Origin of the sequence: Ligilactobacillus faecis (assembly GCF_029889745.1) — a bacterium.
Taxonomy (GTDB): domain Bacteria; phylum Bacillota; class Bacilli; order Lactobacillales; family Lactobacillaceae; genus Ligilactobacillus; species Ligilactobacillus faecis.
Map to the genome: position 1 here is coordinate 2,270,824 of NZ_CP123639.1, position 57,671 is coordinate 2,328,494.

General features: G+C 39.2%; 58 protein-coding genes and 2 other annotated features (2 of these 60 only partly in view). Of the genes, 8 read left to right on the plus strand and 50 right to left on the minus strand.

Going from position 1 to position 57,671, the window contains the following annotated elements; translation table 11 throughout:
- From QFX10_RS10370 to QFX10_RS10480, 23 genes are all read right to left on the minus strand, one after another.
- Nucleotides 1-524 carry the 5' portion of a tetratricopeptide repeat protein gene (locus tag QFX10_RS10370; RefSeq protein ID WP_280606142.1) on the minus strand. 136 nt of this gene lie to the left of the window's left edge, so only the first 524 of its 660 coding nucleotides appear in the window; the start codon lies at nucleotides 522-524; its stop codon lies beyond the left edge, outside the window.
- Nucleotides 525-551: 27 nt separating this feature from the next.
- The gene (locus tag QFX10_RS10375) at nucleotides 552-1,205 is read right to left on the minus strand and encodes a histidine phosphatase family protein (protein ID WP_280606143.1); all 654 of its coding nucleotides are present in this window, start codon (nucleotides 1,203-1,205) and stop codon (nucleotides 552-554) included.
- 271 nt (nucleotides 1,206-1,476) lie between these two features.
- Nucleotides 1,477-2,604: a tRNA 2-thiouridine(34) synthase MnmA gene (gene mnmA, locus QFX10_RS10380; protein WP_280606144.1), complete on the minus strand. Its 1,128-nt coding sequence runs from the start codon at nucleotides 2,602-2,604 to the stop codon at nucleotides 1,477-1,479.
- Nucleotides 2,605-2,733: 129 nt separating this feature from the next.
- Nucleotides 2,734-3,075, minus strand: a complete 342-nt coding sequence (locus tag QFX10_RS10385) for a DUF1831 domain-containing protein (RefSeq protein ID WP_280606145.1) — start codon at nucleotides 3,073-3,075, stop codon at nucleotides 2,734-2,736.
- Nucleotides 3,076-3,095: 20 nt separating this feature from the next.
- Nucleotides 3,096-4,244: a cysteine desulfurase family protein gene (locus tag QFX10_RS10390; protein WP_280606146.1), complete on the minus strand. Its 1,149-nt coding sequence runs from the start codon at nucleotides 4,242-4,244 to the stop codon at nucleotides 3,096-3,098.
- A gap of 24 nt (nucleotides 4,245-4,268) precedes the next feature.
- Nucleotides 4,269-4,955, minus strand: coding sequence for a 5'-methylthioadenosine/adenosylhomocysteine nucleosidase (locus QFX10_RS10395; RefSeq protein WP_280606147.1), 687 nt, complete (start codon nucleotides 4,953-4,955; stop codon nucleotides 4,269-4,271).
- Nucleotides 4,956-4,978: 23 nt separating this feature from the next.
- Nucleotides 4,979-5,203, minus strand: a complete 225-nt coding sequence (locus tag QFX10_RS10400; protein WP_280606148.1) for a hypothetical protein — start codon at nucleotides 5,201-5,203, stop codon at nucleotides 4,979-4,981.
- Nucleotides 5,204-5,218: 15 nt separating this feature from the next.
- Entirely contained in the window at nucleotides 5,219-5,761 is a 543-nt protein-coding gene (locus tag QFX10_RS10405; RefSeq protein WP_280606149.1) for an NUDIX hydrolase, read from the minus strand.
- Nucleotides 5,762-5,884: 123 nt separating this feature from the next.
- Nucleotides 5,885-8,680: an isoleucine--tRNA ligase gene (gene ileS, locus QFX10_RS10410; protein WP_280606150.1), complete on the minus strand. Its 2,796-nt coding sequence runs from the start codon at nucleotides 8,678-8,680 to the stop codon at nucleotides 5,885-5,887.
- A 306-nt stretch (nucleotides 8,681-8,986) separates the two neighbouring features.
- Nucleotides 8,987-9,730, minus strand: a complete 744-nt coding sequence (locus QFX10_RS10415) for a DivIVA domain-containing protein (protein ID WP_280606151.1) — start codon at nucleotides 9,728-9,730, stop codon at nucleotides 8,987-8,989.
- 27 nt (nucleotides 9,731-9,757) lie between these two features.
- Complete coding sequence (locus tag QFX10_RS10420; RefSeq protein WP_280606152.1) at nucleotides 9,758-10,540, minus strand: YlmH family RNA-binding protein; 783 nt, start codon at nucleotides 10,538-10,540, stop codon at nucleotides 9,758-9,760.
- 175 nt (nucleotides 10,541-10,715) lie between these two features.
- Nucleotides 10,716-10,982 (minus strand): YggT family protein, encoded by a 267-nt coding sequence (locus QFX10_RS10425; protein ID WP_280606153.1) that lies wholly within the window; start codon nucleotides 10,980-10,982, stop codon nucleotides 10,716-10,718.
- A gap of 12 nt (nucleotides 10,983-10,994) precedes the next feature.
- On the minus strand, nucleotides 10,995-11,438 hold the full coding sequence (locus tag QFX10_RS10430; RefSeq protein WP_280606154.1) for a cell division protein SepF: 444 nt from the start codon (nucleotides 11,436-11,438) through the stop codon (nucleotides 10,995-10,997).
- Between the two features lie 17 nt (nucleotides 11,439-11,455).
- Nucleotides 11,456-12,706, minus strand: a complete 1,251-nt coding sequence (gene ftsZ, locus QFX10_RS10435) for a cell division protein FtsZ (RefSeq protein ID WP_280607283.1) — start codon at nucleotides 12,704-12,706, stop codon at nucleotides 11,456-11,458.
- A gap of 36 nt (nucleotides 12,707-12,742) precedes the next feature.
- Entirely contained in the window at nucleotides 12,743-14,089 is a 1,347-nt protein-coding gene (ftsA, locus tag QFX10_RS10440; RefSeq protein ID WP_280606155.1) for a cell division protein FtsA, read from the minus strand.
- A gap of 152 nt (nucleotides 14,090-14,241) precedes the next feature.
- Nucleotides 14,242-14,943, minus strand: coding sequence for a cell division protein FtsQ/DivIB (locus QFX10_RS10445; RefSeq protein WP_280606156.1), 702 nt, complete (start codon nucleotides 14,941-14,943; stop codon nucleotides 14,242-14,244).
- A gap of 157 nt (nucleotides 14,944-15,100) precedes the next feature.
- Nucleotides 15,101-16,198 carry an undecaprenyldiphospho-muramoylpentapeptide beta-N-acetylglucosaminyltransferase gene (murG, locus tag QFX10_RS10450; protein WP_280606157.1) on the minus strand — a complete coding sequence of 366 codons (1,098 nt, stop codon included), beginning with the start codon at nucleotides 16,196-16,198 and terminating at the stop codon, nucleotides 15,101-15,103.
- Nucleotides 16,195-17,565: a UDP-N-acetylmuramoyl-L-alanine--D-glutamate ligase gene (murD, locus tag QFX10_RS10455; RefSeq protein WP_280606158.1), complete on the minus strand. Its 1,371-nt coding sequence runs from the start codon at nucleotides 17,563-17,565 to the stop codon at nucleotides 16,195-16,197. The genes murG and murD overlap by 4 nt, the downstream gene beginning before the upstream one ends.
- 22 nt (nucleotides 17,566-17,587) lie before the next feature.
- A complete protein-coding gene (gene mraY / locus QFX10_RS10460; protein WP_280606159.1) occupies nucleotides 17,588-18,550 on the minus strand; it encodes a phospho-N-acetylmuramoyl-pentapeptide-transferase in 963 nt (320 codons plus the stop codon).
- 46 nt (nucleotides 18,551-18,596) lie between these two features.
- Nucleotides 18,597-20,744 carry a penicillin-binding transpeptidase domain-containing protein gene (locus QFX10_RS10465; RefSeq protein ID WP_280606160.1) on the minus strand — a complete coding sequence of 716 codons (2,148 nt, stop codon included), beginning with the start codon at nucleotides 20,742-20,744 and terminating at the stop codon, nucleotides 18,597-18,599.
- Nucleotides 20,741-21,112: a cell division protein FtsL gene (ftsL, locus tag QFX10_RS10470; protein WP_280606161.1), complete on the minus strand. Its 372-nt coding sequence runs from the start codon at nucleotides 21,110-21,112 to the stop codon at nucleotides 20,741-20,743. Before ftsL ends, QFX10_RS10465 begins: the two co-directional genes overlap by 4 nt.
- A 13-nt stretch (nucleotides 21,113-21,125) precedes the next feature.
- Complete coding sequence (rsmH, locus tag QFX10_RS10475; RefSeq protein WP_280606162.1) at nucleotides 21,126-22,076, minus strand: 16S rRNA (cytosine(1402)-N(4))-methyltransferase RsmH; 951 nt, start codon at nucleotides 22,074-22,076, stop codon at nucleotides 21,126-21,128.
- Nucleotides 22,077-22,241: 165 nt separating this feature from the next.
- On the minus strand, nucleotides 22,242-22,619 hold the full coding sequence (locus QFX10_RS10480) for a DUF3397 family protein (protein ID WP_280606163.1): 378 nt from the start codon (nucleotides 22,617-22,619) through the stop codon (nucleotides 22,242-22,244).
- Nucleotides 22,620-22,871: 252 nt separating this feature from the next.
- Between QFX10_RS10480 and QFX10_RS10485 the strand changes: the two genes are divergently transcribed.
- Nucleotides 22,872-22,988 carry a DUF4044 domain-containing protein gene (locus QFX10_RS10485; RefSeq protein WP_280606164.1) on the plus strand — a complete coding sequence of 39 codons (117 nt, stop codon included), beginning with the start codon at nucleotides 22,872-22,874 and terminating at the stop codon, nucleotides 22,986-22,988.
- 45 nt (nucleotides 22,989-23,033) lie between these two features.
- Here the strand turns inward: QFX10_RS10485 and cls are convergent, their stop codons facing one another.
- The 16 genes from cls to ezrA form a co-directional block, all read right to left on the minus strand.
- The gene (gene cls / locus QFX10_RS10490) at nucleotides 23,034-24,497 is read right to left on the minus strand and encodes a cardiolipin synthase (RefSeq protein ID WP_280606165.1); all 1,464 of its coding nucleotides are present in this window, start codon (nucleotides 24,495-24,497) and stop codon (nucleotides 23,034-23,036) included.
- A 137-nt stretch (nucleotides 24,498-24,634) separates the two neighbouring features.
- Nucleotides 24,635-25,441, minus strand: a complete 807-nt coding sequence (locus QFX10_RS10495; protein WP_280606166.1) for an amino acid ABC transporter substrate-binding protein — start codon at nucleotides 25,439-25,441, stop codon at nucleotides 24,635-24,637.
- Between the two features lie 19 nt (nucleotides 25,442-25,460).
- Entirely contained in the window at nucleotides 25,461-26,099 is a 639-nt protein-coding gene (locus QFX10_RS10500) for an amino acid ABC transporter ATP-binding protein (RefSeq protein WP_280606167.1), read from the minus strand.
- A 9-nt stretch (nucleotides 26,100-26,108) separates the two neighbouring features.
- Entirely contained in the window at nucleotides 26,109-26,756 is a 648-nt protein-coding gene (locus QFX10_RS10505; RefSeq protein ID WP_280606168.1) for an amino acid ABC transporter permease, read from the minus strand.
- Between the two features lie 54 nt (nucleotides 26,757-26,810).
- Nucleotides 26,811-27,041, minus strand: a binding site (T-box leader).
- A gap of 53 nt (nucleotides 27,042-27,094) precedes the next feature.
- Nucleotides 27,095-27,901, minus strand: coding sequence for a septum site-determining protein MinD (gene minD, locus QFX10_RS10510; protein ID WP_280606169.1), 807 nt, complete (start codon nucleotides 27,899-27,901; stop codon nucleotides 27,095-27,097).
- The gene (locus QFX10_RS10515) at nucleotides 27,902-28,564 is read right to left on the minus strand and encodes a septum site-determining protein MinC (RefSeq protein ID WP_280606170.1); all 663 of its coding nucleotides are present in this window, start codon (nucleotides 28,562-28,564) and stop codon (nucleotides 27,902-27,904) included. It abuts the gene before it with no gap.
- A gap of 220 nt (nucleotides 28,565-28,784) precedes the next feature.
- The gene (gene mreD / locus QFX10_RS10520) at nucleotides 28,785-29,303 is read right to left on the minus strand and encodes a rod shape-determining protein MreD (protein WP_280606171.1); all 519 of its coding nucleotides are present in this window, start codon (nucleotides 29,301-29,303) and stop codon (nucleotides 28,785-28,787) included.
- A 466-nt stretch (nucleotides 29,304-29,769) separates the two neighbouring features.
- Nucleotides 29,770-30,618 carry a rod shape-determining protein MreC gene (gene mreC, locus QFX10_RS10525; RefSeq protein ID WP_280606172.1) on the minus strand — a complete coding sequence of 283 codons (849 nt, stop codon included), beginning with the start codon at nucleotides 30,616-30,618 and terminating at the stop codon, nucleotides 29,770-29,772.
- Between the two features lie 292 nt (nucleotides 30,619-30,910).
- Nucleotides 30,911-31,915, minus strand: coding sequence for a rod shape-determining protein (locus tag QFX10_RS10530; protein ID WP_280606173.1), 1,005 nt, complete (start codon nucleotides 31,913-31,915; stop codon nucleotides 30,911-30,913).
- Between the two features lie 196 nt (nucleotides 31,916-32,111).
- A complete protein-coding gene (locus QFX10_RS10535; RefSeq protein WP_280606174.1) occupies nucleotides 32,112-32,321 on the minus strand; it encodes a cold-shock protein in 210 nt (69 codons plus the stop codon).
- A gap of 19 nt (nucleotides 32,322-32,340) precedes the next feature.
- The gene (radC, locus tag QFX10_RS10540; protein WP_280606175.1) at nucleotides 32,341-33,006 is read right to left on the minus strand and encodes a RadC family protein; all 666 of its coding nucleotides are present in this window, start codon (nucleotides 33,004-33,006) and stop codon (nucleotides 32,341-32,343) included.
- 45 nt (nucleotides 33,007-33,051) lie between these two features.
- Nucleotides 33,052-34,344, minus strand: a complete 1,293-nt coding sequence (locus tag QFX10_RS10545; protein WP_280606176.1) for a bifunctional folylpolyglutamate synthase/dihydrofolate synthase — start codon at nucleotides 34,342-34,344, stop codon at nucleotides 33,052-33,054.
- A 55-nt stretch (nucleotides 34,345-34,399) separates the two neighbouring features.
- On the minus strand, nucleotides 34,400-37,063 hold the full coding sequence (locus QFX10_RS10550; RefSeq protein WP_280606177.1) for a valine--tRNA ligase: 2,664 nt from the start codon (nucleotides 37,061-37,063) through the stop codon (nucleotides 34,400-34,402).
- Nucleotides 37,064-37,117: 54 nt separating this feature from the next.
- Nucleotides 37,118-37,326, minus strand: a binding site (T-box leader).
- Nucleotides 37,327-37,365: 39 nt separating this feature from the next.
- Nucleotides 37,366-38,583, minus strand: a complete 1,218-nt coding sequence (gene thiI / locus QFX10_RS10555; protein ID WP_280606178.1) for a tRNA uracil 4-sulfurtransferase ThiI — start codon at nucleotides 38,581-38,583, stop codon at nucleotides 37,366-37,368.
- A gap of 18 nt (nucleotides 38,584-38,601) precedes the next feature.
- Entirely contained in the window at nucleotides 38,602-39,750 is a 1,149-nt protein-coding gene (locus QFX10_RS10560) for a cysteine desulfurase family protein (RefSeq protein WP_280606179.1), read from the minus strand.
- Between the two features lie 176 nt (nucleotides 39,751-39,926).
- On the minus strand, nucleotides 39,927-41,639 hold the full coding sequence (ezrA, locus tag QFX10_RS10565) for a septation ring formation regulator EzrA (RefSeq protein WP_280606180.1): 1,713 nt from the start codon (nucleotides 41,637-41,639) through the stop codon (nucleotides 39,927-39,929).
- A 239-nt stretch (nucleotides 41,640-41,878) separates the two neighbouring features.
- Here ezrA and QFX10_RS10570 point away from each other — a divergent pair, with 239 nt between their 5' ends.
- Together QFX10_RS10570 and QFX10_RS10575 are read left to right on the plus strand one after the other, a co-directional pair.
- Nucleotides 41,879-42,322, plus strand: coding sequence for a GAF domain-containing protein (locus QFX10_RS10570; RefSeq protein ID WP_280606181.1), 444 nt, complete (start codon nucleotides 41,879-41,881; stop codon nucleotides 42,320-42,322).
- Nucleotides 42,323-42,344: 22 nt separating this feature from the next.
- Nucleotides 42,345-42,899 carry a M15 family metallopeptidase gene (locus tag QFX10_RS10575; protein WP_280606182.1) on the plus strand — a complete coding sequence of 185 codons (555 nt, stop codon included), beginning with the start codon at nucleotides 42,345-42,347 and terminating at the stop codon, nucleotides 42,897-42,899.
- Nucleotides 42,900-42,937: 38 nt separating this feature from the next.
- Here the strand turns inward: QFX10_RS10575 and QFX10_RS10580 are convergent, their stop codons facing one another.
- The gene (locus tag QFX10_RS10580; RefSeq protein ID WP_280606183.1) at nucleotides 42,938-43,717 is read right to left on the minus strand and encodes a polysaccharide deacetylase family protein; all 780 of its coding nucleotides are present in this window, start codon (nucleotides 43,715-43,717) and stop codon (nucleotides 42,938-42,940) included.
- A gap of 291 nt (nucleotides 43,718-44,008) precedes the next feature.
- On the opposite strand from QFX10_RS10580, the gene rpsD reads away from it, so the two are divergent.
- Together rpsD and QFX10_RS10590 are read left to right on the plus strand one after the other, a co-directional pair.
- On the plus strand, nucleotides 44,009-44,617 hold the full coding sequence (rpsD, locus tag QFX10_RS10585) for a 30S ribosomal protein S4 (protein WP_280606184.1): 609 nt from the start codon (nucleotides 44,009-44,011) through the stop codon (nucleotides 44,615-44,617).
- 106 nt (nucleotides 44,618-44,723) lie between these two features.
- Nucleotides 44,724-45,188: a YueI family protein gene (locus QFX10_RS10590; RefSeq protein ID WP_280606185.1), complete on the plus strand. Its 465-nt coding sequence runs from the start codon at nucleotides 44,724-44,726 to the stop codon at nucleotides 45,186-45,188.
- Nucleotides 45,189-45,245: 57 nt separating this feature from the next.
- Here QFX10_RS10590 and QFX10_RS10595 read toward each other — a convergent pair whose 3' ends face one another.
- Together QFX10_RS10595 and QFX10_RS10600 are read right to left on the minus strand one after the other, a co-directional pair.
- The gene (locus QFX10_RS10595) at nucleotides 45,246-45,455 is read right to left on the minus strand and encodes a hypothetical protein (protein WP_280606186.1); all 210 of its coding nucleotides are present in this window, start codon (nucleotides 45,453-45,455) and stop codon (nucleotides 45,246-45,248) included.
- A 24-nt stretch (nucleotides 45,456-45,479) separates the two neighbouring features.
- Nucleotides 45,480-47,513, minus strand: coding sequence for a bifunctional glutamate--cysteine ligase/glutathione synthetase (locus QFX10_RS10600; RefSeq protein WP_280606187.1), 2,034 nt, complete (start codon nucleotides 47,511-47,513; stop codon nucleotides 45,480-45,482).
- A gap of 136 nt (nucleotides 47,514-47,649) precedes the next feature.
- Between QFX10_RS10600 and QFX10_RS10605 the strand changes: the two genes are divergently transcribed.
- From QFX10_RS10605 to QFX10_RS10615, 3 genes are all read left to right on the plus strand, one after another.
- A complete protein-coding gene (locus QFX10_RS10605; protein WP_280606188.1) occupies nucleotides 47,650-48,921 on the plus strand; it encodes a replication-associated recombination protein A in 1,272 nt (423 codons plus the stop codon).
- A gap of 333 nt (nucleotides 48,922-49,254) precedes the next feature.
- Nucleotides 49,255-49,548: a hypothetical protein gene (locus QFX10_RS10610; protein ID WP_280606189.1), complete on the plus strand. Its 294-nt coding sequence runs from the start codon at nucleotides 49,255-49,257 to the stop codon at nucleotides 49,546-49,548.
- Nucleotides 49,549-49,623: 75 nt separating this feature from the next.
- Nucleotides 49,624-50,112, plus strand: coding sequence for a universal stress protein (locus QFX10_RS10615; protein ID WP_280606190.1), 489 nt, complete (start codon nucleotides 49,624-49,626; stop codon nucleotides 50,110-50,112).
- A 75-nt stretch (nucleotides 50,113-50,187) separates the two neighbouring features.
- On the opposite strand, the gene QFX10_RS10620 is transcribed toward QFX10_RS10615, so the two are convergent.
- The 8 genes from QFX10_RS10620 to QFX10_RS10655 form a co-directional block, all read right to left on the minus strand.
- A complete protein-coding gene (locus QFX10_RS10620; protein ID WP_280606191.1) occupies nucleotides 50,188-50,808 on the minus strand; it encodes an MFS transporter in 621 nt (206 codons plus the stop codon).
- Between the two features lie 31 nt (nucleotides 50,809-50,839).
- Nucleotides 50,840-52,078, minus strand: coding sequence for an ISL3 family transposase (locus QFX10_RS10625; protein WP_280606192.1), 1,239 nt, complete (start codon nucleotides 52,076-52,078; stop codon nucleotides 50,840-50,842).
- Nucleotides 52,079-52,177: 99 nt separating this feature from the next.
- The gene (locus QFX10_RS10630) at nucleotides 52,178-52,810 is read right to left on the minus strand and encodes an MFS transporter (protein WP_280606193.1); all 633 of its coding nucleotides are present in this window, start codon (nucleotides 52,808-52,810) and stop codon (nucleotides 52,178-52,180) included.
- Nucleotides 52,807-53,847 (minus strand): thymidylate synthase, encoded by a 1,041-nt coding sequence (locus tag QFX10_RS10635; protein ID WP_280606194.1) that lies wholly within the window; start codon nucleotides 53,845-53,847, stop codon nucleotides 52,807-52,809. Before QFX10_RS10635 ends, QFX10_RS10630 begins: the two co-directional genes overlap by 4 nt.
- Nucleotides 53,795-55,003, minus strand: a complete 1,209-nt coding sequence (locus QFX10_RS10640) for an ATP-grasp domain-containing protein (RefSeq protein WP_280606195.1) — start codon at nucleotides 55,001-55,003, stop codon at nucleotides 53,795-53,797. Before QFX10_RS10640 ends, QFX10_RS10635 begins: the two co-directional genes overlap by 53 nt.
- A 43-nt stretch (nucleotides 55,004-55,046) precedes the next feature.
- A complete protein-coding gene (locus QFX10_RS10645) occupies nucleotides 55,047-56,255 on the minus strand; it encodes an ATP-grasp domain-containing protein (protein ID WP_280606196.1) in 1,209 nt (402 codons plus the stop codon).
- Nucleotides 56,248-57,432, minus strand: coding sequence for an ATP-grasp domain-containing protein (locus QFX10_RS10650; RefSeq protein WP_280606197.1), 1,185 nt, complete (start codon nucleotides 57,430-57,432; stop codon nucleotides 56,248-56,250). Before QFX10_RS10650 ends, QFX10_RS10645 begins: the two co-directional genes overlap by 8 nt.
- A gap of 214 nt (nucleotides 57,433-57,646) precedes the next feature.
- A protein-coding gene (locus QFX10_RS10655; protein WP_280606198.1) for a DNA-3-methyladenine glycosylase I crosses the window boundary here: on the minus strand, nucleotides 57,647-57,671 show its end. The gene runs 533 nt beyond the window's last position; only the last 25 of its 558 coding nucleotides appear in the window; its start codon lies off the right edge, out of view; the stop codon is at nucleotides 57,647-57,649.

Sequence of the window (57,671 nt, forward strand, 5' to 3'; positions counted from 1 at the left end):
ACGCCCAACTGAAAATTAACATTAGCATCACCAGCTTTAAAACTCAAGGCTTGTTCATACATCTGTCTAGCCTTTTCAAAACTCCCCACGGCTAGCAAACAATCACCTAAAAGTCGTTTTGTCTCAAAAGAAGCCTTTGATTCGTCAGCTGTTAATGCAAACGCTAAAGCTTTTTGGTGTTCACCTTTGGCATAATAAGTTTGGGCTAGCATTAGATAAGCTTCAGCCTTTAATTTATCATCTTTGACTAAACTAAATTCTTTAAGCGCTTCGTCATATAAAGCACTTGCATAATAAACATTTCCTAAACCATAGTGGAGCAATCCTAATTTTTGTGGTTGCTCTTTCAAGGCATTCAAAGCTCGCTTGAAAAGCTCTTCTGCTTGCTCGAAGCTCTTTTTTTCTGTCAAAGCAACTCCTAAAGCATAGTAACTCTCTTCATCATAAGGATCAGCATCGATCTTTTTGATCAGCTTTTGAATGATCGCATCCAATTTAGCTGCTTCTTTTTGCCGTTTTTCCATTTTACATTTGACTCTTTTCTTTTAAAATTAAACAACGTCAGTCGGATCAAGGTCTTTTTTTAGATAATCCGTTTTATTCCACGCTAAGCACTTAAAATTTTCACCATCTTTTGTCTCTAAGATCGTCGTACTTGTATTAGCAAGACCACCTTGATCACGTAATTTAGCTAATGGTACTCCCAATAAATGCCGGATCTCAGCACAAAGCGCTGCCCCATGGCTAACGATCAAAACATTTTCTTTTGGATAGCGAGCACAGATCGCTTTGATCTTTGGCGTCATCCGCGCAAACAATTCTGGAAAGGATTCACCGGCGATCGCACTTGGATCGTAACGCTCAGGATGATAGCGAAAAGCATCGAGTTCAGCTGGATATTTCTCAGCAACTTCCGTAAATTTCATCCCTTCCATCTTTCCAAGATCAAATTCTTGTAAAGCTACATCAGCTTCAAGTTTTACGGGACGGTCCAGTTGTTTGATCAATTCTTTAGCGGTCGTCTTTGCTCGCTTGATCGGACTACAATAAACTTTTGCAAAAGCAATTGGGGCTAAATATTTTGCTAGTAGTTCGATCTCATGGTAACTTTCTGGTAATAATGGTGAATCACCTTTAGCCCCTTGATAACGCCCTTCCAAGTTCCATTCAGTCTTACCATGACGTACAAAATATAGTCTTGTCAAATTTCGCGTAGCTATATAAATGTAGGATCATATAGTTCAATATGATCAGAAAGAACTATAGTTTCCCTTTCCTTTCTTTTATCTACACTGGTCGTCTATTTATCCACCCCACATTTTTTCTTTCTAGTGAATAAGTAATGACTAGCGACCTCTTAACTAGAAATAATCAACTATTATTATATAATTTGCATTTAGATCAAGCAAGGAGCACAAAAAAGACTACCTGAAAGACTAAGCTTTCAGGTAGTCTCAGGATCTTACGTGTTAAAGATCATACGTATTGTAATTTGCGTCCATTTTGATAAGCATGGTCGATCGTTCCACTTCCAAGGCACTCGGCACCATCGTAGAAAACAACTTCTTGACCAGGCGTGATCGCTCTAACTGGATCATCAAAGATCACTTCAACTTTAGTGCGGTCATCGTTGAAACGAACTGTGACACCAGAATCTTTTTGGCGGTAACGGAACTTAGCGGTACAATGAAATTCAGAACCACGGTCTTCGATCGGAGCAACAAAACTCAATTCACTAGCTTCTAAGCTCGTTGCGTAAAGATGCTCATTATGGTATCCTTGTCCAACTAAAAGTGTATTGGTAGCTAGATCCTTGCCGACAACAAACCAAGGTTCGTTACTCTTAGCATCGCCTCCGATCCCCAGTCCGCGACGTTGACCGATCGTATAATTCATCAAGCCAAAATGTTCACCTTTGACTTCGCCGTCAACAGTCATCATCTTACCAGGTTTAGCAGGTAAAAATTCACTTAAGAATTTACTGAAATCACGTTCACCGATAAAACAAACACCAGTTGAATCTTTCTTTTTAGCCGTTGCTAGACCAGCTTCTTCAGCGATCTTTCTGACCTCTTGTTTGTTCATCCCACCGATCGGAAACATAGCTTTTTGCAAATTCTTTTGGGTCAACTGACTCAAGAAATAAGTTTGATCTTTGTTTTCATCGACACCACGCATCAAATGAACAGTTCCATCTGGATCGCGTTTAAGTTGTGCATAGTGCCCCATTGCGATATAATCTGCATCTAATTGCATAGCATAATCTAAAAAAGCTTTGAATTTGACTTCTTTATTACACATCACATCTGGGTTAGGTGTCCGTCCTTTCTTATATTCATCTAAGAAATAAGTAAAGACACCGTCCCAATACTCTTTTTCAAAGTTGACTGAATAATAAGGAATCCCGATCTGATCTGCTACTTTAGCGACATCAGCATAGTCTTCGGTAGCCGTACAGACCCCACTATCGTTCTTGTCATCCCAGTTTTTCATAAAAACCCCGACAACATCATAGCCTTGTTGTTTGAGCAAATAAGCGACGACCGAAGAGTCGACACCGCCACTCATACCCACAACGACTCTGATCTTGCTCTTATCTTCCATTGAAGATCACCATCATTTCATTTAGATTCTGAATCTTTACGATTTGAAGGTCGTTTTATTCAGTAGCTCCCATTATAACGAGTATTTTAACTTTTGACAAGAGACTCTTACTTACTTTTTTATATTAAATTATTGTACCTTTTCTAAGATCTGGCGTGAAATAAGATCTTCTAAAATATAGTTCAATTGTTCAACATTAGCTGTTGCATCCTTACCGTTGAAGATATTGACTTCTTTTAGACCGTTAGCTGTTGTTGTCACTAATTTAAATGACTTTAGATCAGCCGAAACGACAACTTTTAATTTAAAACCCTTAAAAGGAGAGGCTGGATCTAAAGAGCGTTCCAATTGAAATTTTCCCCCCTTTGTTTCAATAAAACCTGTATCACGTAAAGCATATTTTTTTACATTATCAGATAAACGATAAGTCGTTTGATCACCTAAGATCTTTGCTGTTTTTTGATAAGCCATTTTGATCACCTCAGTTAAATTTATTTTTTAAGTCGCTGGCAGAGCTCGGCTAATTTATCAGCTACTGTTTCGATCTCTGCTAACGTATTATAACGTCCAAAACTAAACCGTAATGTTTCACTGATCCGCGGATCATCTGCACCATACATCGCTTGCAAAACGTGGGAAGGTTCTAAAGAACCGGCAGTACAGGCTGAACCAGCAGCCGCTGCGATCCCTGCTAGATCAAGATTGGTCAATAAAGCATCGCTGGCACACCCTTTGAACCACAAACTGATGACTTGAGGCAGTTCATCTGCACCATGTTTGCCATTGACCTCAAAATCAACGCCTTTTTGACGTAAACGCGTGATCAGATGAGTTTTGAAACTTTGATATCTTTCTTGGAGAAGCTCGCGCTCATTTTGTTCTAATTCGACCGCTTTAGCAAAACCAGCGATCCCTGCAATGTTTTCTGTTCCTGCCCGACGTTTTAATTCTTGCTCGCCTCCTAAGATCAAAGGCTCTAGCTCTAGACCTGCTCTTTCATATAAAAAGCCGACCATTTTAGGTCCGTTGAGCTTATGCGCTGTTGTTGACAAAAGATCGATCTGATCGCGTTTGACATCGATCTCAGTGATCCCGTAAGCTTGGACTGCATCTGTATGGAACCACGCATTACTTTGAGCTACGATCTCACCGATCTCGTGGATCGGCATATGACTTCCGACCTCATTATTACCAGTCATGATCGAAACTAAGATCGTATCTGGTCGTAAAGCTTGTTTAAGTTCGTCAAGTGAGATCAAACCATTTTGATCCACATCAAGATAAGTCACTTCATAGCCATTTTTCTCTAAGTATTCCATCGGTTTTAAAACTGCTTCGTGTTCGATCTTAGTCGTGATCAAATGGCGGCCTTCATTTTTACGTTTTTTAGCTGTCATGAGGATCGCCGTATTATCACTTTCAGTTCCACCACTAGTGAAGATGATCTCATTTGCTTGTGCAGCATTGATCGAATCTGCGATCACTTGGCGACTTGCTTGTAAAACTTGGCGTGCTTTACGTCCAAATGAATTTGTCGCCGAAGCATTGCCAAAAACATCGCGCATCGTTTGACTCATTACTTCGATAACTTCGGGTGCCATGGGCGTTGTTCCTGCGTTATCAACATATATCTTTTCCACTCTTATCCTACTTTCTTACCATAATTAAGCTTGAGCCCAATTCAAGATCATTTGAGCTGAGCGCTTACCTGCTTCGATGATAAACTCATCAAATGTTTGTCCAGCCTCTTCGTCACCAACATCAGACATAGCCCGAACGATCACAAAAGGTACTTTGAATTGATAGGCAACTTGAGCGATCGCCCCGCCTTCCATTTCGCAACAAAGTGCAGCTGGATAGATCTCCTTGATCGCTTGGATCTTTTCTTTAGAAGCAACGAATTGATCGCCCGTAACGATCAGACCTTCTTTCGTCGCCAATTTGGCTTTAGTAGCTGCTTTTGTCAGTTCCGCTAATAAAGCTTGATCGGCTGGATAGATCTGTGGCTGTTGTGGTAGTTGTCCTGGCTTATATCCAAAAGCAGTTGCATCGGCATCATGATAAGCAGCGCCAGTCGAAAAAACAACATCCCCAACATGAAGCCCAGTACCGATCCCCCCAGCAGAACCAGAGTTGATCACAGCTGTGACCCCAAATTCAACGATCAAAAGAGCTGTGGTCACCCCAGCTTGGACTTTACCGATCCCAGAACGAACTAACACAACAGGTTTTTTAGCTAATTTTCCTTCATAAAAATCGATCCCACCGATCGTTTTTTCAGTTCGATCTTCAAGTTTAGCTAAAAGTTCTTTCAACTCTTCTTCCATTGCACAAATAATTCCATATTTCATCTGACGCTATTGTCCCTTCTACTTTAAAAATTTACAAAACGCATAAACAAGAAAACTAAAACCAGTAAAACACACAAGATCCCGATCGTAATATTCAACCGCTTTGCTAAACGCTTAGTTTTTTGTGCTTCAGTCTCGGCTTTTTGCCTTTTTTTAGCTTCCGTACGACTATGACCTTGTGCCTCAACATTCGCATTTTTACTTCGGCGCAAAGGACGTTCATTTGTCGTTTCGTTTTTTTCTTCCATCGTATTTCACCTATTTTAACGCATCAACTGCCAAAACATGACTGCCATGATCGTCTTACTATCACAGATCAAACCTGACTGCATTGCTTTTAACGCTTCAGCTTGCGTTAATTCGACTTTTTCTAGAAATTCATCTTCGTCTTGGGGCAGTTCTTCTTTGACTGGTGTCAGACCACTAGCATGATAAAGATAGATCTTTTCATCTGCAAAACCAGGTGAAGTGTAAAATGGCATGATCAACTCAAGCTTTTCTGCTTGATAGCGTGCTTCTTCATTTAATTCACGCATCGCAGTCTCGAGCGGACTATTTTGTTCATTTGGTTCGATCTTACCAGCTGGGATCTCTAACGTAACTTGACCAAGTGGGGCGCGCCACTGCTTGATAAAAACCATCTTATCAGCTGGTGTGATCGCGATCACACCTACAGCACCATGATGTCGCACGATCTCACGATATGATGTTTTACCATTTGGCAACTGGACTGTTTCGCGATCAAGATCGATCACTGTCCCATCAAAAAGATGTTCAACTGCGGTAACTTTTTCTTCAAATTCCATTACACTCGCCCTTTCAAGCAAAATTTAACAGTTTAATTATAACATATCTCATTTTCGGTCCAAACGACAACAAGTTGTACTTGGAGCCTATCTCAGATCCAAATACAACTTGCTGGTTAATTATTATTTTTCAAGACCTTCGCTAACTGCTTCAGGGAAGTTAGTTGCAACGATCTGGGCACAAGAAGCACAAAGTTCAGGGAAGCGTTCGTCACTGCCAACATCTAAAGTGATGCGACGACAACGTGGACAAACATCACCTTCTGCATGTTTGACAACGACTTTGACTGCACCATAATCATCTGCGTCGGCAGGCGCTTCTTCTAACGGTAAAACATCAAGTTCAGAAACGATCAAAGCTTGGCGGATATCAGCATCTAAACTGTCAAGTTCGGCTTTGACACCTTCAGAAACATATAAGAAGACATGCGCTTCAAATGATTTACCGATCAATTTAGCATTCCGTGCTTCTTCTAAACTCTTCAAAACGTGCGAACGTAATTTCATGAAACGCGTCCAGTTTTGTGTGATCTGATCTTCATGATCAAAATGTTCGACTGCTGGCATCTCTGCTAGTTGGACATAATCTTCTGGTTCTTTTAAGAAGTTCCAAACTTCTTCAGTCGTATGTGGCATAACTGGCGTCATCAATTTAGCTAGACGCACGACTGTATCATAAAGAACTGTTTGCATCGAACGACGTTTCTTAGCGTCTTTTGCTTCCACGTAAACAACATCTTTAGCAACTGCCAAGTAGAAAGCAGAAAGATCGGTCGTGACAAAATTGATCAATTTCTTGTAGATGTCCATGAAATTATAATTAGCGTAGTCATCTAAGATCTCTTTTGTGAATTTATTGACTGCGATCTGCATATATTGATCGATCGCTTCAAGTTCTTCAAATGCGACCTTATCCTTAGCTGGCTCAAAATCACTTGTATTTGCCAATAAGAAGCGCACCGTATTCCGCACTTTACGGTAGCTTTCTGAGATCTGGGCAAAGCTTTCCATCGAAACACGCACATCAGCTGAAGTATCAACACTTAAGACCCAAAGACGAATGATCTCGGCCCCCATCTTCTTGATAACTTCTTCGGGAACGATCGTATTTCCAAGTGATTTACTCATCTTACGCCCTTCACCGTCAAGCGTGAAACCTTGAGAGACGATCTGCTTATATGGTGCATGACCAGAAACGGCCACGCTTGTGATCAAACTCGAGTTGAACCAACCACGGTATTGGTCAGACCCTTCCAAGTATAGATCAGCAGGATAAGTCAAATAATCACGCTCTGCACAAACACCTTGATGTGAAGTACCTGAGTCAAACCAAACATCCATGATATCTGTTTCTTTAGTAAATTCGCCGTTTGGTGAATGCTCATTTGTATAACCTTCTGGTAAAAGATCTTTAGCATCTAACTTGAACCAAATATTAGAGCCATGTTTTTCGACTAATTGTGCGACATGTTCGATCGTTTCTTTTTCCATGATCGCTGTACCATCTTCCGCATAGAAGATCGGAAGCGGTACGCCCCAAACACGTTGCCGTGAGATGACCCAATCGCCACGATCGCGGATCATGTTATACAAGCGTTTTTGACCCCATTCAGGTAAGAAGTCGACTTCATTGATCGCATCTAAAATATTATTACGGATCTTATCAACTGAAGCAAACCATTGTGGTGTTGCTCGGAAGATGATCGGTTTCTTTGTCCGCCAGTCAAAAGGATAGCTATGTTCGTATTCCATCGACTTCAATAAAAGACCAGCTTTTTCAAGTTTTTGTAAAGCTACTTCATTAGCATCTTCATAAAAGACACCATCAAATTCAGGGCCACACTCAGCTGTCAAGTGACCAGTATCATTTACCGGCGCAAAGATCTCTAAGCCGTATTTCATCCCCATCTTGTAGTCATCATCACCATAACCAGGAGCAGTGTGGACTAAGCCAGTACCAGAATCAGTTGTGACGAAATCACCTAACATCACAAGCAATTCCCGATCATCATAGAATGGGTGCTTAGCTGTGATATATTCAAGTTCTTGTCCTTTAACGACTTTGAGCGTCTTAACGTTTTCCCAACCAAACAACTCAGCATTTTTTTGCACTAAGTCGGCTGCCATCACAAATTTACGTGTTTCACCTTCTGGTTGAACTACAGCATAGTCAAAGGAGGCATCGATCGTGATCCCTTCAGAGGCTGGGATCGTCCATGGTGTAGTCGTCCAAACGACCATGTAAGTATCTTCATCTAAAACCCCTTTACCATCTAAAACTTGTTCAGCATAGAAAGCAGATGGTGAAGTTACATCATGGTATTCAACTTCAGCTTCAGCTAAAGCAGATTCAGATGACCAAGACCAGTAAACAGGACGCTTTCCTTTGTAGATCAAGCCTTTTTCAGCCATCTTGCCAAAGACGCGGATCTGTTGCGCTTCATATTCAGGTGCAAGTGTCAAATATGGGTCGTCCCACTCACCAGCGACACCTAAACGTTTGAAATCTTTTCGTTGTTTATCGACTTGTTCTAAAGCATATTCGCGACATTTTTCTCTAAAATCAGCCACAGAAAGTGCTTTACGGTCGACCCCAGCCTTTTTTAATTGTTGTTCGATCGGAAGACCATGAGTATCCCAACCTGGAACATAAGGAGCCCGAAAGCCCATCATTGATTTAGCACGTACGATGATATCTTTTGAGATCTTGTTCATTGCGTGTCCCATATGAATATTTCCGTTTGCATATGGCGGTCCATCATGTAAGACAAAAGAAGGTTTGCCTTCGTTTAATTTTTGGCGTCGTTCATAAACTTTATTTTCTTCCCATTCTGTTTGACGCTCTAATTCGCGTACAGGTAAATTCCCACGCATCGGAAATTTAGTTTTACCTAAATTTAAAGTATCTTTGATTCTCATAAAAATACCTGCCGTGGAGTGGTGAACACAGCTTGCCCTTCCTTATTTTTTTGAATAAAAAAGATCTCATCCCTACAAGGGACGAGATCTCGCGGTACCACCCAATTTAAGAATTTTACTAAAATTCCACTCTATGATCGGCTAACACTGATCAAGCGGACAAAGCTACTAAAGTTCACCTTGCCAAAAAAGAGATGATAAGAACAACTTCAGTGGGTGACCGATCTTTGCACCAATCCCATCGGCTCGCTGACACCATGTAAGTTTATCTCTTGTTCTCTTATAATTTTTAATCGACCTTAAACACTAGGCGTTTTCCGAACTGTCTTCAGCAAACTGACGCCCGCTAGTAGAGTTGGATTCTGGGAAGATCACAACTGTTTCCTTTTCCTCTTCAACTGTTGCAGTGTCATCTACGCCTTGTTCAGGTACATAAACGTCTGTTGTTTCGTCTTTATCATTTGAAAATGATTTTACTTCTTTTGCCTCGGCTTTGTCAAGGGTATCATCATGACGAATTGCTTCTTGGATCGCTTCATAACTAGTTGTTTCTCCTTGACGTAAAATATCATCCCATTCACTGCCTTTGACAACTTCAAGCTGTGATTCTAACATCACTTGGAGCTTTTGTCTAAAAATGCGCGCTTGCTTTCTTAGATCATCCGTTTCCAAAGCTAAGCGCTTGGATTTCTTTGAAGCCTCATCGATGATATGCCGTGATTTTTCATTTGCTTGATCAATGATATCTTGACCTTGCTTTTGAGCTTCACGATTGATGATCTCAGCTTCACGTTGTGAATTAGCCTTAACTTTATCGGCAGCTTCTTGGGCAACAATGATCGATTGATTCAACGAATCTTTCAAATCATTGAAATATTTGAGTTTTTCTTGACTTTGGCGTAAGCTCTCAGTCAAATGCTCATTTTCTTTTAAGACCAACTCATAGTCTTTGATGATCTGATCTAAAAAATCATTGACTTCATCTTGATCATAGCCACGTAATTTTGTATGAAACTCTTTATTATGAATATCCAAAGGGGTCAATGCCATCCCCAACACCTCCAAATTTTGTAAAAATCATTTTCTGATAACTGAAACTTCACAGCGAAGCTTATCCCGTTTTGATCGGCCTAAGACTTGCTCGAATCTGATCCGCCCATAACCGCGGACTGAAATAATATCTTTTGAACCTACCTCAAGATCCGAGCGCTCAAGGGTAAGCCAATTTAAACTGATCTTCTTAGCGTTGATCATATCTTTGACACGCTGGCGTGAAAGTCCATAGACTGCTTTGACGATCACATCAATACGTAAAGAACTACACGAGATAACTAATTTTTCCCAAGCGGGTATAACTTCTGTCAACTGGGTCAACTCTTTAGGTCGCAATGACACATGAACTTTACCGATCTGGTCGACTTGTTGGACCAAATATTCACTGATATTTTTTTGGACGATAACTTGCCAAGAAAATTCATCTGTAATGATATCCCCTAAAACATCCCGTTCTAGGCCTACATTTGCCAGTGTCCCTAAGACTTTACCGTGGCTCAAAGTCACAAACTTGGTCGGATAATCGATCTCCAATAATTGTAGTTCAAAATCAGCTAGCGTTGGTTCATAATAAGCTGGATAAAACAAAAGACGTTTCCGTTCTGCACCAGCAAAACCTCCATGGACACTCATCTTGACTGGACCCTCAGCTTGTAACAAAAAGCGCGCAATATACTGCTGTCTTGGATCTAAAAAATGTGTCAACACTGGCCGATATTCATCTTGAGCTTGTCTGATCAGATCCAACAATTGATCGATCAGTGGCCGTTCTTCTTTACGAAAATGTTGATATATCTGCTCACTCACCTATCTGTTGCTATATTAAATGTGAAAGTATGCATCCAAATATAATAATTTGATCACACTGAGAAAGAAATATAGATTCCCCTTCTAAAGGCTATTCTTTGACCACGATCACCTATCTACATTTTACCTTTCTCATAGGCGATCTGCGACACATTTTCGCTCTTTGATCACAGTGTTAAAAACCAAGGCCTAAAAGAGCCAAAAGCGCAAACACACCACGTTCAACAAACTGCAAAACGATCAAAGCTACTAATGGAGCAAAACTGATCCCTGCGATCGGCGGGATAAAGTCAAATAACCTTAAATATGGCTGACATATTTTGATCAATAATTGCCCAAGTTTTGTGTTATATGCTCCTGGAAACCACGAAAGTAAACAGTAAGCAACGATCAAAAATGAATAAATATTGAATAAATCACTAATTATCGTTAATAGTCCCACTTAATACTACCTCTATTTATAATTATAGTCGTTATCCCGCATTGTATCGGTCAAACTTCCCTCAACTTCAAAATCTTGTGGTGTACACAAGAAGATCTGTTCACCGATCCGTTTGATCTCACCATCGACTGCAAAAACGACTCCTGAAAGAAAATCAACAACACGGTGGGCTTGCGCATCGTCCATCCGTTGAAAATTGACTACAGCTGCCTGACCTTCAAGTAACCGTGAAGCGATCGCACGTACATCAGAAAAGATCCGTGGTTCGAAAAGCATGATCTTTTTTTCTAATGGGCGTTTATTATTATGCAATTCCATCACATTTGGTTGCTCTTTTAGATCATTATCTGGTCGTGGTGGTTCTGTATAATTATTAGGTTCCGAGCGATCATCTTCAATTCTTTCTTCTTCATCATCGATATTAAAAAAACTACCAAGTCTACTTGAAAATGACATATTCGTTCCCCCTTATTTTAGTGACGGCGCCGTGAGAAAAATGGTGGGTTACTTAGATCATCATCATTGTTATTTTGTTCGTTTGATGAGTTAGATCCAAAAACGTTGAAGTCTGTTTTTTCAACATTTTGGAATTCTGTTTCACGTTGTTGAGTTGATTTTCGTGCCCCATTCATCTCACGTGAAAGATCCCAATCTCCTAGTGGATCATTATTGGTCGGCTGTGTTTTTGGTTGTTCTTTGCTCGTTTGTTCGTTAGTAAAAGGCCGTTTTATATTATGTGGTTTGAATCCACTATTTACTTCTTTTTTCTTTTTATCGATCCCCGTTGCGATAACGGTAACGATCACGCTATCTTGTAATGATTCATTGATCGAAGTTCCGAAAATGATGTTGACATCGCTTGTCGCTGCTTGAGAAACGATATCAGAAGCCGCTTGTGCTTCAAATAAACTTAGATCTGGACCACCTGTAATATTCAAAAGAACTTGTTCAGCACCATCGATCGAAACTTCAAGCAATGGTGAAGAGATCGCTTTTTTAGTTGCTTCTTCAGTCCGATTTTCACCGTTAGCAGAACCGATCCCCATCAAGGCAGAACCTTGATTTTGCATCACAGTTTTAACATCCGCAAAGTCTAAGTTAACGTATCCTGGAGAAGTGATCAGATCTGAAATACCTTGCACACCTTGACGTAAAACATTATCTGCTTCTTGGAAAGCTTGTAACATCGGGGTCTTTTTATCGACGATCTCAAGTAAGCGGTTATTAGCAATAATAACTAGCGTATCTACGTGTTCTTTCATCTTGGCTACACCTTCAGCTGCAAAACGTGCCCGCTTTGGTCCTTCAAAACTGAATGGACGCGTCACGACCCCAACTGTCAAAGCCCCTTGCTCTCTAGCGATCTTAGCAATGATCGGAGCTGCACCAGTCCCAGTGCCTCCTCCCATTCCAGCAGTAACAAAGATCATATCCGCCCCTTCAAGTGCGGCTGCGATCGCTTCTTCACTCTCTTGAGCTGCTTTACTTCCGATCTCTGGATTTGCACCTGCACCAAGACCACGTGTCAACTTAGGCCCTAATTGGATCTTTGTTTCAGCATTAGAGTTTTTAAGTGCTTGCACATCAGTGTTAGCTACGATAAACTCCACACCTTTAACGTCATCTGCGATCATTCGATTGACCGCATTTCCGCCTGCACCACCGACACCGATCACTTTGATCGTAGCCCCATGTTGCATTTGGTCATCAAATGAAAATTCCATACTATCCATACTACTTTCCTCCATCTCCTATTACCTTTAATCGATATCAAAGAATTTTTCAAATAAACGTGAAAAACGTCTTTTCGATGGTTGTTTCTCAGTTTCTTTATCTTTTTTTTCGTTAGAGCGTGTTTCTTTTTCTTCGCCAGCTTCTTCTTTTTCAACTGGGCGCATATTTTTTTCAACGTTTCTTTGCTCAATGATCACATCTTGACCATCCAATGTTCGACGAACGATCTGTTCGACTTCATTTTCTTTGGTAACGTACTCGACGATCCCGATAACTTGTGCAAAAGATGGGATCCGGAGATTCATCTCTTGAGGGATAAAGATCTTGACATTGACTTCAAAGATCCTTTGAGCAAGTTCTCTGACACCAGGTAAGGCAGCTAATCCTCCCGTCAAGATGATCCCGCCTGGAAGTTGTAACGCGTTGATCTGGGTCAAAGCATCTTTTAATTTGCCAAAGATCTGTTCTAAACGAGCTTCGATGATCTGAGCTAAATATTCTTCAGTCACAAGTTCTGGTTCTTGTTGACCAACAACGTTGACTGGAAAAGTTTCTTCTCCTAAGGCTAGATTCACATCAGCGTAACCGTAATTGCGCTTCAAGATCTCCGCATTTTCGATCGAAGTATTCAAAACGACCGAAATATCGCGCGTTACGTAATCGCCACCTTCTTGATCGACATAAGTATACTTTAACTGGTGGTCGTGAACAACGGCAGCTGTCGTTTGGCCACCGCCAAGATCGATCAAGATCGCACCAAAATCTTTTTCACCATCTGTTAAGGCGCTTTGCGATAACGCTAAAGGTGCTACGATCATATCACGAACTTTAAGCCCAGCACGTTCGATACATTTACGTGTATTATGTAAGATCGTTTTTGGACCTGTATACATCACGCCCTGCATCTCTAAACGGACGCCGACCATCCCTCGTGGGTCTTTTATCCCGTCAAAACCGTCAACAATAAATTCATCTGGAACAATATCGATCACATCACGTTCAGGCGGTAAATTTTGGACCAAAGCGGCTTCCGTTACACGTTGTACATCAACGTCACTGATCTCCTTTGAATTTCCATCTTCGTTGCCGATCGCGATCATCCCTTTACAGCGCTCGATCTGTAACATATTTGCTGGCACACCGACACTTACTTCAGAGATCTGGATATTTGCTTTTTCTTCAGCTTGTTTGACTGCTTCTTTGATCGCACGTACGACTTGGTCGATATCAACGATCACACCACGGTTCAAACCAGCTGAACGCGTGTTTCCGTAGCCAATTATGTTGATTTGGTCTTTGAGATACTCAGCTATTATGACTTTGATCGAAGTCGTACCGATGTCTAGGCCAACATAGATACTAGAGTTTCCCATCAATTTGCCTCCCTTATGATTTTAATAATGTTCTCATCTCATAATATTTGAATTCAATAGGTTAATTCTACCATAAAAAGATAACTATTGGCTACTTGTCAACCCCTACAAATAAAAATTTTAGTACTACGCTTTTTAGCCTTTTTTAATTCTTATTTGTTAGGATATGAAAATGCCCCCACTTCAAGATCAACTGTCCCTTTTTGCTCCATTTTTGTAGCAATAGTTGGATAATATTTCATCTTCTTATTTAGAGTTGTCAGATCAGCGATCACTTCGTTACCATCATTCATATAAAGTCTGACCTTATTTGGGTTGACTTTTGATGGTTCATAGTGGACTTCTGAGACTGCATGCTGTAATTTACTTGAAAGTTCACTGATCTCGACCACAGCTTGTTTAAGTTTTTGTTCATTTTTAAAATTATAAAAAACTGGACAACTCTCAGTCACAGTACTTTCCCCAACTGTCAAAGGTACTCCGTTTGTCCCTAAACGATAGTACTTACCGTTACGGTAAATATATCCTACCGTCTTATATTCTTTGACGTCGATCACAACATTATTGACTTTATCATAACGAAGTGTCGCCTCTTTAGCTAATCCAACTTGGTCAACGATTTTTTGCTCGATCCGATCTGCATTGAACCAAACGATCAGAAGCGATTCATAGTAATGTAGACCACTAGCTTTGATGACTGCCGTCCGCAATTCACGGTCATTTGACATGACTTTAACAGATCTGACCCGACTGATCGGCAAGATCGAACAAAGCGTTAAAAGCGTTGCAAGAGAAAAGAAGACCAACGGAAAGATCGCCTGCTTGAACACGGCTTTTTTACGTTGTTCAGTCAATTTTTTTAACTTACCATTGAACAGATCGTATTGTCGGCGATTATCGAAAGCTTTTTTTTGGCGTTTAGTTTGACTTTCAAGCCACGGTTGTAATTTTTTGTTTACAGGTCGGACTTTTTTCTTTTTCCAAGGTTTGATCTTACTTTCCCCTTTCTAGTTATTTTTGCGCGATCAATTCATCGATCACTTGTAAAAGACGATCAGAAGCGTCTGGTACACCTGCAGCTTTAGCATTTTTAGCCATCTGAACTTGTTTATTTTCATCATTCATGATCAGATGGATCTTGGCAAAAAGCGTCTTTTCATCAAGTTCACTTTCACGCAACATCAAAGCAGCATCTTTTTTGACTAAACTCTGAGCATTTTTGGTTTGATGATCATGTGTCACATATGGACTTGGGATCAATAACGATGGGATCCCTAAAGCAGTGATCTCAGCTAAACTTGTTGCTCCAGCACGCCCAACGATCATCGTGATCTCAGGCAACAAAGCTGGCATATCAGCAATATATGGCTCGATCACAACGTTTTGGGGGAGTTTTTTACCCTTTAATCGCGCCATGATATCATCAAAATGCACTCGTCCAGTTACAAATAAAACTTGATAAGGTTGATCTTTAAAACTATCGAGCGCTGCTAAACTTGCTTGATTGATCCCAAGTGCTCCCCGTGAACCGCCAAAGATCAAAACAGTCTTTTTATTGGGATCAAGTCCATACTCTTTTAGACGATCACTTGGACGCATATTTGCGACTTGTTGCGCCCGCGGATTTCCAGTAAAAACAACTTTCTTAGTCGGGAATTCTTTTTTGACATCTTCAAAGCAGATCCCGATCTTATCGACATAATGGCTCAAAAACTTATTTGTTACTCCAGCTACACTATTTTGCTCATGGATGATCGTTTTGACCTTTAACTTAGCCGCAGCGTAAACGACTGCGCCACAAACATAGCCCCCAGTTCCGATCACGATATCTGGTTTAAATTCTTTAATGATCTGCTTTGAATCATGCACGCTTTTTAAAAATAAGTAGATCGTCTTAAAGTTCTCAGGTGATAAAGAGCGTTTAAAACCTTGGATCTCGATCGTTTTAAATGGGATCCCAGCGTTAGGGACGATCTTACTCTCTAGTCCCTTAGTCGTTCCAACGTATAAAAATTCGGCATCAGGACGCTTTTTTTTGATCTCATCGATCAACGCTAAAGCGGGATAGATATGACCACCTGTCCCCCCGCCAGATACTAATACTCTCATTTTGCAGTTTCCTCTTTTTCTAATTTTTCCACGGCAGCAATAAAGGCGTCACCACGGTCTTCAAAAGTCTTCCATTGATCCCAACTTGCACAAGCAGGTGATAAAAGGATCGTTTCATGTGGGCGACTGAGAGCATATGCTTTTGGAACAGCAGCCACAGCATCTTCAGCATAGACGATCGTTTCGACCCCAGCTTCTTTAGCAGCTTGTGCGATCAAGTCTTTCGTCTCGCCAAAAACAACGAGCCCACGAACATGTTCTTTAAAATATGGGATCAAACGTTCAAACGTAAAGCCACGGTCTAGACCACCAGCTAGTAAAATAACAGGTTCTTTGAAGCCTGCCAAAGCTTTTTCAGTTGCTTCCATATTTGTTGCTTTTGAATCATTATAGAATTTACGCTCTTTGAACATCGTAACGTATTGTGTTCTATGTCTTACCCCAGAAAAATGGTGCAACACCTCAACGATCGCTTCGTTTGAGACGCCTTCGAGTTTAGCAACTGCGATCGCTGCAAGTGCATTTTCGATATTATGTGTCCCAGGAACTTTGATCTCTTCAGCAGGCATGATCGCCTCGTCTTTAAAGTACAAGATCCCATTTTCTTCATAGGCACCTTCTTTGGTAAATCCTTGTCGCGAAAACGGCACGACTTTAGCCAAAGTTTGTTGGCTCAAAGCTCGCCATTCTTCATTATCAAAGTTCACGACAAAATAATCAGCAGCAGTTTGATTCTTGATGAGCTGCATTTTAGCTACAACGTAATTTTCCCGCGAACCGTGATAATCTGTATGTGCTTCGTAGATATTTGTCAAAACAGCGATCTTTGGGTGGAGTTCTGTGATCCCAAGTAGTTGAAAACTGGAAAGTTCCATCACTAAAGTATCATCACTCGTTGCTTTTTTAGCTACTTGTGTGGCAGGGATCCCGATATTGCCACAAGCATAAGCCTTTTTCTGCGCTTGTTCTAACATCAAAGCGATCAGAGTCGTTGTCGTCGTCTTACCGTTTGTCCCAGTAACACCGATCGTTTGGCCTTCATTGATCTCAAATGCAAGCTCTGGTTCAGTAATGATCAAAAGCCCGGCTTCTTTAGCGGCTGCGATCAAAGGATTCGTGTAGGGGATCCCTGGATTTTTAACGACTAGATCCGTTCCTTTGAGCAATGCTAAAGGATGTGAACCAAAAACTGTTTTGATCTGCGCTTGAGCTAAGTTTTCAAGTATTTCCTGATCTTTAGGTGTGTTTTTATCATTGATCGTTACATTAGCACCTAATTCTCGTAATAAATAAGCGGCATTTAAGCCACTTTTTCCTAAACCGACAACTAAAACATTTTTACCTGTATATTTTGTCACTTTTTTCATATCAAAGACTTCCTTTGAAAAATTAAATTATTGCATAGACTGCAATGATCGCTGCAACTAGACCGATCGCCCAAAAAGTTAGATCGATCCGCCATTCGCTCCAGCCACACATTTCAAAATGATGGTGGATCGGACTCATCTTAAAGATCCTTTTTCCCGTTAACTTAAAAGAAGCAACTTGTAAAATAACACTAGCTGTTTCACATACAAAAATGATCCCGATCAATAATAAAGACAATTCGTGATGTAATAAGATCGAAACAGCTGCTAAAGCTCCCCCTAAAGCTAACGATCCCATGTCCCCCATAAAGATCTTCGCTGGTTTATGGTTAAATCCTAAAAAGGCGATCAATGCCCCGATCACAGCTAAACAAAAGATCAAAACATCATTTTGCCTTTGATGATAAGCGATGATCGCATACGCGCCAAAAGCAATGATCGCTTGTCCAGCGACCAAACCATCCAGGCCATCAGTCAAATTAACTGCATTTGAAAATCCGACTAACCAGAAAAGAACAAATAAGACATAAACGAGACCTAAAGAGACTTCATGGCCAAAAAACGACAATGAAAATGGAAGTCCTTCATGCCAATACACAAGTAAAAAGATCACGCCACCAATGATCTGTCCTAATAATTTTTGCCAAGGTTTCAAGCCTTCATTTTGCTTTTTCAAAAGCTTGATCGAATCATCGAAGAAACCTAAAAAGCCATATAAAACAAGGATGAAATCTAAAACTAAGATCTTTGGACCAAGTTCACCTAACCAAAATGGGACCCAAATCCCTGTAACTAAGATCGCTAAATCAAAGACTAAGCCTCCCATCGTTGGGGTACCTGATTTAGCTTGGTGCCACTTAGGCCCCTCTTCGCGGATCATCTGTCCTTGCTTTTTTTTATGCGCATAATTGATGAAGACTGGTGTGAACAGTGCAGTTAAAACTAAACTGCTCAAAACCGGGATCATCATTTGAAAAATAGTCATTATTATTTTTCCTTCCTCTTTTTTATTTACTTTGTTTTTATCTTGATCATTCTAGTTTGACCGTCAATTTAGCACCTTTAGTTATTTTATCTCCAGGTGCGATACTTTGCTCCTTGACATAACCACTTCCTTGAACATCAAGTTCGACGCCTGTCAACTCTGAAAGTTTCAAAACATCTAACCGCGCCCAACCCGTTATGTCTGGCATTGTTAGCGTACCATTTGTCACAAGGATCACACGCTGACCTGCCAAAACTTCTGAACCTGAGGTCAACGACTGTTTAACGATCTTTTTACCATTTCCAATAATCGTTGCTGTTAGATCATTGCTATTAAGTTCTGCGGTAGCATCTTTTTTTGACATTCCTGTAACATCTGGCACAGTCGCCTGACTTTTTTCATCATTATTACTGTTTGATTCATCTAAAACACGTTTCATCAACGGATCAAAGATCGAAGCTAACATTTGTGTTTCTGAGTGATCAGCAAAAGTCTTTGGCTGTTTCATCGTGATATACAAGATATATTTAGGATCATCGATCGGCGCCATTCCTGCAACTGAGAACAAATAATTAGTCGAACCCGTCAAATAACCTGTGCCGTTAGCATTAGCGATCTGCGCAGTCCCTGTTTTGACCCCAACATCATGCCCTTCGATCTTATATGCAGTTCCAGTTCCATCTTTATCAGTCACGACATCTTCCATCAACTCTCGAACTTCTTTGGCTGTTTCACTACGGATCGGCCTACCAACAACTTTAGGACTTTGAGAATAGACTGTTTTCCCAGTATTTGGATCCACAACTTTGCTAACTAAATAAGGTTTGACCATCTTCCCATTATTTGCAACTGCTGAGATCGCTTGTAACATCTGAAAAACTGTGACATTGATCCCTTGACCAAAAGCAGTATTAGCTTGTTCGATCGGATATTTATACTCGATACTACCTGAAGCCTCATTGCCTAAACCTGCGTTTGTCGATTTTAACAGACCAAACCGTTTGATATAATTCATCCATGTCTTAGAGCCCATCGCTTGTTCTAATTTAGCCATACCGACATTGGACGACCGAATGAAGCCATCATGATAAGAGATCTCGCCCCAACCAGTTGGTTTCCAATCGTTGATCGCATTACCATCGATCGAATATGAACCTGACTTAAAGGTCGCATTTCCATTATAATTTCCACTGTTGATCGCAGCAGCAGTCGTCAAGATCTTCATGATCGACCCAGGTTCATACGCATCTTCTAGCAAGATATTACGCCACATCTCATTTAACCCATCACCAGTTTGTGGATTAAATGTCGGACGTTGACTAGCAGCAATGATCTCACCTGTCTTCGCATTCATCAAAACTGCCGTCATTGATTTTGGTTTATACGTTTCCTGTGCCTTGCTCATCAATGTTTCTAAATAAGTTTGCGTTCGCGTATCTAAAGTCGTATAAACGTTATCGCCATCTTTAGCTTCCTTTGACTTTGTTTTTGAATTAGGCAAAGTCGTGCCCCGCGAATCGATCGCCTGTGCACTTACACCATTGACCCCTTTTAGCTGGCTATTGAAAACTTTTTCTAGCCCCATGACCCCTACAAGACTCGACTGTTCATTTTCAGCTAGACCGATCAAATGTGAGGCAAAGATCCCATTAGGGTATAACCGTGCTTGGGCTGAAGTAAATTTGATCCCACTGATATTTTCAGCTTCGATCTTTTTCTTCGTTTCCATCGAAATATTTTTTCCTTTACTTCCAAGCTCGACTTGATATAGATCTCCACTAGAATCAAAAAATTGCTTTAAACTATCATAATTCATCCCTAGATTTTGGCTTAAAACCCGCGCCGCTTTTGCTTTTTGGGAATCCCTAAGATAATCAGGTTTGCCATCTAATGTTTTCGCTGTTTTCGATAAAACAACATAGATCGAGTAAGTTGTCGTATCTTCTGCGATCGGTTCGTTTTGGGCATCATAGATCGTTCCCCGATGGGCCTTGATCTCTGTTCTTTCTGCATACATCGCCTGTGCTAATTTCTTTAAATCTTTACCGTGTGCAGTATGCGTCAGACCCACATAAAAAAAACGACCGATAAATGTAATAAAGACGATAACAACCATAAAAAAAAGTGCCCTACCGAAATATTTTCGGTTACGCGTGTCTTGTTTCACATTTATTTGCCGTTTTTTATTGCTCATTTGGTAACATTCCTTATGTTTTTATCATTCATTTTTAAACCAACATCTTTAGCAACTTGCATCAAACGTGAACGACTTGAAAGTTCACTGATCTCTTCTTTCATGTTGGCATTTGACGTTTGTAAGGTCGAAACCTGTTGATCGATCTTTTGGATCTTGGCTTGGGCCTTGGTCACAGTTGTATTAGACCAAATAACTAAGCATGAAAGCCCCATGATCAAAGCGCCTAAACCGACTAAAGCTCGTCTCTCACGTCTTATGTAATGTTTAGGTGTACTCACACCTAGATTTGGTGAAGTTGTAATATTCTTTTTTTCTTGAGAGACCTGAGGTGTTACCTCGATCTTTTTTGCAGCTGATCTAGCCAAAATCTCACATCCTTTACTTATCTATTCTTTTGATCGCTCTTAGCTTAGCCGAATGAGCGCGATGATTAGCTTCTAGTTCAGCTTGGCTTGGTAAGATCGGTTTCTTAGTCACAATTTCGAAATCAGGTCGCATCTCAGCTGGAATGACCGGTAGTCCTGGGGGTAGCTCAGGTAAAGTAGCTCGCTCTTTAAACATCGTTTTAACTAAACGATCTTCTAAAGATTGGAACGTGATCACACTGATCCGCCCATCTAAGGCTAGCAGATCAAAAGCTTGTTCTAAAGATTCCTCTAGTGCCCCTAATTCATCGTTGACAGCGATCCGAATCGCTTGAAAAACCTTTTTAGCTGGATGACCACCTTTACGTCTTGCTTTAGCCGGAATACCAGCTTTGATCAACTCAACAAGTTGACCCGTTGTCTCGATCGGAGCTATTTTACGACTAGCTTCGATCCGCCGAGCGATCGAACGGGCAAATTTTTCCTCACCATAGCGCACAAAGATACGCTCAAGTTCTTGAAAACTCCATTCGTTGACGATCACTTTAGCTGTCAAAGCTCGACTTTGATCCATTCGCATATCTAAGATCGCATCATGTTGGTAACTAAATCCACGTGCGCCCACGTCAAACTGGGGAGAAGAAACGCCTAGATCATATAAGATACCATCGACTTTATGTATTCCATGTTCAGCTAAACATGCTGTTAGATTTCGAAAATTGCTTTTGATAAATGTCAATTTCCCAGATGAAAGCTCTTTTTCAAAGCGACTGTTATTATAATCGATCGCTGTTTGATCTTGATCAAACGAAAAGAGACGTCCACGTGACGAAAGGTGCTTCAAGATCAAGCCTGTATGTCCGCCCCCTCCAAGAGTGCAATCGACATAGACCCCATCTGGTTTGATCGCAAGTTGTTCAACTGCTTCATCTAATAAAACAGTCACGTGGTTGAATTCCGTCATGTTAAATCCCTACAGCTTTCATCGTTTCTTGTAAAACAACTACCTTGTAGACTAAAATATCTACAAAAATAAGTTGGTATACAATTAGATATTACCATAGTTCAAAGCTTTCAACCACATATTAGATAACAATTTCAACATTTTTAGCAAACATTTTAAGCTTTTTTAAATGATACCCAAGAATTTTGCACTTTGGATAAAGATCATAATAAAATAAGCCCCTATTCCGATGATATCTAACGTGCGCCAATAGGTCACAAAAAAGCGCTTGAAGCGAAAGTCATCTTCTGTATAGATCAAATAAAGCGTCAAAACTAGACCATAGGCACTTGCCGCAAAAGCCATGAAAGGTAAGATCGAAAGCCCTGTCCAAGCAACTGAGACACTATGGAGTCCAAAAACTATAAAAACTAACATTACATCCAAGACCAATACTTTTTTAGGCCAAAGTTGGGGGAATTTTTGTTTCACGACTCCCAGTATTATCCAAATGATCACAAGTATGACAAACTCTACATACCATGACGTCAAGCTTTTCAACATTTTTCTCATCCTCAATCAAAATAATACTTTCATTATAGCAATCTCGTTTAGGAGCACGCAATTCTTATCCTATCAAAATGCTAGACATGCTATAATCAAGTTAGGCTATCCCAGATCTACTTCAAATTTTACTAGGTCAGACTAATGTTATTAGTATATAATAGATGAAAAGATGTGGATATGCTCCATCTAAAAAAGTTTTACAATTTTTTAAGCAGTTTATCTTTGGATCAAAGGTAGGTGTCGGTCACAGTGAGAGAAAAAAAGAAAAAGACAACTTTCCAAAAGATCACCATGGTCGTTGTTTGGTTGATGTTGATCTTTACGCTAGGTAGCGTGATCTTAGGATCACTTAGCGCTTTCTTTTAAATAAAAAAGCTTGGAGCTTCATTGAAAACTCCAAGTTTTTTTATTTTATAAGATCGGGGAAAGTAACCTTGAAAAATACTGCTTGAACGTCAACCATCGAGATTGCTTAGCAAAGTATTCGGGGGTCAACTTCGTACATTTCTCAAGATCTTCTTCAAACAAGCGTTTTAATTTCACCGCTAAAACACGATCGTAACAAAAAGCATTGGCTTCAAAGTTCAATTTGAAACTCCTAAAATCTAAGTTAGCAGAGCCGACCGAAGATAATTGTGAATCAACAACAAAAGTTTTAGCATGCAAAAAGCCCGCATCATACGTATACACTTCGACCCCTTTTTCGATAAGATCGCGAGCATAATACTGAGTTGCCCGATAAACAAAAGCATGGTCAGGCATACATGGGATCATGATCTTCACATCTACACCTGAAGAAGCAGCTACACTGAGAGCTTCTAAAACTGAATCATCTGGGATCAAATACGGTGTTTGAATGTAAATATAATCATTAGCACGACTGATCAACTTTAAATAACCTAACTTGATCGCTTCAACATCACTATCTGGCCCCGAAGATACGATCTGGATCCCAACATTTCCTTTTTCAAGATGTAGCGGGAAAAGGTCCTCGCTATATTTGACTTGTTTTTTACCACGAATATTTTTGATCGTTGCGTTCCAATCCATCAAAAAACGCGATTGCATCCCTAAGACGGCATTACCTAAAACACGTAAATGAGTATCTCGCCAATACCCAAATTTTTCTGAACGACTCAAGTATTGATCACCGATATTAAAGCCACCAATATAACCGATCTTCCCATCAATGATCGCTAATTTACGGTGCTCACGATAATTGATCCGCGGACTATGGATCAAAGCTTTTTTATACGCGAAGAAAGGCTCCGCTTCGCCACCAAGACGTTCTAATTCATTAAAGAAATTGCGTTTTTGACCACGTGAACCCATGCTATCGTAGATCACTCGGACTTTGACTCCACGTCGGGCTGCATTTTCTAAACTAGTTAAGATCTTTTTACCGATCCGATCACTAAAAAATGAATAATATTCTAAATGAACATGGTGTTTAGCACGGTCGATATCTGCTAAAAGTGCAGCAAATTTTTCATGACCATCAGTAAAGATCTCAACTTTATTATTTTTGGTCAAGACAGCTTGATCAGTCTCTAAAAGTAAATGCACTGTTTGGCGAGCTTCGTTAGTTCCTAAACCTTCAGGCAGCAATTCTTCTGTTTTCCATTGCTTTTTTTGCAATTCAACTAATTGATCAAGGCCTAAGCGTTCTTGCATCTTCAAATCAAACATTTTTTCTTTTGAGATCTTTTTGCCAACGAACAAATAGATCCCAAAACCAATGATCGGCAATAGATTCAACACAAGTAACCATGCCCAAGTAGCTGTTATATCCCTTTTCTCTTTAAAGACGGTGATGATCGCAACAACTGTATTCAAAATTAAAATTATACCAATAACACTTAAAAGAGTATCCACGTTAACCCCGCTATATAGACCTTAGCTTAAGGTCGTATATTTTTCCTTTCTAACAATATTTCCTTAACAGCAATTCCCTATCGCATTGACTACGCTAAAAGTATACACTTTGAAACTAGTCTTGTCAGGTACTAGGATCACTTTCCAAACCATTTTTTATCAATGCGCTCTAAAGTTCCATTTTGTTTTAAGATCTCAAATCCTTGATCGATCTTAGCTTTGAGTGTCTTATCACCTTTACGCATACCCACGACAAAAGATTCTGAAGCATAGCCTGGATCGATCGTTCGATACTTGTCTGCTCCTTTTTGAGCGATATAGTAGTTAGCATACACACTATCGATCAAAAGTCCTTGGATCCGACCGGCGTCAAGATCCATAAAAGCATTATTGAATGTATCATATTGGATCGTTTCTTTAACATAACGCTTTAAGATCTGTGGTTGGTCTAAATAGGCTTGATAACCTGAAGAACCACTTTGAAGCCCTAAGATCTTTCCTTGCATTTGCTTGGCTGTAGTGATATCTTCATTTTTTCTTGTCACGAGAACTTGTTCATTTTTTAAATACGGTTGGCTAAATGCGACATTCTTAGCCCGCGCTGGCGTCATCGTATAGCCATTCCAGATCAGATCGATCGTTTGGTTACGTAATTCCGTCTCTTTCATCGACCAATCGATCGTTTGAAAATCAGGTGTGATCCCGTAAAGCTTGAAAACTGCACGCGCTAGATCGATATCATACCCAACTAATTTGCCATTTTTTTGGCGAAAACCCATTGGGACAAAACTATCATCTAGTCCGATCACAACTTTTTTGTTTTTCTCGATCTGTTGCCAAGTATCCGTCGTAGCCGCTCGCTTTTTTACATCAGTACAACCACTGATAAAGACGACCCCAAGCAAGCTGAGTATTATTACAAATATTTTTAAATATCTATTCATAATTATCCTTTCCCGTCTATTAATCCGTCAGTGGCTTAACTTTTAAGATATCATCTGCGATCTCTTCGGCAAAAGCCAGGTCATGCGTAACGATGATCTGCGTCATCTGTTCTTTTTTTAGATCTAAAATGATCTCTTTAACAGTATCTCTTAAACCTGGATCAAGAGCTGAGGTCGGTTCATCATAGCATAAGATCTTTGGCCGCATTGCAAGGGCTCGGGCGATCGCGACCCGTTGTTTTTGTCCTCCAGAAAGTTGCCATGGATAAAGATCTTCTTTACCACCAAGTGCTAATTTTTGTAGCAGTTCTTTTGCTTCTGCTTGGGCTTGAACTGTATCTTTTTTTAAAACCATCGTTGGGGCAAGCATCACGTTTTGTAAAACGGTCAAGTGTGGGAAAAGATTATATTCTTGAAACACGACCCCGATCACAGCATCGTTAGTCTGATTGCTATAGGGATCAAACGGCTCCCCATCGATCAAGATCTGCCCGCTATCAATTTTTTCTAAACCACTGATACACCGGAGAAGCGTTGTTTTTCCACCGCCAGACTGCCCCACGATACATAAGATCTTACCATCTTCGACTGTGAGATCAACATGATCTAAGATCGTTCTTTCACCATATTTTTTTGTGATCTGTTTCAACTCTAACATTTGTTTCACCTACTTCCAATAACCATAGTGTTCTTCGATCTTTTTCAAAATATATGTGAAAAAAGCAGTCATGATCAAATACATTCCAGCCACTAAGATCAAGGGAACTAGTGTCACGTCACGACTTGTTGCGACATTCCCCGCACGTAAAAGATCACCTAATCCGATCACATATACTAAACTCGAATCTTTAACTAGATTGATCACTTCATTTCCGATCGAAGGGATCACGATCTTCAAAACTTGTGGAGCAATAACTTTTCTGATCGTTTGCCAATAGCTCAAGCGCAAAACTTTTGCACTCTCATATTGCCCTTTATCGATCGACTGCAACCCCCCACGAAAGATCTCGGCAAAATAAGCGGTATAATTTAAGATAAAAGCAACAAGAGCCGCTTCATAACGCGGTAAAACGATCCCTGTACCTAAGAGAGGTAAACCGTAAAAGACAAAAATCAACTGCAACAGCAACGGTGTCCCACGCATCAACCAAACATATAAACCTAAGACCTTTTGTAAAGGTTTGAATTTTGACATCAATCCTAAAGAGACTAATAACCCCAAAGGTAATGAGCCAACTAACGTCCAAAAAAATACTGATAAAGTAACACCCATCCCCGAAATAAGCGAGGGCATGACCTCCATAATATAATCCATACTATCACTCCATTTTTTATTAAAAACTAAAAACGCCCTCTTAGATCTATGATCTAAGAGGGCGTTTCCACGCGGTTCCACCTCATGTTTGCCATTCTCTCACGAAAAATGGCCTCGACGAGTTTATCAACTCAGGAATAACGGTCCCTGCCGGACATATCTACTGTTATTTCAATATATCGATTTACGGATGTGTTTCAAGGAACTTGCTTCTGTTTTTTTCAGCTTCCAAACAGTCTCTTCTCTAAACAAAAGAACCCCTACTCTTCCGCGCAATATCGTTAAAATAATTTTTTTAAGATTACCATGTATCTAAACAACTGTCAATATATAGCAGACTACTTTTTCTTGAACCAAGAACTCATACGTTTGAAAAAGCCTCCTTGTTCGACTTCTTTTAAAGTCATTAACGGAATCGTTTCTCCTTCTAAACGTCGTGCGATATTACGATACCCTTTTGAAGCTTCGGTCTTTTCATCCAAAATGACTGGTTCACCCTTATTTGAAAATCCGATCACATTATCATCATCAAAAACGATCCCTAATAATTTGATCGAAAGATGTCGCGTGATCTCGTCAACATCCATCATCTGCCCATCATTGACCATCTTCTTTTTGATCCGATTGATGATCAACATTGGCGAACCTTCAAGCTCTTGCTGCTCTAAAAGTCCCACAACTCGATCTGCATCACGGACCGCAGAGATCTCTGGGGTCGATACAACGATCGCTTCATCAGCTCCAGCAACTGCATTTGCAAAGCCTTGCTCGATCCCCGCAGGACAATCAAGTAAAACATAGTCAAATTCAGTTCGCAATTCATCGACGATCGCTTTAGCTTCTTCTGGTTCAAGAGCTGACTTATCTGTATTTTGAGCCGCTGGTAATAAAAATAATTTATCCTCAAAGCGTTTGTCTTTGATCAACGCTTGCGGTAACTTAGCCCGTCCTTTGGCGACATCGACAATATCATAAATGATCCGATTGTCTAAGCCTAAAATAACATCCAAGTTACGTAACCCGATATCAAGATCGACTAAGCAAACTTTTTTGCCCATCAAAGCTAAAGCTGCTCCTAGATTAGCCGTTGTAGTCGTCTTACCTACACCGCCTTTACCAGAAGTAATAACGATCGATTTTCCCATTTAAAAGCCTCCTACTTGTGTAAAAATTTTAGGTCTGAGCATTTTTAATTCATCTAGCGTCGTATAACTAAATGCGTGGAGATCATTTACATAGGCTACATCTTTATCCAAAAGATCATCGCTCTCAATGATATCAACTAGATCACTGATCCTTAATTGTTGGGCTGTCTTGATATTTCCCGTGATCACAGCGATCACATTATCTGGATAACCAGCATGTAAGACCCCGTCGACCTGACCTAACACAAAAATACTCCCCGTCGCTTGTAAAATACCACCTTGATGCACATTTCCTAAGAACAATACATCACCGTTGATCGTTTTGACTTGACCATTTCGTACTGTATCTGTATTTAAATGAACTGTATGCTCTTCAAGAAACTCCAAGGCATCTTTCGTACTAACAACATCAGATACAAAACGATGGATCGAAAAACGTGGATATCCTCCGATCAAAGCCTCGATCTTTTGCTTTTGTTTTGCATCGAACAATCTTGCTCCAGTATTGACTGTAAACGATAATCGCTCATCTTTCTCGACCGTATCGCGTTGCAATTTACGAAATAGCTCTTGCAATTCACGTATGATCTGTTCGAAATCAGCATTATCTTTTAAGAGCAATTCATAGCCATCTTTATAACCTTTTAACACCACTGTCGGCATCAGCACACACTGCTATACATAATGTGGACTCACCTGAGTTTTATTCATATGAGTAAAAAGAAATACAGCTTTTCCTTTCCGAAATTTATTACCACTATCGACATCATAATTCGCAAAAATGACCATTTTTAGTTTTATTGAGACCTTAAAATATCCATACCCACATTTCAACTTTCTTTATGGATATCTGTGCTCCCCTGTGATCAAAATCTACACTAGGTCAATGTGAAAATCTTTCAAACCAATTTTTTACTGGGATAAATAAAAGCACAAATAGCGCTAAATTAAAGACGATCGTTGGCCACAATACATGTAAGCTAAAATCAGCTACATTTACATTAGTCAAACCGATCAAATTATTTGCCCAATAAGCTAGAGCAGAGACGATCGTGATATCTATTAGATATATTAATAGTACCACAAGAAAGGTCGAAGTAAAAAAACGATACACTTCGCGGTTCAAATAAACGATAAGTGGAAAAATGATGATAAAGATCCCTAAGATCCCTGTATAGTATATATCAAAGACTAATCCCGTCAAAAAGGCCCACCACAGCAAATGATCGACTTTACCGTAAAAGACTGCCATTACTAACCAAAAAAGTGCTAAGCGACTTTCGATCGTAATATCAGTCGTAAATAGATGAGATGCATATAAACTACTCAAAGTTCCGTCTAAGAAGACACAAATGATCAACCCTAACGGAAAGAAATAGGCCACGTTTGTTTTTCTCATCATACTTTTCTGCTATATAAAATATGGAATCATATAAAGCATAGCTGTTCTATATGGTCAGAAAGAAATATAGCTTTTCCCTTCTTAATTTTATTTACTACGGTCAACATTAGTTTCCCCATATCTTCACCAGATAGATAATAGTATCGACTAACTTAGGAAAGCTATTTCATCCGTAATATTTTCGATCTAATAAAGCTAACAGATCAGCAACTGTATTTTCGTCTCTATCCATGCTCAAACCACATTCATAACACATAATTTTATCATGTTTCTGACTACCAAAAGACCTCGTTCACCTTGACCAGCTTTGCATTTAAAACATTTTTGGTACTTATGATGATACTCCCAGCTAAGATCATGCCACGGTCATTTGGCCAAACAATCAGCCTCACGCATCTGATACCCACTCCATATTTCATCTTTCTAGTAGATACTACAATGCTACTTTACTGTTAGATCACTTTAGCTAATCTTCTCGCTTAGCCACTGTTACAACACTTAAGTCAGTCATATCTGCTGCTGGTCTGATATAAACTTTCGTCGCCAGCCCATCATCATCATTTGTAACTTTAGCGACAGTCCCGATCAATAATCCTTTAGGTGTATTCCCACCCATTCCTGAAGTGATGACTTGGGCACCTTTTTTGATCTTAGTTTTTGAAGTGATCTGTCCCATGATCAATTGGTTCTTTTGACTATCATAACCTGTGATCAAACCATTGATCACTTGTCCATCACTTTCAAGTTGTACCGCAAAACGATTTGAAGCATCATTTTGGGTCGTCAATAATTCAACTTTACTGTTTGATTTGTTAACTTCTACAACACGACCAACAAGACCTTTGCGTGACATAACTGCTGAGTTTTTAGTTACTCCAGCTATTGATCCTTTTGAGATCACGATCTGATTTTGCCAAGCTGAAGGTGCTCTCGAGATCACATGAGCACTGATCTTAGTATAATCAGTCAAAGAGCGATCTAATTTCAACTGTTCTTTTAATTGTTTATTTTCCTTGCGTAACGTTTGATTTTCGACTTTATCAGCCGCTAACTGATCGATCTGTTGTTTGAGCTTTTGATTTTCTTCATAAGTATTCAACAGATCAGTGACTGAGCTACCAGCATTAGCTACTAACCCGACCGGATAACTTATGACGCGATCGACCAGACCAAAAGCTTCATTTCCGACTTGCTGTACAACCCCCGGAGTCGAGCGATTATTACGAACAGTGATCGAATATGCGACCAGTAAAAAACTAATGATCAAAGCTATTAAGGTAATGACAAGCTTTTTATTGAAAAAAAACTTTTGCATAAAGCTCTGTTATATACAAGGTGAACAAATACGCTACTGCATATTTGCGAAAGTAATATATTTTCCTTTCCTAATTTTATCTATGATGCACTAAAAAAATACATCATCTGTCTTAGTAGTGCTAGGAATCTCTCTAAGAATAGTTTAAGCTATCTTTCAATATAAAAAGGCTGGTTATCTCACACTTTGCCACTTTCTATAGCCACCCTTTGTTGCTTTTTAAAATAACCTCATCAGTAAAAATTAAGAGGCTGGACACGCGACCAACCTCTTAAATAATTAATTGCCAATATTATCTTTTCTTCATGACATCGATACTCTTCAAAGATTCGCCAGTACCAACTGCCACACAATCTAATGGATCTTGCGCTACAGACACAGGAACCTTTGTTGCTTCAGAGATAACATCTGGCAAGTGTCGTAAGAGGGCACCACCACCGGTCAAGACGATCCCGTGATCGATCACATCGGCTGCGATCTCAGGTGATGTTTCTTCAAGTGTTTCTTTGATCGCAGTAATGATCTCTTGTACCACTTCTTGGATCGCTTCAGCAACATCTTCCGGTTGGATCTCGATCGTTTTTGGTAGTCCCGTTACAAGATCACGCCCACGGATCGTTTGACTATCTAATTCTTTAGCTGCCTCAACAGAAGCAGAAGCAACATTGATCTTTAATTGTTCAGCTGTCCGTTCACCGATCAACAAGTTATAGTTTTTACGGACATAGTAAATGATCGAGTCATCAATCTTATCGCCAGCCATTCGGATCGAACGGCTCGAAACGATCCCACCTAAAGAGATCGTTGCTACATCAGTTGTCCCACCACCGATATCGACTACCATGCTCCCAGTTGGGTCCATCACAGGAAGGCCTGCACCGATCGCAGCTGCAAATGGCTCCTCGATCACATAAGCATCTTTCGCGCCTGCAACACGTGTAGCATCAATAACTGCACGTTTTTCCACTTCAGTAACTCCACTTGGAACACAAACCATCACATATGGCTTGGCTGATTTACTTCCGACGGCTTTTTCAATATAATATTTCATCATAGAAACAGTCGTATCGTAATCTGCGATAACCCCATCTTTCATTGGACGGATCGCTACGATACTTGCAGGTGTACGTCCGATCATATCTCGTGCTTCTGAGCCGACCGATACAATCTCACCTGTTTTGGTATTTTTAGCTACGACTGAAGGTTCACGTAATACGATCCCTTTATTTTCAGCATAAACGATCGTGTTAGCAGTTCCTAAGTCGATCCCGATATTTTTCGTTCCGATTCCGAACACTTTGTTTCATCCCTTCGAACACTCTAACGAGTAATTAATTTAAGATAATTTAATTGTAACATTGAATAGCACTTGTTTCCAACACATTTTCATGTTTTTATCACGCTGATGATTATACCATAAAACACTTCTAGGTTGGACTACCCCCTGCATTTTCTTACCTAAGAAACAATTAAGATTATCTTAAAGATCATACTTACTCACTAATATTTACTAATGCTGCTTGAAACCCATTTTTACCTTCAAGCGCGACAAACTCGACTTTTTGCCCAGGTTCAAGTACTTTATATCCTGTTTTTTCGATCGCCGTATAGTGAACAAAAAGTTCTTCTTTTTTATTATCATCTGGGATAATAAAACCATAACCCTTATTTTTATTGAAGCTTTTGACTGTTCCGTGTAACATTCTCATTTCACCTTTTCATTCAATTTATTAAGATCTTCGCCTCAGAAAAACTTAAATAAGCATCTTTACCAATGATGATATGATCTAAAAGCGGGATCCCAAGTATCTCGCCACAAACTTTGAGCCGTTTAGTCAACGCTATGTCATTAGGTGAAGGTTCAAGCTGTCCGCTTGGATGATTATGAGCTACGATAAAGCGGGCTGCTGCATACTTTAAAGCTGTACCTAGGACTTCACGCGGATGTACAGTCGCAGCGTTCAAAGTCCCAACAAAAAGCTCTTCAACAGCTATCAGTTGATTCTTAGTATCCAAGTAGATCCCCCAAAGTTTTTCTTGCTTTTGGAGTCCAAACCGCTTGACTAAGTAATCCCCTAAGATCTTGCTCGAACAAAATTGACCAAATGTCAGACGCGCATAACTTTGATAACGTCGCGTAAACTCAGCTAGAGCCAATAATTGTGCTTGCTTTGTTTCATTTAGTGTTGACTTGACTAGATCTTGTTTATAATAGTAACACAACTCACCTAAAAACTTGTGCTGTTCAAAATATTTTTTTACAAAAATCTCTGCTGACCGCGTACCGATCCCAGCTAAGATCAAGTATAGTAGTTCAGCGTCTTCAAGCTGCTTTGCTCCATAATTATTAACTTTTTGACGTAATTCACCACTCTTAGATAAATGCATCTGGCTCACTTCCCTATTTGCTCTTTTATATTAAAAATACGTACTTCATTTAAAATATTTGCGCACTTCAGCAATAAAATAAAGTGAACCAGTAAATAAGATCATATCGTCGCCTGACATCTCATTTAAAACTTGCTTGAATGCAGTGGCCCAATCCATCTCGACTTGGATCTGCTCTTTTTTCTTTAAAGCTACGATATCAGCTACTTTTCGCGGAGCTTCAAAAGTGACTGCGATCAAAGTTACATTAGGAAGACTTTTGATCTGCTCGAGCATCAACTCGACTTGTTTATCAGCTAAGATCGCCATGATCACATAAATATGTTGGGTAGCAAATCTTTCTTTTAACATTTGCCGTAACCGTTTGATCCCATCTTCATTATGCGCTCCGTCTAACATGACCAACGGTTCTTGTAAGACTATCTCTGTTCTTCCAGGCCATGTAGTATCTGCTAAAGCATGCGCGATCTCTTTTGGATAGACCTTGATCTTAGCATTTTGAGCTAAAACTAAAAAGGCTGTCAACGCCACACTAGCATTTTCTACTTGATAAGCCCCTAGCAGTCTTGTTTTCAAACTTTTTTGGACATAGTTTAGCCCGGTGTAGTCAAATACTTCTCCTAAAAAATCTCGTTTCTTTTGGAAAACATTGAATTCAAGCCCCGCTCGATAATAAGGCGCCCCCATTTCTTTGGCTCTTTTTTCGATCACAGCTAAGCTCTCTTCGGCCATCTTCCCGATCACAACAGGTTTGTTAGCTTTAATGATCCCCGCTTTAGCTGTTGCGATCTGTGTCAGTGAATCACCTAAGATCTGCATGTGATCATACGAAACAGAAGTGATCACTGCTAATTCAGGTGTCAAAATATTCGTCGAATCATACGTCCCCCCGATCCCGACTTCAACAAGCGCATAATCAGGCTGAACTTTGGCAAAATATAAAAACATCAACATCGTTACGACTTCAAATTCTTTTGGTCCTTGCCCATCATACTCTTGGTCTAACCGTAAAACAACTGGTTCAAGACGCTGAACTAATTCAACTAGTATCTCGTCGGGAATATCTCGTCCATTTAAACGGATCCGTTCATTGAAACGCGTGATATAAGGTGAGGTAAAAGTCCCGACTTCAAGACCATGAGCTTGCAAAAGTTTACTTAAATAAGCTACTGTCGATCCCTTACCGTTTGTTCCCGTTACGTGGACAAAACGTGTCTTTTTTTGCGGGTCACCTAAATAATGGGCAAAACGCCGCATACGTTCCAGACTAGGATCTTTAGTAAATTTTCGTCTTCCATGAATAAAAGCTAAAGCCTCTGCATACGTTTTAACTGCCATCTTTTTTCCTTTCTTGCCTCTAATAAAAAAGGCGCCCAAACGGTCGCCTTTTTTATTAATCAACTTGTGCTTTTAAAACTTCGATCCGTTCATTTGTAGCTTCGAGCTTATCACGATAACCAGCAAGCTTTTCTTTTTCTTTTGCTACGACTTCCGCCGGTGCATTTTGAACAAACCGTTCGTTACCGAGTTTCTTTTCTCCCCGCATAACTTCACTTTCAAGTTTTTGTGCTTCTTTTTGCAAACGAGCGATCTCTTCGTTTAGATCGATCAAATCTGCCAACGGTAAGTAAACTTCTGCTCCAGTGATCACCGAAGTCATTGCTAACGCAGGTGCTTTGACATCTGCTGAAATCACAAGTTCTTTTGGATGACAGAAACGTTCGATATATTCTTTGTTATTTTCAAAGACTGCTTTTGTCGTTTCAGAAGTCGTCTTGATCAAAATATCGATCGCAGAAGACATTGGAGCATTGACTTCTGCCCGGTTATTTCGCACAGCTTTGATCAATTCGATCAAGTTTTCCATTTGCTCTTCAGCAACTTGATCGTCAAATTCAGGGTGTTCCACTGGATAAGCCGCTGTTACAAGTGAGCGTCCTTCATGTGGCATCGTTAACCAGATCTGTTCTGTCACAAATGGCATGATCGGATGTAAAAGACGCAAGGTTTGGTCTAAGACATAGCATAAGATATTTTGCGTATTAGCTTTAGCCTTAGCATCATCCCCAGTCAAGTTTTCTTTAGCCATTTCGATATACCAATCACAAAAATCATTCCAGATGAAGTTATATAAAGCGCGCCCAGCTTCACCAAATTCAAAGTTATCAAAAAGACGTGTAACTTCTTTAACAACATCATTTAAACGACTTAAGATCCACTTATCAGCTAACTGCCATTCAGAATGTGCTGGTAACGTTGCCGTTGTTTGTTCATCTAAGTTCATGATCACAAAACGACTCGCATTCCAGATCTTATTGATGAAGTTCCAAGCGGCATCCATCTTTGTATATGAGAAACGAACATCTTGCCCTGGTGCAGAACCATTTGATAAGAACCAACGCAAAGCATCAGCGCCATATTTATCGATCACATCCATCGGATCGATCCCGTTTCCAAGTGATTTACTCATCTTACGTCCTTGTTCATCTCGGATCAAGCCGTGGATCAAAACATCCTTAAACGGACGACGCCCAGTAAATTCAACACTTTGGAAGATCATCCGTGAGACCCAAAAGAAGATGATATCATACCCTGTAACTAATGTATTAGTTGGGAAATAACGTTTGAAATCAGGTGCTTCTGTATCTGGCCAACCCATCGTTGAAAATGGCCATAAGGCACTGGAGAACCATGTGTCTAATACATCTGGATCTTGTTCCCAATTTTCGATATCAGCTGGCGCTTCTTCCCCAACATAAGTTTCACCTGTTTTTTTGTTATACCAAGCTGGGATCTGGTGGCCCCACCATAACTGCCGTGAAATGACCCAATCATGCACATTTTCCATCCATTGTGTAAATGTCTTCTCAAATCGTTCTGGCACAAAATCGACCCGATCGTCACCTTTTTGGTTAGCTAAAGCTTGTTCTGCTAAAGGTTTCATCTTCACAAACCACTGGGTAGACAGACGAGCTTCAACTGGGACACCCGTTCTTTCTGAATGGCCTACGCTATGTGTGATCTTTTCGATATTCAACATATAACCTTGTTCTTCAAGATCTTTAACGATCGCTTTGCGAGCTTCAAAACGATCCATACCATTATATTTACCAGCACGTTCGTTCATCGTACCGTCGTCATTCATCGTATTGATTCGTTCAAGATCATGACGGTTTCCAACTTCAAAGTCATTTGGGTCGTGGGCTGGCGTGATCTTGACCATCCCAGTCCCAAACTCAGGATCAACATATTGGTCAGCAATGATCGGAATATGACGTCCTTGCAATGGAAGTAAAACTTCTTTGCCGATCAACTCTTGATAGCGCTCATCTTTTGGATTGACTGCAACTGCGACGTCACCCATCATCGTTTCTGGACGAGTCGTTGCGATCTCGATATAATCCTTACCGTTAAATGTCGTTCCATCAACAAATGGATATTTGACATGGTAAAATGCACCTTCATCATCTTGGTGGATAACTTCGATATCAGATAAAGCTGTCCGCGCTTTTGGATCCCAGTTGATGATATATTCACCACGGTAGATCAAGCCTTTCTCATATAATTTGACAAAGACTCGACGCACAGCTTTGGAAAGACCTTCGTCTAAGGTAAAACGTTCGCGCTCATAGTCAAGCGAAAGACCTAATTTAGCCCATTGAGCATGGATAATATCAGCGTATTCACCTTTCCATTCCCAAACTTTTTCGATAAATTTTTCACGTCCAAGATCATAACGTGAGATCCCTTCTTCAGCTAAGCGTGCTTCAACTTTAGCTTGAGTCGCGATCCCTGCATGATCCATCCCTGGAAGCCATAAAGTATCAAATCCTTGCATACGTTTTTGGCGGATCAACATATCTTGTAACGTTGTATCCCAGGCATGGCCTAAGTGTAATTTCCCAGTAACATTTGGTGGGGGGATCACGATCGAATAAGGTTTTGCTTTTTGATCACCACTTGGTTTAAAGAGTCCAGCTTCGACCCATTGTTGGTAACGTCCAGGTTCAACTTGACTTGGATCGTACTTCGTTGACATTTCAAGCTCTTTTGCCATTGTTTCCTTCCTTTCTTTGACCAGATCTATCACAATAAAAAAGCACCGCCATCCGCTTAGGACGACAGTGCCGTGGTACCACCTAAATTGGGCTTTTACCCCTCTTTAATATCTTGGTTAACGAATAGATATCCGGTCGTACTTACTTAGTTTCAGTATGACAGCTCACAAGCTACATCTTGTCTAAATGTTGAAACGTTCCACCGCCCCGCTTCTCTCTGCAAACATCTTCTTTAACAAGACCTCTTGTTCAAAGCTTATAGGTGTATTTTAGCTTGTCGTTTAGAGAACGTCAAGCACTTTTACAAGAGATCCGCAAAGGCTTCTTGTTTTCCATGCATAAATTCGTCTCCGATCTTGATCTCGGAGACTTCGATCCCAGCTAAAGCACGTTCGATCAAACCATTAACGTCTAAACGTTCTTCGTAGTAACGGGCTTTATCGATCTTTGGTTTTGTTTTTGGTGCTGGTGGAGCAAAAACAGTACAACAATCTTCAAATGGTTGGATCGAAAGATCAAAAGTATCGATATCTTGTGCGATCTTGATGATCTCATTTTTATCCATCGAAACGACAGGTCTTAAAACTGGCATCGTAGTAACATCATTGATCGCTGCCATACTTTCAAGTGTTTGTGAAGCAACTTGTCCTAAAGCTTCACCGTTAAAGATCGCTAGACCATTTCTTTTTCTTGCGATCAACTCACTTAAACGTAACATAAAACGCCGTTGGAGCGTCATCAAATAACCAGAAGGAACTTTTTCCTTGATCGTTTCTTGGATCTCAGTAAATGGTACTGCAATAAATTGGATCTTACCGACATAAGGTGTCAACTTAGCAGTCAGTTCTTTAGCCTTGTTCAAAGCCTGTTCGCTTGTATAAGGGGGGCTAAAGAAGTGGACCATCTCGATATCAACACCGCGTTTCATCGCTAAATACCCAGCAACTGGTGAATCGATCCCACCAGAAAGCATCAAAACAGCTTTACCAGCCGTCCCAACAGGTAAACCACCTGCACCATCAAAAGTTTCATATGAAAGATAGATCCCATTTACCCGTACTTCAACACGCAAAGTAATATCAGGAGCTTTCATTTTGACTTTGATGCCAGAGACATTTTTCAAAATATGCCCACCTAGCATATCATTGAGCTCGTTTGTATCATATTGGAAATTGTGATCAGAACGACGTGTATTGATCTTAAACGTTAGACCTTCATGATATTTTTCTGCTAACATTTGAGCTGCGACTTCTTTGACTTTTTCAACATCACGTTCAACGCGGATCGAAGGTGAAAAATTTTGGATCCCAAAAACTTGACTCAAACGAGCCATAACTGGCGTTGCATCTTCACCGTTCAATTGGATGTGCATCCGATCGCGATGAGCTTTGATAACTAAAGCTGGAAAGTCATGTAATGCTTGGCGCACATTAAAGCCTAAGCGATCGATAAAATTCTGGCGATTTTTGCCTTTAGTTGAAAGTTCGCCGTAACGAACCATGATCTCTGTATATTGCATTTTGCTTCCTTTCTCTTTTTAAGAATTGATCTTTAAAAATTTTTGGTATAATTCATCAAAAACAGCGATAAATTCATCTGCTTGAGCTAACGTGTTTTGTTCATCTAAGCTGACTCTAACAGCCGAGGTCGCGATCTTTTCATCGACATTCATGGCATGTAATGTTGACGAGACTTGGCCTTTTTTCGAAGAACATGCGCTCGTCGTTGATAAATAGATCCCTTTATCTTCAAACGCATGTACGATCGTCTCACCGCGCACACCAGCGATCGCAAAACAAAGGATATGGGGAGCAAAGTTAGCATCGTTGCCTGAAAAGATTGTCACCTTATCATATTGCTTAAGGTGTGTGTAGAGCTTTTCTTTGATCTGTGCTTCTAAAGCGACATTTTTAGCTTGATCTGCAAGCAATAAGCGTAAGGCCTTGGCCATCGCTACGATCGCTGGTAGATTTTCTGTACTACTACGCAAGTTTTTTTCTTGCCCTCCACCAGTGATCAAAGGTGCTAGCTTGCGCCCACGCTTTTTATATAAGACTCCAACACCACGAGGTGCATGAAATTTATGTCCCGATAAAGTCACTAGATCAACGCGTTCGTTCATAATAAACGAAGTCTCGACTTTGCCGATCGCTTGAACTGCATCAACATGAAAATGAATTTTAGGATAGCCTTGTAAAATTTCAGCGATCTCAGTGATAGGCTGGATCGTCCCCACTTCATTATTAACAGCCATGACAGAAACTAAGATCGTATCTTTTCGCAAAGCTTGTTTCAGATCAGCAAGCGCGATCTGCCCGTTTTGATCGACTGGAAGATAAGTTACTTCAAAGCCTAACTTTTCTAACTGCTTCATCGAATTGATCACCGCTGGATGTTCGACCGCTGTCGTGATCAAATGCTTGCCGTAGATCCTTTTTTCGAGTGCAGTTCCCTTTAAGGCCCAGTTATCACTCTCAGTTCCACCACTTGTAAAAAAAACTTCATCACTTTGACAGCCTAAAAGCGTGGCGATCTGCTGTCTGGCTTGTTCTAAAAGATCAAAGGCATTTTCACCTAACTTATGCAACGAAGAAGGGTTGCCCCAAATATCTTGGCTGACCTTAGTATAAGCAGCCAAGACCTCTGGTAAAACTTTGGTCGTTGCACTATTGTCAAAATATATCATAATTACCCCTTCTACTTGCTTTCAATTAAGACTCATACTTACAAATTATAAGGACTAAAGCTAAGTTATGCAACTCAACTTTAGTCCTCAAATTCTTTCATTGAAATTATAACATCTGCTCTAAAATGAAACAATCATCATTACAAGAAAGACCTGCCGTAAACGACAGGTCCGCTCTAAACAACAGCACGTCTTTGAGCACTGTCTTTATAATTGTTTTCGATCCGCTTGTAGCAACCAGGTTCAACAGTCTCTAAAGCTTCTGAGATCGTATCTAGAGCACTCATATAATCGTACTCACGCGCAAATAATTCATACGCTTGGGCATAAGCTGCAGCAACTTCAGGATACTTGTTTCGATAACGATTAGCATACTGCAACATCTCTTCTGTCAAAGCTGAACTATCAATGATCTCTTGCGTTTTTTGCGCCAAAACATCTAGATCTGATTGCGTGTTGATCAGATCATGTGCAATCTGTTCCATATCAAGTTGGATCTTGTTAAGATCGCGATCGAGTTGCTCGATCTCATCTCCAACTTTGAAGAAGTATTCGACATAATCGCTTGGTAGCCCTGGTAAATTCAAATTCTCAACTTCACGTTTCAAACGGTGGATATCATTATCAAAACCTTGCACAGCAGCAACCGCTTCTTTTTCTTCTTCAAAAAGGTCAGAAACACTTTCGCTGATCTGCTTTTGCTCTTCTTCGAGTTTGGTCAAACTCTCTAGATCTTTAGTTTGTTCTGCCAAGATCTGACTATAAACTACAGGTCGCTTATCTTTGGCAGCTAAATAAGCCTCAAAACGCTGGCTGATCGCTTTTAATTGCTCATCTAAAGCATGAGCATCTTCTAGTTCATTATGATTCAAAGTATAATTTTGACTTAACCGATCTAATTCGATCAAAAGTTCTTTTTCTTGATGCTTGGCATGTTTTAAAAACTCAGCAAAATGCTCTTCTTGGCGTGTAACTTTTACTTTAGCTTCGTATTCATTTTCCATTACTTCATACGCTGAATCGATCAACTCAGCTAGTTCTTGGTCACACGCCTCTGCCTTAGGAACATCAGCAGCTTTTAAATAAGCTTCATCTTCTTGAAGTAGCTTTTCGATTTGCGTGATTTTTTGGGCAACATCCTCTTTAAAGGCATATTTTTCTTTTGTCAGTTGTGCAAGGCCTGTTTTTAATTCAGTGAGTTGTTCAGGGAAAACATTTTTTAAATTACGGTAGATGGGCGGTAATTTTTTGAGTGCGATCTTTAAGACACTTGTCTTTTGTTCTAACGAACGCAATAACTCATTTGAACTGACAAAATCGCCAGCTTGTGTAACTTGAGCATATTTGTCAAAATCTTTTTCTAAGGCGCTCAACTCTTCTTCAAGTTTATCGATGCTTGGACCATAAGAAAAGTTCTTCGCTAATAACGTCCTGCGGATCGCTTGATACTCTTCTTTACGTTCGGTGATCGCCTTTTTATGGACTTCAGCTGTTTGTTTGAGTTCAACTAAAGTTGCTTTTAATTCGTCATATTGCGCCTTAGCGACTGCAACTTGTTGCTCCCGTGCTTTTAATGGGCTCGTAAGTTTTACGAGTTGGTATCCCTGCACCTTGGCTTGTAGTTCATTCAAATGTTCAGATAATTCAGGCAATTGTTGATTGATCAAAGCATGGTAATCATGTTTGACTTTTGTAAATTCTTCTAAGCTATCACCCGATAAATTCAAAGCCTCGACTGCTGTCAATTCAGCTTCTAACGGCGTTTCAACTAGCTTTTCTATCTCGTTTTTGGCTGCTACGATCCGCTCGTCATAAGATCGCTGTAAAAAAAGTATCGTTGCATAGATTGCTACTGCAACCAAAACGATCGCAACTAAAACTACTACCATCTGATTCCCACCCTTGTAAAATTACTCACTGTTATAACTTGCTCTTATCAGCAAATACGTTTAAAATTTATTCTTAATTATAACATAGTTACTATCTTTGATACAGGTTTAACGATCAAAAGGTCGTAGACGATCTTTTCCTTGAAGAAAGCTTGGCCGTAAGGAAAAGAAGCTTTATCTCAAATTTAAAGAAAGGACACTACGTTTTTTCAAATAAAGACGGCCCGTAGTATTTTTTTATGTCACTTTTAGCTGAACAATTAGATGCTCTTTTGTATAACGAAACTGACCAAATCGCTAATCTCGCTAACGCTTCAGCACTTTTAAACGAGGCGCTAGCTGATGTCAATTGGGTCGGGTTTTATCTTTACCATGAACAGACCGATGAACTCGTTTTAGGACCTTTCCAAGGCAAGGTCGCTTGCATGCACATCAAAAACGGTCAAGGTGTCTGTGGAACAGCCTTTAAACAACAAAAATGTTTACGGATCGCAAACGTACACGAGTTCAAAGGGCATATCGCTTGTGACTCTGCTTCAAATTCTGAGCTTGTGATCCCACTTTTTAAAGGTGAACGTCCTTTTGGTGTTTTAGATATCGATTCGCCTAGTTTTGACCGTTTCACAGCTGAAGACGAAGCTACTTTATGCGAATTTGCTCAAACTTTAATGAAACATCTCTGATCTTTGAAAGGTGGGATCTTTAATGCAAGAAGAACTTCAAGGCTTTACTAACATTCAAAAACTTGATCCTGATATTCTCGTTGATCTTAAGTACGCTACTTCAGATAATTTTACGCATCAAGTCATCTATGACTTTACAACTGCGATCGCTCGTACTGGCACAGCTCATAAATTAGCTAAAGCTAGCGCACTTGTCAAAGCAAAAGGTTATCGTCTTAAAGTTTGGGATGCTTATCGTCCCGTAACTGCTCAAAAACGTTTATTCGAAGTTTATCCTGACCCCAACTTTGTGGCGCCACCAGATCCAAATTTCAGTCATCAAAAAGGCGTAACTTTTGACTTGACTTTGACCGACGCAAATGGAAATGATCTTCCCATGCCAACTGCCTTTGACGATTTTTCGCCGGCAGCTTCACGAACATACCCACACACAGGCGCTGCCAAAAAATACTATACGATCTTAAATGAAGCTATGGTAAAAGCAGGTTTTGTCGGTTATGAAAACGAATGGTGGGACTATCGTGATAGCCAGATGGACGAATATGGACCAAGGTCAGCTGATCCTAACGACTACTAAATAACAATAAAAGCACTGGAGCTCCAGTGCTTTTATTGTTATTTAGTCAATAGACTCGAAAAAGCTTCAAGTGACATATCTGGTACGACTCGTTGGCGGTGTAATTCATACAATCCTTGCGCCTTTGTAGCTAGACCTGGTTGCGTTGTTAAAGCTAGTTTATAACCGACTTTTTGTGCTAAAGTCGTTGAGATCTCGTTATAACGGCCGACAGGATAAACTAAAAAGTCCGTCTTATGTTGCAAAGTCTGCTTGAACCAATCTTTGGAAGCTTGCAGTTCATTTTGTTGCTCAGCTTCATTCAAGCGATTTAATTCTTGATGATTTTGGGTATGGCTGACGAAGGTGATCCATTTACTTTTTTGTAAATGTTTGATTTGTTCTAATGTCAACATACCTGGAGTTCCAACTTTGCTTGTGATCAAAGCGATCGTGGCCCGAATCTGATATTTTTTTAAAAGCGGCCACGCATTGGTGTAATTGTCTTCATAACCATCATCAAAACTGACTAAAACCATTTTTTTGTGGCCACGCGGACGTTTATTTTCAGTCAAAGCTTTATAGGCTTCAGCTGGTGTCAAAGTGTAGTAGCCATTATCGTGTAAATATTTCAGCTGTTGCTCAAGTTGCTCAGGTGGGACACATAGCCTATTTCCCGGCTTATTTTCGATACTATGATACATCAAGATCGGAAAACTAAGTGGTTCAGTGGCTTTTTGCCATTTAGGCGCCGATTTTTTAGCTGCTAGAGTTGTTTGTGGTAACAATATCATTATTGCTAAAATAACTAAAAATACTAAACTATATCTTTTTAACATCAAATCATCCCCTGATCTAACATGACCTTATTTATTAATTTTTTCTAAATCGATTATATCCTATTTCTTGTTTTTTGCCTATACTAGGCTTGACAGTTAGTGATGCTCTTGTTAAAATAGCGTTTGTGTAAAATAATGCAGCGGTGAGCGGTAAGCTCGTCAACATTTCATTGCCAATTTGGTCCGTACCAGTACCCCTTCGGCTGCAAGGGTGAAAGTCGCAAAATGAAATGCACGAATACTAAACTCACACATTATTTTACTCCAAACAAATTATTGGAGGAATTTTTAATGTCTCGTTATACAGGTCCTTCCTGGAAAGTTTCCCGTCGTTTAGGGATCTCTCTTTCCGGTACAGGTAAAGAATTAGCTCGTCGTCCATACGCACCAGGTCAACACGGCCAAAACAACCGTCGTAAGTTATCAGAATACGGTCTTCAATTGCGCGAAAAGCAAAAGCTTCGTATGACATACGGTTTATCTGAACGCCAATTTGCTAACCTTTTCTTAAAGGCTGGTAAGATCCGCGAAGGTAAGCACGGTGATAACTTCATGATCTTATTAGAACGTCGCTTAGACAACGTTGTTTACCGTTTAGGTTTGGCTTCAACTCGTCGCCAAGCTCGCCAATTGGTAAACCACGGTCACATCACAGTTGATGGCAAACGCGTGGATATCCCTTCATACGAAGTTAAACCAGGTCAAGTTATCTCCTTACGTGAACGTTCAAAAGACTTAAAAGTTGTTAAAGAAGCTTTAGAATCTGTTGTTGGGCGCGTCCCATTCGTTGCTTTCGACGAAAACACAATGGAAGGTTCATTAGTTCGTTTACCAGAACGTGACGAACTCGATGCAAACATCGATGAATCACTCGTTGTTGAATACTACAACAAACTTTAATATCAACTTTGATATTTTATTTAGAGTCCAGCCAAGCTGGGCTCTTTTTTTACAGAATATCTTTTAGAATATGTTAAAATCTAGTTACGAAAGGCAGGTCATACTTATGAGTGGAACCGATAATTTACAAGAACATCTGAACAATGGTATGTATGGCACACCACAACTCAAGCCTGACGAAAAGCGCAAATATCTAGGCACTTTTCGCGAACGCGTCTCACTTACGATCACCTTTGATCAACTAAAAGATCCACAAGCTTTGCTCGATCTAAAAGAAGAATTAGCTAAGCATCCTGATCTTTATGTGATCATCAACGGGCAACTCGAGCAAAAAATTCTAGCTTCACTACTAAAGATCGTTAAAGAAGCTAACGTCTCATTTACTTTAAACACTGATCAAGCTTTAGCTACTTGTTCAGATGCGATCGCCGTTGTTGTCTGCGCTAAAAAAGTAGCTTTACACGAAGAAACTGTCGATGTTTTCCAAAAATACCCTGAAAAAAAATCACCTACAGTTGAAAACAAACAAAAAGAAGAACATTTCTCGTTTTTCCATGATCTTTTTAAATAATTACTAAAAAGGAGGATACTAGACCTAAACTCTAGTATCCTCCTTTTTGAGGCTCTTTTACGAATTATAGCCAAAAAGTAAGACAAACATCATCGCAATCAGCGATAAAAAGACTAATAAGCTAAAAAAGAAAACTAACAGAAACTTATACTGTGTTTTGATCGCTGTATCTAGCCGTAACAAAAAGTAGATCACTAGACAACAGCAAATGATATCAACACTAAATAAGAGCGCTAAAAAAAATCTTGCGCCAACAATATCAGCCATCACTTGTCCCACCCTTCTACTCTTTTATTTGAAGCGTTCAACTAATTTTTTAGCTAACGGACGCTTCTCTGGCTCCAACAAGACATATTCGTGCAAAGCTAACGTAGGCGTTGCATGCGCATTTAAAAAGATCAACTGTTCAGCCTCAGCTTCAAAAGGTTGGTAGATATTAGGGATCACTACATCAAGTGCGCCATCAGCAAGTTTCAAAAGTTGCGCGATCCGCTTGAGTTCTGTCACATAACTTGGATCGATCTCGTCTAACACTTCATATGATTGTGAACCAGTTGCATATGTGGCATCGTAGCGCAACAACACTTGGATCCCACGCGCGATGACACTATCAAGTTTCAGACCTTGGGCACTCAACGTTTGGCGTTCGATCTCACCTAGTGTAAGTTCTTCAAATTTAGCCCGGGCACGAGCGTTTTTCTTCATGATCAATTCTTTTAACGGCGTACGTCCGTCACCAACAACATTAGCGGGGATCCGTTCGATCAAACTGACGACCTGACCATCAACAAATAATGCACGGTAAACAGAACCGGCAACGACTTGTTCGATCATGACTTGTTCACTTGTTTTAAATTGTGCCAAAACAGCTTGTTTCAAAGCTTTTTCCTTTGGTGGTAATCGGAAAAGCTGGGTCGCAGGTGAAGAAGATCCAAGCGCATTTTTGACAACGACTGCTTTATCTTTGACTTTAGGCCAAACCTTAACTAATGCTTGTTTATCTTGTAAGAGCCAAGCTTTAGCGCTTGCGACCCCATGACTTTGTAAGAAACTCTTTGTCAATTCTTTTTGTTGCCACATCTCAGTCATCAAAGCACTATTTTTATCTGTTTGCAAACCAGCTTTGACTAAATTTCCATTTAAGCTGATCAAACCTTGGTCAGCAGAGATCACTTGATAATCAAGCCCTGTTAATAAAGCTTCTGCCAAAACAGACCGCGTATTAGCATCGAATCCATCTTGTTTCAATAGCGCTGCTGTTTGATATTTTTCTGCTAGAAAAAAACCATACTCTTTAAGATCTTCATGTGTCCCTTGGGCTCGAAGGAGCTGCGCACTTGGAGTCGTCTCAACTTCTTTAAGTCTCTTTTCTAAAAGTGCAAATGTCCCTTGCCAATCAGCATAGCCAAATTTTTTAGCAAAACGATCTAACTCTTTTAAGAAGCTATGACCTTTGACAAAGATCGCTGTTTTGGCAAAAGGATTTTCAGCTGCAATTTTTTCTGCTTCGACCATCTCAACTGGTCTTTCTGTTTCTTCTGTCATCAAAAAATAGCCAACCATTACTTCTAGCAAGCGTAACTGATGTTTTGTAACGCCATGAGCCACAAAAGGATCAAGATCTAGACCTTTGAACTCTAGGTAATGGATCCCTTTTGCAAGCATTTCATCTCGCTTAGCGTAGTCTCCTCCAAGATCAAACAGCGCTTGATCAAATGATAAGAGGTCTTTTAATTCGTTTAGCTCGCTTGAAGAGATCGTACTAGCTTGTTTAAGCCAAGCCACACTTCTTTTAGGGGTCAACTGCTTTTCATTGATATCGATTTGCCAAGTGTAAGGAGTTGCACCAAATAAGTATGGGAAAAGCGCTTGATTTTTATAGAATCCTCGTAAGATCTTCAAATAAACTTGATTTCTAAATTTGACATACGAGATCTTTGACTTGCTAAAACGAGCAACATAAAGTTCACTAAAGAGCTTTTCTGGCAAAGCCACTCGGATCTTGCTCCCAAGTCTTTCGGAAGCAAACTTACCTTGTGAAAAAGGCCAAAGGCGATAGTTGCTCCCTAAATATTGGCGCACGATACTTTCTTGGAGTTTCATATCGGTCAAAGCATTAGCAAGATCAAGACCTTTTTTAGTCGTTAACCGTAATACACCAGACTTTAATTCTAGATATTGATTTTTTAGAGGACGTTTTATTTGTGCCAACTGTTGTTTTCTTTCTAAAATTTGCCAAGTTCGCTCGATCTGAAATGAGCAGGCACTTAACGCCTCAGTCAACTCTGACGCGATGACTTGCGTTCCGATTTCATCAAAATTCACTTTTGTTCATCCTTTACCGTAATTATTTATTGTTATTATAACAAATACCACGTCTGACCGCGATCACTGACACAAATTTATCTGCAGAGTTTTTTGTTATAATAGTGATATAAACGATCGAGAAAGGAGTAATTTTTTGAAACCTTTAGCTTACCGCATGCGTCCGACTAAGATCGAAGAGATCGTCGGACAACAACACCTTGTCGGCCAAGGTAAGATCCTCGCACGTATGGTCCAAGCCAAACGCCTTTCTTCAATGATCTTATATGGCCCACCCGGGACAGGTAAGACAAGCATTGCTAGTGCGATCGCTGGTTCGACTAAATATGCCTTTCGCATGTTGAACGCAGCGACTGATTCTAAAAAAGAGTTAGAACAAGTGGTCGAAGAAGCTAAGTTTAGCGGGACAGTGATCTTACTTTTAGATGAGATCCATCGCCTCACAAAGCCTAAACAAGATTTTTTATTGCCTCATTTAGAAAACGGTCGGATCATTTTGATCGGTGCTACAACGGAAAATCCTTATATCACGATCAACCCCGCGATCCGTAGTCGCACTCAGATCTTTGAAGTTCGTCCTTTAAATGAAGATGACCTAAAAGAAGCGATCAAGCGCGCTCTTTCAGACAAAGAAAACGGACTTGGCGCACAGAATGTAACTTTGACACCTGAAGCTATGCTCCATTTGACACGAGCAACACACGGTGATCTTCGCAGTGCTTTGAATGGTCTTGAATTAGCTGTCCTTTCAACGCCTCCAGATAAAACAGGAAACATCACTATCGATCTCAAAACGATCGAAGAATGTGTTCAAAAAAAAGCTTTAGTTCATGATAAAGATGGTGATGCACATTATGATGTGATCTCTGCTTTTCAAAAATCGATCCGGGGCTCTGACGTTGACGCAGCTCTACACTATATGGCACGTTTGATCGAAGCTGGAGATCTGCCTACGATCATGCGCCGTCTTTTGACGATCGCATATGAAGATATCGGCTTAGCTAACCCAAGTGCTGCCGCTCGTTGTGTTCAAGCGGTAACTGCGGCTGAAAAGCTCGGTCTGCCCGAAGCGCGGATCCCCTTAGCTAATGCTGTGATCGAACTTTGCCTTTCTCCCAAATCAAATTCAGCGATCCTTGCGATCGATCACGCTCTAAGCGATCTAAATAACAAAAAGCTTGGCGAGATCCCATCTTATTTGCGCGATGCTCATTATCAAGGGGCTAAAGAACTCGGACGTGGACTTGACTATAAGTATCCGCATGATTATCCTCACGGTTGGGTCAAGCAACAATATCTCCCCGACCCTTTAAAAGCTGCCCACTATTATGAACCTAAAGACAGTAGTCGGTATGAGAAAGCCTTAAAAGACCAATACGAACGTTTGAATAAATTTAAAAATGATTAAGCTTTACTTTCTTTCTGGCAACGCTTTCGAACTTTTTTGCATTCTATCAGGATGTGTGCTACTATAATAATATACTTCTGAGATGTACGCGTTATCCTATAAATGTAAGGTTGACCGAACAACTTTTATATTAGGTATCCGTAACGTCTGGTGGCTGGCACACCTTCAGTGGGAGTCAAAGATCAGATCATGGGACCATTTTCCTGCGTACACGCGGGTTCAACTACAAGGATGATTAACGGCATCATCGGAACTTTAAAGTGAAAAACTTTGGGTAGCGGCTTTGACTTTTGTCTTAGTCGCTATCTTTTCGTTAGAAAGGAATTATTAGCCGTGAAGGAACTATTTATTACCGGGTTGACTGTTATTTTAGGTGCGATCGTTCTTTATATGGGGATCTATCTCTTCTCCCATAAAAATCGCTCGATCTTTGGGCTTTATCACCCTCAAAAAAATAAAGGTCTTCAAAAAGTAGTCATCTGTTGGGCCTATATCTTAACGATCTTAGGTAGTTTAACGATCATCTCTGCTTTTGCCTCGCTTCTGTTATTTCAAGTTATCATGCTTGTCTTAGATGCTTTTAGCGCTTGTATCCTCTCTTTTTTCATGGTCGCTTACTCGCGTTAGCACCGATCGTTCTTGCTTTCAATTTTGCAATAAATAAAGTAAAATAATATTGATAAAGAAGAAAGGGTGATCCTGATGTTACAAAGATACAAAAACATTCTCGTGCCAGTTGATGGTTCGCATGAATCTGAATTAGCTTTCAAAAAAGCAGTCGCAGTTGCTAAACGTAATGGTGCTGACACGAATCTTCATCTCGTTCATGTTGTTGATACACGTGCTTTCCAAAATATCTCCAGTTTTGATACGGCTATGGTCGAACAAGTAACTGAAACAGCGAAGAAAACGATGGAAGGCTATGTCAAAGAAGCTAAAGAAGAAGGTTTACAAAACATCTCTTACTCAGTCGAATACGGAGCTCCAAAGGCCGTGATCGCTAAGGATCTACCTGAAGAAAAGCATATCGATCTGATCATGATCGGGGCTACGGGTCTAAACGCGGTCGAACGTCTTTTGATCGGTTCTGTAACTGAATACGTAACTCGAACAGCAACTTGTGACGTTTTAGTCGTAAGAACAGACTTAGAAAATAAGCCGGCTTTGAAGAAGACTAAGCCTAAAAAATAAGTGATCAAAAATCACCCTAAGTTGGAACTCCTACCAACTTAGGGTGATTTTACATATAAATTTAGCCTTTTTAAATCAAGTGTCTCTTGAGCCACGTGAATAGTTACTTTGGATACTAAAAAATAAGCTCAAGCCTACCAACATCAGTAAGGCATACACGCTAAAACCCCATTGTGCTCCAACTCCATCCATGATCTTCCCGACAAAATAATTGGCGATGAATTGACAGATCAAATTAATGAAATTCCAAAATGAAACTAAAGAACTCAGTAGATGTTCTGGAACTATCTGCATAGCTTTCGTATAGACAATAGTTCGAACTGCAGGTCCAACTAACCCCAATGCAAAGATATATCCTGCCGTCATCACTAGACTCTGATTCAATACTAAAATACCACCTAAGATCAAAGCACTAAATAAAAAGGTTACGATCAATTTGTTTTCTGTTATCCTCTTAGCTAATAAGGGTAATAGAAAACCGGCTAAACAAGCACCGATACCATACATTGTATCTATTGCCCCATAGTTGACCGAATTTCCATGTAAATGCTCTTGCACATATCCTGGTAGCGCAGTATTAATTACGTTTGATGCTACAAAAGGTATATATAATACAATTCCTAAAACTACGAGCCACTTTTGATAACGTAAATAATTAGGGTATCCGTCAACTGATATGGATATTCCTACAAACACTTCCTACAATAGAATTGTGGGGAGTGTTTTTTTACGCAAATATACAATCAATTCGTAAAAAGAAAAATTGTTGATTAGCAAAACCGTAACAACTTCGTTTTAAGAGTTTGATCTTTCGATTGATACCCTCCAAAGGACCATTGGAATATATTGAAGTTACGCTATTTATTAGATAGCTGCGATTTTTACGGAAAGTACGAATGGTCGTATCCATCTCTGTATTGGTGCGCTCATAACTATCAAGAACCTCATTCAAAGTAGTAATGTCTTTATTCTTCAAAGCTAAGGTAATATCTTGGTAAGTCTGATAAACTATTTTGAATTTAGAAAATTTATTGATGATCAAGTCGATCGCATTCTGTTGAGTCATATATTCATTGATTCCCCTAAGATAGACAACATTTTTAGGGTCGATCTCATCAGATTTTTTATGGAATAAACGCCACTGTGATTTGAGGATCTTATATTCTCGACTATGCTTATTGAGCGACCTAGTGAGAGCGATTCGACAACTGTCTAAAGCACGTCCGGCTAGCTGAACGATATGAAATCGATCAATAATAATCTTGGCATTCGGGAAAAGTCGTCGAATGAAACGCTGGTATTGAGCGTTTAAATCAATGACGACCGATTCCACTTGATCACGTTCAAACTTTGAGTAACGATTTTCAAAATAATTGATAATGGTAGAAGATAGTCTATCTGGGAGTTTAGCAACTAACCTATGAGTTTGTGCATCACAACAGATAAAAGAAGTTGTATTTTTAATCGAACGAAATTCATCAAAACAAAGATTCTTGGGCAAAACAGGTACTCGATATTGAGGTTTGATCCGTTCGACAATAGTTCTTCGAACACTACTAGCAGAGCAATGACAGATGCGAGCGATAAGTTCACCGTTCAAACCTTCCCTAGCTAATAACATGATCTGATTTTTTAGTTTACGAGAAAGAGTTTGATTAGGCTTAGTCAATTCAGAGGTCGCACCGAAAGTTGTGCGACAATTTTTACATTGATAGCGTTGTTTATGAAGGATCATTTCATAACGTATACCGTTTAAACTTGGTAAACGTACGTGAGCTTTAGCGAAACCATTTTTATTAACAGTGGCAAAGCCACAATTTCGACAACGGCTGATAGGATAAGATAGTACAGCTTTGATCAAAACTAATTTCTCTGTGCCATTATTTAAATTATCGATAACATCAATAACTTTGAGATTAGGGTCTTTAATATTTAGAAGTTTTAGTATACAATCGTTATGGGACATTTAAATTCTCTCCTTTACGTGGTTTGTGGTGAATTCATTGTATAATGAGAGGGCATTAAATGTCCTTTTTTTTGCGCAAAAAAACTGGTATGGAATTTTTCATCCATACCAGAAAGTGTATACCCAATAATTACCAATTTTTATGTCACTAGCACTATTTCGTTTTACATTTAATTTGACATGCGAAATCAAAATAAATAATATCAGCGATACTCCAAATAGACATACACCTAAAAATAAGATCTTTTCAAAGCCGATACACCGATATAAGATACCCGAGATCAACCCAGATGAAAATAATCCCATTTGCATAGAAATTTCAGCTAACGAATTTACCTTGATCACATTCGTATCTTTAGTGAAGGCATTTAAAATGTCTTTTGAAGCAGGAAAATATAAATTCCAACCGATCCCATTACTTAAAGCAACTAGATAGACAGTTACTTGTCCAAAAGAATGTAACTTCAGCATTATTATTGGAACGATTATAAAAAAAATGCGAAATATATACGAAATTATAACTATCATTTTGGAATTTACCAAACGTAAAAAGTAAATTGCGCTTAATGATATAAGTAAACCAGCTACAACATTAACATTTGCAATAACTGCAACCATACTATTCGATCCGTAAAGTGCAATAACATACCAATTTAAAGCTGATATTATGATGCCCGCCCCAAATTGTGCAAGAAAATCACTAGTAATAAAAAGTGAAAAATCTTTTTTCATAGTTTCAATGCCTCAAAAATTGCTCTTTCTTTATCGTTTAAAGTTAAATTCATTCCTTTTCTTTTGAAGAATTCGTGTGCAGAAACTTTAAAATCACATTGGATCACATTTTTCATATATCCATCGATAACTTTTTCGTCCCTCCCTTGTAAATATGCGTTATAAATAAATAACAGTTGCAGCCATACTTTAAAAAGAGGATCTTTTATCTCTGCATTTAATCGTGAATACAATTTACTATCAACATTTTTACGCATTTTATTTTCAAATTCTAAACATTTCGCAATCAACTGCGAAAAATTTTCAAATTTCGTAGAAAACTTTGGAATTGGAACATTGTAATTATATATACAAGCCTCTTCATACTGATCCAAAATGCTTTTATATCTTGTGTAATGCCTAGAATATACATGCATCGTACTTGTGAACCATGTCATCTTACCAACATTTAAATTCGTCCAATATGCCATTAGCTGCAATAGTACACTCCATTCAAACGTATTTATTCCTCCAAATCCCCAAATAGTATCATTTGCTCGAACACTTACATCTAAATTTAACCTCCCTTTTCGCGCCATAAAATGCAACCAATTATTACAAGGTACATCTTTTGTATCCACAAAATCTTTACCTGGATCATATATCGACATCACCGCGCGTTTAGTATTAAGATCGTCTTTCAATCTTTTAATAACCATTTCAAACTGGTCGATCCCATCCCAATTTCTTAATCTTGGACCATATGCTGCTCTCCACGTCATCCCATCATCTGAAAAATCAACTGCTCTAGGTAAATAGTGTTCTAGAAATACTAAATCGTTACGCCCAGCTAAAACCCATAACGTCTCTGCAATTAACGCAAAAATATTATTATTTCTATTCTTTAATACTATTACTCTTTCATTTGGTTTTTCGATCGTCACTAGTTGCGCTAATACTTCTTTTTGACGAAAGCCACGTGTTAACACTTCTTCCCCATCAGCATCAATTTTTCTCAACATCTGGATAAGTGCATCTGTTTGATTTTGACACTTCATTTAATTTCCCACTTTCTTTTATGATGTTTGCTTCCAATAACCCATATGTACTTAGCTTTTTTATTGCAGTAATAATTTTAGATAAATTATTACTTGTGGCTATTATCTTTACCTGAACCTCTCCAGTATGGTAAACTACCTTTTGAATATTTCTCACTTCATTGATACCGCTCACCTTTTTTTCATCTTCTGCAGTAAATTTCTTTAAGGGTAATTCAACTGCATATTGATAAGGTAGTTTATGTGTTGGAAGCTTTCTCTTAGCTAGTAACGTATACGTATTTTCCTTAGAGATCATAGATGATAGGTTGGTCATACCAGAGATTCTTGGGTTTATTTCTAAAATATATACTCTGCTCTTCTTTTTATCGTATATCAATTCAAACTCAACTGATCCATTTAGCCGAAGTTCTAAACAAATACACTTTAATTTGTTCTTTAAAGTATTAAGCTCCTCATCCCCCAACTCCTCATAAGGTCCGTATCTTAAATGCGCAAAAGGCATCAAATTTTCATCAGTATACTTTTTTATAAGCGGTTGGAAATACACATCCTCCCCATAAGTTATCGCCTCTATTCCCAGTAGCTCGCCACTTACATATTCTTGAATAATATGATCTACTTTTATTGATCTCAAAAAGGCCATCAGATTTTTGAGATCTTCAAATTTCTTTATTCCTTGCGACATCGAATCCCATAGTGGTTTTACAATACATGGAAAACAAAAACTATTGAGTTTATGTTCTATAATGTTAAGATACGAACCATACCCATTAACTCTTTTACTGATCAAATCTCCAGAAACATAGATAGTCTTAGGAACTTCTACACCTCTTTTACGGAGAAACCTAACAGTATCCCATTTATTACTCAATATCATTACTGATTCTAATGGATGCATTATGTATGGAATTTTATTTTTTGAAAAAAATCTTGATAAGCTTGCATCTCGTACCGCATTATTATCCGGAAGAGATATGGATACAACCAGATCCGGACACCAGTTTATAATACGTTTTGCCAATTCTTCTTCCGAAATTCCTTCCATAAAGTATTCGATCTCGCCATAAAAGTCTTCTTTTGTACAGTTTCTTTCACTATAAAATAGTTTAAGGACATTATCTTTACAAAGTTGATCAGACATCTTCTTTAACATTGGTTGCGCCTGCTTTATATCAACAGATCTTATAAAAGCTATCCTACTCATATTCGATCACCATTTTTCTAAGCTCATAAAATAAGTTTTGGTCTACAGTTCTATAACAAGACGAAGTATTGATAATATGTCCCAAGCGTGAGATATTATCACCTGACACCTCGACCTCATCTCCTTCTTTAACATACATTTTTATTTCTGAAGCGCTTTTTTTATCAGACACAATTTTCTTTATTTTGCCAGGACGTTGATTCTTAATAAATTTAATTCCTGAAAACAGTTCCTTTGTTCTAGAGATCTCAATATCCATACCTAAAGCTATCTTTAGATATAATTCTGCCTCATTTATCCCCGTAGCATTAAATATAATGTTAGGAATATAGTCACCAGGTAGTCTAACACCAACTTCAACAACTTTGGGACCATCTGTCGTTAAAATAATTTCTACATGCGCAACGCCATTCGTCACATGTAATGCCTGTATAGCAGCAACAGCAACTGTTTGAAGCGAGCTATTATTTTGGGGATCTACGCAACTAGGAACAATGTGTCCTACTTCAGCAAAATATCTTCCATATGTCGTCTGTTTATCTGTTACACAAAGTACACTGACTTTCCCTTGTGATACGACTACCTCGACACTGAATTCTGGGCCTTCCAAAATTTCTTGCACGATCACTTTACTTCTCAACGGAAAGCCATGCGGAAATTCATTGTCATTTTTTTCTATGAATTCATATGCATTTTGTAATTCTTCCAAGTTTTCTACTTTCTGCACATAACAAGAACCCGCATTTTTACTTGGCTTAACAATCACAGGAAATTTTACCGATGACAGAAACTTTTTATTTTCTATAACCATCGTTTTAGCACAAGGAACTTTGGAACTTTCAAAAACTTTCGCCATTAAGTATTTGTCCCTATACGCTTCTGCAAAATCTAAATCATTTGTTGGAAGTTGCAGCTCACTTGCTATTTTGACTGCTAAATCTGAAAAAAATTCAAATCCACTAACAACACCGTCTACACCCTTTTTCTTAGAAAGCTTTACAATTTCTTTTTGAGCAGTGTCAAAATTTGAAAAATCTATCTTCCATACTTCATCTAACTCATTCTGCAATTTGCGGTCATATCCTTGATAAACGTTTTCTTGTGTAACAGCTACAACATATAATCCCAAACTTTTTGCAGTACTGAGTAACAATCTACCCGCAGTAGTATTGGGTTCTAATAATAAGATCTTCTTATTCATATTCCACCTCGTAGTTTTCTAAAACTACTTGCATTTCCCGTTTTACACTTGCTTTATCACCACTAAACATAAATCTTCCTGCATTAAAATAGTATCCACCATTTCCATCTAATATTTGACCGACCTTTGGAACAATTGCATAATTTAGAGTTTCTAAGTAACTAAAATTAACAACTTTTTTAACTTTTACTGGCTCTTTTAATGGTTCAGGAAATAATAAGAAACCTCCACTAGAAAAATTTCTCTTTTCTTTCACATCATCAACACACTCTAACATTTGACAGCGCAAGAGACATTCAACCAAATCAATACTAAATACTTTCTTGATCAGTGGCACAATTTCTCCACCACCTTGTCTAGCCCCAACTTCTAAAAACACAAGATCATTATTTTTTAAGATGAATTCAAGATGAAATACTCCGATACTCATCCCGAGGGCATTTAAAGCTGCTAATACCATTTTTTCAACTCTTTTATATAGATCCCTATCATTAATTAATACAGATCCTAGTGGCTTTCGGGATACTTCGTACTCATAACATGTATTTATGTATCGACTTATACACATAAATTGCATAACATTTTTGTTTTTTAAACCATCTACATGATAGATCGGACCTGCTACATACTCCTCAAATTCATATAACGATGGATCCTCTAAGCGAGAATAAATATCTTCAAATGAACTTTGATCTTTTACAATACATACATTTTCACTTGCTGCTCCTTCACATGGTTTGATCACGAGCGGAAATTCTAACAGCTTACTTCTAATATCTTTGACATCCTTTGTGTTCTTAGGAAACAATAAATCTGTATTTTGCAGAGCATGTTTCATCTCAAATTTATTCGTAAAATTCCTAGATACTTTCTCGTTCATCCCTCGGATATTAAATTGTGATCTCAATATACCTGCAGTTTTAATATCATACTCAGACAGCGCAATTATTCGATCTATCTGGCCAAGCTTTCTTTTGATCATTGTTAAAATTTCCACTAGAGCATCAACGTCATTTAAATCTGAGAGCAAGTAATGAATATGATCCGAAGTGATGTTTTTTAAATATTTTTCACCACTGTTATTAGTCAAATAAATAACAGTATTTTCACTATGATCTATCATTTTTTCATAGTCAGCGAATTTATCTTCCCATCGGTTAATAATGATAATATTCATAAGGATTCCCCCCTCTATATAAAACAAATCTTTTCTTTTTCTAATAATATATCACCTGTAAAAAGCTAAGTAAAGTGGTTTTTATAATTTTCTTTAAATTAAAATTAATATAAAATTAGAATATTTTTATGTTAATTTTTAGAATGATTAATATAAAAATAATAGAAACAATAAAAAACACCTTTTGCAATTAACGCTTGCAAAAGGTGTTTACTTAAGCATATTTGAACGGACAGCTT

Excerpts from the sequence above, each read along its gene's own strand:
- QFX10_RS10505 (WP_280606168.1), bottom strand. The coding sequence starts at position 26,756 with ATGGATTATATTATGGAGGTCATGCCCTCGCTTATTTCGGGGATGGGT.
- QFX10_RS10465 (WP_280606160.1), bottom strand. The coding sequence starts at position 20,744 with ATGAGCAATAAAAAACGGCAAATAAATGTGAAACAAGACACGCGTAAC.
- QFX10_RS10515 (WP_280606170.1), bottom strand. The coding sequence starts at position 28,564 with ATGCCGACAGTGGTGTTAAAAGGTTATAAAGATGGCTATGAATTGCTC.
- ftsZ (WP_280607283.1), bottom strand. The coding sequence starts at position 12,706 with ATGGAATTTTCATTTGATGACCAAATGCAACATGGGGCTACGATCAAA.
- QFX10_RS10500 (WP_280606167.1), bottom strand. The coding sequence starts at position 26,099 with ATGTTAGAGTTGAAACAGATCACAAAAAAATATGGTGAAAGAACGATC.
- QFX10_RS10625 (WP_280606192.1), bottom strand. The coding sequence starts at position 52,078 with ATGTCCCATAACGATTGTATACTAAAACTTCTAAATATTAAAGACCCT.
- rsmH (WP_280606162.1), bottom strand. The coding sequence starts at position 22,076 with ATGACGGAATTCAACCACGTGACTGTTTTATTAGATGAAGCAGTTGAA.
- mreD (WP_280606171.1), bottom strand. The coding sequence starts at position 29,303 with ATGATGAGAAAAACAAACGTGGCCTATTTCTTTCCGTTAGGGTTGATC.
- QFX10_RS10395 (WP_280606147.1), bottom strand. The coding sequence starts at position 4,955 with ATGAAATATGGAATTATTTGTGCAATGGAAGAAGAGTTGAAAGAACTT.
- radC (WP_280606175.1), bottom strand. The coding sequence starts at position 33,006 with ATGCATTTATCTAAGAGTGGTGAATTACGTCAAAAAGTTAATAATTAT.
- murG (WP_280606157.1), bottom strand. The coding sequence starts at position 16,198 with ATGAGAGTATTAGTATCTGGCGGGGGGACAGGTGGTCATATCTATCCC.
- QFX10_RS10430 (WP_280606154.1), bottom strand. The coding sequence starts at position 11,438 with ATGTCATTTTCAAGTAGACTTGGTAGTTTTTTTAATATCGATGATGAA.
- QFX10_RS10405 (WP_280606149.1), bottom strand. The coding sequence starts at position 5,761 with ATGGAATTTGAAGAAAAAGTTACCGCAGTTGAACATCTTTTTGATGGG.
- ileS (WP_280606150.1), bottom strand. The coding sequence starts at position 8,680 with ATGAGAATCAAAGATACTTTAAATTTAGGTAAAACTAAATTTCCGATG.
- QFX10_RS10590 (WP_280606185.1), top strand. The coding sequence starts at position 44,724 with ATGAGTGGAACCGATAATTTACAAGAACATCTGAACAATGGTATGTAT.
- QFX10_RS10480 (WP_280606163.1), bottom strand. The coding sequence starts at position 22,619 with ATGTTGAAAAGCTTGACGTCATGGTATGTAGAGTTTGTCATACTTGTG.
- QFX10_RS10640 (WP_280606195.1), bottom strand. The coding sequence starts at position 55,003 with ATGTTAAAGAAGATGTCTGATCAACTTTGTAAAGATAATGTCCTTAAA.
- QFX10_RS10560 (WP_280606179.1), bottom strand. The coding sequence starts at position 39,750 with ATGATATATTTTGACAATAGTGCAACGACCAAAGTTTTACCAGAGGTC.
- QFX10_RS10650 (WP_280606197.1), bottom strand. The coding sequence starts at position 57,432 with ATGAATATTATCATTATTAACCGATGGGAAGATAAATTCGCTGACTAT.
- minD (WP_280606169.1), bottom strand. The coding sequence starts at position 27,901 with ATGGGAAAATCGATCGTTATTACTTCTGGTAAAGGCGGTGTAGGTAAG.
- mreC (WP_280606172.1), bottom strand. The coding sequence starts at position 30,618 with ATGCAAAAGTTTTTTTTCAATAAAAAGCTTGTCATTACCTTAATAGCT.
- QFX10_RS10615 (WP_280606190.1), top strand. The coding sequence starts at position 49,624 with ATGTTACAAAGATACAAAAACATTCTCGTGCCAGTTGATGGTTCGCAT.
- ftsA (WP_280606155.1), bottom strand. The coding sequence starts at position 14,089 with ATGGGAAACTCTAGTATCTATGTTGGCCTAGACATCGGTACGACTTCG.
- thiI (WP_280606178.1), bottom strand. The coding sequence starts at position 38,583 with ATGCAATATACAGAGATCATGGTTCGTTACGGCGAACTTTCAACTAAA.
- QFX10_RS10595 (WP_280606186.1), bottom strand. The coding sequence starts at position 45,455 with ATGGCTGATATTGTTGGCGCAAGATTTTTTTTAGCGCTCTTATTTAGT.
- QFX10_RS10580 (WP_280606183.1), bottom strand. The coding sequence starts at position 43,717 with ATGTTAAAAAGATATAGTTTAGTATTTTTAGTTATTTTAGCAATAATG.
- QFX10_RS10630 (WP_280606193.1), bottom strand. The coding sequence starts at position 52,810 with ATGAAAAAAGATTTTTCACTTTTTATTACTAGTGATTTTCTTGCACAA.
- ezrA (WP_280606180.1), bottom strand. The coding sequence starts at position 41,639 with ATGGTAGTAGTTTTAGTTGCGATCGTTTTGGTTGCAGTAGCAATCTAT.
- rpsD (WP_280606184.1), top strand. The coding sequence starts at position 44,009 with ATGTCTCGTTATACAGGTCCTTCCTGGAAAGTTTCCCGTCGTTTAGGG.
- QFX10_RS10385 (WP_280606145.1), bottom strand. The coding sequence starts at position 3,075 with ATGGCTTATCAAAAAACAGCAAAGATCTTAGGTGATCAAACGACTTAT.
- QFX10_RS10400 (WP_280606148.1), bottom strand. The coding sequence starts at position 5,203 with ATGGAAGAAAAAAACGAAACGACAAATGAACGTCCTTTGCGCCGAAGT.
- QFX10_RS10535 (WP_280606174.1), bottom strand. The coding sequence starts at position 32,321 with ATGTTACACGGAACAGTCAAAAGCTTCAATAAAAATAAGGGTTATGGT.
- QFX10_RS10645 (WP_280606196.1), bottom strand. The coding sequence starts at position 56,255 with ATGAATAAGAAGATCTTATTATTAGAACCCAATACTACTGCGGGTAGA.
- QFX10_RS10545 (WP_280606176.1), bottom strand. The coding sequence starts at position 34,344 with ATGGCAGTTAAAACGTATGCAGAGGCTTTAGCTTTTATTCATGGAAGA.
- mraY (WP_280606159.1), bottom strand. The coding sequence starts at position 18,550 with ATGACTATTTTTCAAATGATGATCCCGGTTTTGAGCAGTTTAGTTTTA.
- QFX10_RS10415 (WP_280606151.1), bottom strand. The coding sequence starts at position 9,730 with ATGGCATTGACCCCTTTGGATATTCATAATAAAGAGTTTCATACAAAA.
- QFX10_RS10575 (WP_280606182.1), top strand. The coding sequence starts at position 42,345 with ATGCAAGAAGAACTTCAAGGCTTTACTAACATTCAAAAACTTGATCCT.
- QFX10_RS10635 (WP_280606194.1), bottom strand. The coding sequence starts at position 53,847 with ATGAAGTGTCAAAATCAAACAGATGCACTTATCCAGATGTTGAGAAAA.
- QFX10_RS10495 (WP_280606166.1), bottom strand. The coding sequence starts at position 25,441 with ATGAATAGATATTTAAAAATATTTGTAATAATACTCAGCTTGCTTGGG.
- QFX10_RS10570 (WP_280606181.1), top strand. The coding sequence starts at position 41,879 with ATGTCACTTTTAGCTGAACAATTAGATGCTCTTTTGTATAACGAAACT.
- mnmA (WP_280606144.1), bottom strand. The coding sequence starts at position 2,604 with ATGGAAGATAAGAGCAAGATCAGAGTCGTTGTGGGTATGAGTGGCGGT.
- QFX10_RS10550 (WP_280606177.1), bottom strand. The coding sequence starts at position 37,063 with ATGGCAAAAGAGCTTGAAATGTCAACGAAGTACGATCCAAGTCAAGTT.
- murD (WP_280606158.1), bottom strand. The coding sequence starts at position 17,565 with ATGAAAAAAGTGACAAAATATACAGGTAAAAATGTTTTAGTTGTCGGT.